Origin of the sequence: Magnetospirillum sp. 15-1 (assembly GCF_900184795.1) — a bacterium.
Lineage (GTDB): Bacteria > Pseudomonadota > Alphaproteobacteria > Rhodospirillales > Magnetospirillaceae > Phaeospirillum.
Genome location: NZ_FXXN01000025.1, coordinates 283,754 through 338,378, shown reverse-complemented (window position 1 = coordinate 338,378; position 54,625 = coordinate 283,754). Strand labels below are relative to the sequence as shown.

General features: G+C 67.3%; 58 protein-coding genes (1 of these 58 only partly in view). 37 read left to right on the top strand and 21 right to left on the bottom strand.

The features are described 5' to 3' along the window. The 3 genes in view from CP958_RS14585 to CP958_RS14575 are tightly spaced (at most 7 nt apart) and all read left to right on the top strand, a layout consistent with a single transcriptional unit that may run on beyond the window. Positions 1-75, top strand: partial view of a hypothetical protein gene (locus CP958_RS14585; protein WP_096702716.1) — the final stretch only. Its footprint begins 228 nt before the window's first position; the window shows 75 of its 303 coding nt (coding positions 229-303); the start codon falls outside the window, past its left edge; it ends in the stop codon at positions 73-75. Then, positions 72-386, top strand: a complete 315-nt coding sequence (locus CP958_RS14580) for a zinc ribbon domain-containing protein (protein WP_096702714.1) — start codon at positions 72-74, stop codon at positions 384-386. The genes CP958_RS14585 and CP958_RS14580 overlap by 4 nt, the downstream gene beginning before the upstream one ends. 7 nt (positions 387-393) lie before the next feature. Continuing rightward, positions 394-822, top strand: coding sequence for a hypothetical protein (locus CP958_RS14575; protein ID WP_096702713.1), 429 nt, complete (start codon positions 394-396; stop codon positions 820-822). Positions 823-1,614: 792 nt separating this feature from the next. Here the strand turns inward: CP958_RS14575 and CP958_RS14565 are convergent. Next, positions 1,615-1,986, bottom strand: a complete 372-nt coding sequence (locus CP958_RS14565) for a recombinase family protein (protein ID WP_170958981.1) — start codon at positions 1,984-1,986, stop codon at positions 1,615-1,617. Positions 1,987-2,051: 65 nt separating this feature from the next. On the opposite strand from CP958_RS14565, the gene CP958_RS14560 reads away from it, so the two are divergent. Together CP958_RS14560 and CP958_RS14555 are read left to right on the top strand one after the other, a co-directional pair. Then, positions 2,052-2,813 carry a hypothetical protein gene (locus tag CP958_RS14560; protein ID WP_096702707.1) on the top strand — a complete coding sequence of 254 codons (762 nt, stop codon included), beginning with the start codon at positions 2,052-2,054 and terminating at the stop codon, positions 2,811-2,813. Between the two features lie 18 nt (positions 2,814-2,831). Next, positions 2,832-3,962, top strand: a complete 1,131-nt coding sequence (locus CP958_RS14555) for an alpha-hydroxy acid oxidase (protein ID WP_096702705.1) — start codon at positions 2,832-2,834, stop codon at positions 3,960-3,962. Between the two features lie 29 nt (positions 3,963-3,991). Here CP958_RS14555 and ddpX read toward each other — a convergent pair whose 3' ends face one another. Continuing rightward, positions 3,992-4,558, bottom strand: coding sequence for a D-alanyl-D-alanine dipeptidase (gene ddpX / locus CP958_RS14550; RefSeq protein WP_096703060.1), 567 nt, complete (start codon positions 4,556-4,558; stop codon positions 3,992-3,994). 106 nt (positions 4,559-4,664) lie between these two features. Here ddpX and tsaB point away from each other — a divergent pair, with 106 nt between their 5' ends. Both tsaB and CP958_RS14540 read left to right on the top strand, forming a co-directional pair. Next, positions 4,665-5,432, top strand: a complete 768-nt coding sequence (gene tsaB, locus CP958_RS14545) for a tRNA (adenosine(37)-N6)-threonylcarbamoyltransferase complex dimerization subunit type 1 TsaB (RefSeq protein ID WP_347337842.1) — start codon at positions 4,665-4,667, stop codon at positions 5,430-5,432. Further along, a complete protein-coding gene (locus CP958_RS14540) occupies positions 5,429-5,908 on the top strand; it encodes a GNAT family N-acetyltransferase (RefSeq protein WP_096702701.1) in 480 nt (159 codons plus the stop codon). The genes tsaB and CP958_RS14540 overlap by 4 nt, the downstream gene beginning before the upstream one ends. A 32-nt stretch (positions 5,909-5,940) precedes the next feature. Here CP958_RS14540 and CP958_RS14535 read toward each other — a convergent pair whose 3' ends face one another. Then, a complete protein-coding gene (locus tag CP958_RS14535; protein WP_096702699.1) occupies positions 5,941-6,189 on the bottom strand; it encodes a sulfurtransferase TusA family protein in 249 nt (82 codons plus the stop codon). 99 nt (positions 6,190-6,288) lie between these two features. On the opposite strand from CP958_RS14535, the gene CP958_RS14530 reads away from it, so the two are divergent. The 14 genes from CP958_RS14530 (at position 6,289) to CP958_RS14465 (ending at position 18,748) form a co-directional block, all read left to right on the top strand. Beyond that, positions 6,289-6,708 carry a MucR family transcriptional regulator gene (locus CP958_RS14530; RefSeq protein ID WP_096702697.1) on the top strand — a complete coding sequence of 140 codons (420 nt, stop codon included), beginning with the start codon at positions 6,289-6,291 and terminating at the stop codon, positions 6,706-6,708. Positions 6,709-6,846: 138 nt separating this feature from the next. After that, a complete protein-coding gene (locus CP958_RS14525; RefSeq protein ID WP_096702695.1) occupies positions 6,847-7,278 on the top strand; it encodes a Fur family transcriptional regulator in 432 nt (143 codons plus the stop codon). Between the two features lie 45 nt (positions 7,279-7,323). After that, positions 7,324-8,130: a GNAT family N-acyltransferase gene (locus tag CP958_RS14520; protein WP_096702693.1), complete on the top strand. Its 807-nt coding sequence runs from the start codon at positions 7,324-7,326 to the stop codon at positions 8,128-8,130. 6 nt (positions 8,131-8,136) lie between these two features. Then, positions 8,137-8,946, top strand: a complete 810-nt coding sequence (locus tag CP958_RS14515) for a lysophospholipid acyltransferase family protein (RefSeq protein WP_096702691.1) — start codon at positions 8,137-8,139, stop codon at positions 8,944-8,946. A 49-nt stretch (positions 8,947-8,995) separates the two neighbouring features. After that, on the top strand, positions 8,996-10,312 hold the full coding sequence (miaB, locus tag CP958_RS14510) for a tRNA (N6-isopentenyl adenosine(37)-C2)-methylthiotransferase MiaB (RefSeq protein WP_096702689.1): 1,317 nt from the start codon (positions 8,996-8,998) through the stop codon (positions 10,310-10,312). Then, the gene (locus CP958_RS14505; protein WP_096702687.1) at positions 10,309-11,304 is read left to right on the top strand and encodes a PhoH family protein; all 996 of its coding nucleotides are present in this window, start codon (positions 10,309-10,311) and stop codon (positions 11,302-11,304) included. Before miaB ends, CP958_RS14505 begins: the two co-directional genes overlap by 4 nt. Then, positions 11,301-11,795, top strand: coding sequence for an rRNA maturation RNase YbeY (gene ybeY, locus CP958_RS14500; RefSeq protein ID WP_096702685.1), 495 nt, complete (start codon positions 11,301-11,303; stop codon positions 11,793-11,795). The genes CP958_RS14505 and ybeY overlap by 4 nt, the downstream gene beginning before the upstream one ends. 87 nt (positions 11,796-11,882) lie before the next feature. Next, a complete protein-coding gene (locus CP958_RS14495; protein WP_096702684.1) occupies positions 11,883-12,722 on the top strand; it encodes a hemolysin family protein in 840 nt (279 codons plus the stop codon). After that, positions 12,719-14,254 carry an apolipoprotein N-acyltransferase gene (gene lnt / locus CP958_RS14490; RefSeq protein WP_096702682.1) on the top strand — a complete coding sequence of 512 codons (1,536 nt, stop codon included), beginning with the start codon at positions 12,719-12,721 and terminating at the stop codon, positions 14,252-14,254. The genes CP958_RS14495 and lnt overlap by 4 nt, the downstream gene beginning before the upstream one ends. A gap of 147 nt (positions 14,255-14,401) precedes the next feature. After that, a complete protein-coding gene (locus CP958_RS14485) occupies positions 14,402-14,896 on the top strand; it encodes a helix-turn-helix transcriptional regulator (protein WP_096702680.1) in 495 nt (164 codons plus the stop codon). Positions 14,897-15,116: 220 nt separating this feature from the next. Next, complete coding sequence (metK, locus tag CP958_RS14480) at positions 15,117-16,283, top strand: methionine adenosyltransferase (protein WP_096703058.1); 1,167 nt, start codon at positions 15,117-15,119, stop codon at positions 16,281-16,283. A 7-nt stretch (positions 16,284-16,290) separates the two neighbouring features. Next, the gene (trmB, locus tag CP958_RS14475) at positions 16,291-17,004 is read left to right on the top strand and encodes a tRNA (guanosine(46)-N7)-methyltransferase TrmB (protein ID WP_096702678.1); all 714 of its coding nucleotides are present in this window, start codon (positions 16,291-16,293) and stop codon (positions 17,002-17,004) included. A 90-nt stretch (positions 17,005-17,094) separates the two neighbouring features. Next, complete coding sequence (locus CP958_RS14470; RefSeq protein ID WP_096702676.1) at positions 17,095-17,736, top strand: DUF47 family protein; 642 nt, start codon at positions 17,095-17,097, stop codon at positions 17,734-17,736. A 10-nt stretch (positions 17,737-17,746) separates the two neighbouring features. Continuing rightward, the gene (locus CP958_RS14465) at positions 17,747-18,748 is read left to right on the top strand and encodes an inorganic phosphate transporter (protein WP_096702674.1); all 1,002 of its coding nucleotides are present in this window, start codon (positions 17,747-17,749) and stop codon (positions 18,746-18,748) included. Positions 18,749-18,767: 19 nt separating this feature from the next. Here CP958_RS14465 and phoU read toward each other — a convergent pair whose 3' ends face one another. Both phoU and pstB read right to left on the bottom strand, forming a co-directional pair. Further along, positions 18,768-19,487 (bottom strand): phosphate signaling complex protein PhoU, encoded by a 720-nt coding sequence (phoU, locus tag CP958_RS14460; protein ID WP_096702672.1) that lies wholly within the window; start codon positions 19,485-19,487, stop codon positions 18,768-18,770. 13 nt (positions 19,488-19,500) lie between these two features. Further along, positions 19,501-20,277 carry a phosphate ABC transporter ATP-binding protein PstB gene (gene pstB / locus CP958_RS14455; RefSeq protein WP_096702670.1) on the bottom strand — a complete coding sequence of 259 codons (777 nt, stop codon included), beginning with the start codon at positions 20,275-20,277 and terminating at the stop codon, positions 19,501-19,503. A 146-nt stretch (positions 20,278-20,423) separates the two neighbouring features. Between pstB and cobO the strand changes: the two genes are divergently transcribed. Both cobO and CP958_RS14445 read left to right on the top strand, forming a co-directional pair. Beyond that, positions 20,424-21,029, top strand: a complete 606-nt coding sequence (gene cobO, locus CP958_RS14450; protein ID WP_096702668.1) for a cob(I)yrinic acid a,c-diamide adenosyltransferase — start codon at positions 20,424-20,426, stop codon at positions 21,027-21,029. A 119-nt stretch (positions 21,030-21,148) separates the two neighbouring features. Then, complete coding sequence (locus CP958_RS14445) at positions 21,149-23,926, top strand: [protein-PII] uridylyltransferase (RefSeq protein WP_096702666.1); 2,778 nt, start codon at positions 21,149-21,151, stop codon at positions 23,924-23,926. 155 nt (positions 23,927-24,081) lie between these two features. Here CP958_RS14445 and CP958_RS14440 read toward each other — a convergent pair whose 3' ends face one another. The 6 genes from CP958_RS14440 to CP958_RS14415 all read right to left on the bottom strand — a co-directional run bounded on the left by CP958_RS14440 (position 24,082) and on the right by CP958_RS14415 (position 30,344). Then, entirely contained in the window at positions 24,082-25,443 is a 1,362-nt protein-coding gene (locus CP958_RS14440) for an aromatic acid/H+ symport family MFS transporter (protein ID WP_096702664.1), read from the bottom strand. 282 nt (positions 25,444-25,725) lie between these two features. After that, positions 25,726-26,889, bottom strand: coding sequence for a glycosyltransferase family 9 protein (locus CP958_RS14435; RefSeq protein WP_096702662.1), 1,164 nt, complete (start codon positions 26,887-26,889; stop codon positions 25,726-25,728). Positions 26,890-27,047: 158 nt separating this feature from the next. Then, on the bottom strand, positions 27,048-28,169 hold the full coding sequence (locus tag CP958_RS14430) for a glycosyltransferase family 9 protein (protein ID WP_096702660.1): 1,122 nt from the start codon (positions 28,167-28,169) through the stop codon (positions 27,048-27,050). Then, positions 28,166-29,284: a glycosyltransferase family 9 protein gene (locus tag CP958_RS14425; RefSeq protein ID WP_096702658.1), complete on the bottom strand. Its 1,119-nt coding sequence runs from the start codon at positions 29,282-29,284 to the stop codon at positions 28,166-28,168. Before CP958_RS14425 ends, CP958_RS14430 begins: the two co-directional genes overlap by 4 nt. 12 nt (positions 29,285-29,296) lie before the next feature. Next, on the bottom strand, positions 29,297-29,683 hold the full coding sequence (locus tag CP958_RS14420; protein ID WP_096702656.1) for a DUF6165 family protein: 387 nt from the start codon (positions 29,681-29,683) through the stop codon (positions 29,297-29,299). A 52-nt stretch (positions 29,684-29,735) separates the two neighbouring features. Then, the gene (locus CP958_RS14415; RefSeq protein ID WP_096703056.1) at positions 29,736-30,344 is read right to left on the bottom strand and encodes a hypothetical protein; all 609 of its coding nucleotides are present in this window, start codon (positions 30,342-30,344) and stop codon (positions 29,736-29,738) included. Between the two features lie 186 nt (positions 30,345-30,530). On the opposite strand from CP958_RS14415, the gene CP958_RS14410 reads away from it, so the two are divergent. The 3 genes from CP958_RS14410 (at position 30,531) to CP958_RS14400 (ending at position 33,017) form a co-directional block, all read left to right on the top strand. Beyond that, positions 30,531-30,992 carry a CreA family protein gene (locus CP958_RS14410; protein WP_347337845.1) on the top strand — a complete coding sequence of 154 codons (462 nt, stop codon included), beginning with the start codon at positions 30,531-30,533 and terminating at the stop codon, positions 30,990-30,992. Continuing rightward, positions 30,992-32,674 (top strand): hypothetical protein, encoded by a 1,683-nt coding sequence (locus tag CP958_RS14405; protein WP_096702652.1) that lies wholly within the window; start codon positions 30,992-30,994, stop codon positions 32,672-32,674. Before CP958_RS14410 ends, CP958_RS14405 begins: the two co-directional genes overlap by 1 nt. Before the next feature lie 130 nt (positions 32,675-32,804). Continuing rightward, positions 32,805-33,017: a hypothetical protein gene (locus CP958_RS14400; RefSeq protein WP_096702650.1), complete on the top strand. Its 213-nt coding sequence runs from the start codon at positions 32,805-32,807 to the stop codon at positions 33,015-33,017. Positions 33,018-33,095: 78 nt separating this feature from the next. On the opposite strand, the gene ppa is transcribed toward CP958_RS14400, so the two are convergent. Genes ppa through CP958_RS14385 form a run of 3 tightly spaced genes read right to left on the bottom strand, consistent with a single transcriptional unit; the run spans position 33,096 to position 36,177 of the window. After that, positions 33,096-33,641: an inorganic diphosphatase gene (ppa, locus tag CP958_RS14395; protein WP_096702648.1), complete on the bottom strand. Its 546-nt coding sequence runs from the start codon at positions 33,639-33,641 to the stop codon at positions 33,096-33,098. A gap of 16 nt (positions 33,642-33,657) precedes the next feature. Further along, the gene (ald, locus tag CP958_RS14390) at positions 33,658-34,779 is read right to left on the bottom strand and encodes an alanine dehydrogenase (protein WP_096702646.1); all 1,122 of its coding nucleotides are present in this window, start codon (positions 34,777-34,779) and stop codon (positions 33,658-33,660) included. Positions 34,780-34,839: 60 nt separating this feature from the next. Continuing rightward, positions 34,840-36,177: an AmpG family muropeptide MFS transporter gene (locus tag CP958_RS14385; protein WP_096702644.1), complete on the bottom strand. Its 1,338-nt coding sequence runs from the start codon at positions 36,175-36,177 to the stop codon at positions 34,840-34,842. A 116-nt stretch (positions 36,178-36,293) separates the two neighbouring features. Between CP958_RS14385 and CP958_RS14380 the strand changes: the two genes are divergently transcribed. From CP958_RS14380 to CP958_RS14360, 5 genes are all read left to right on the top strand, one after another. After that, positions 36,294-37,238 (top strand): cation diffusion facilitator family transporter, encoded by a 945-nt coding sequence (locus tag CP958_RS14380; protein ID WP_096702642.1) that lies wholly within the window; start codon positions 36,294-36,296, stop codon positions 37,236-37,238. Between the two features lie 78 nt (positions 37,239-37,316). Further along, on the top strand, positions 37,317-38,732 hold the full coding sequence (gene argH, locus CP958_RS14375; protein ID WP_096702640.1) for an argininosuccinate lyase: 1,416 nt from the start codon (positions 37,317-37,319) through the stop codon (positions 38,730-38,732). Then, positions 38,729-38,932 carry a lipoprotein gene (locus tag CP958_RS14370; protein ID WP_096702638.1) on the top strand — a complete coding sequence of 68 codons (204 nt, stop codon included), beginning with the start codon at positions 38,729-38,731 and terminating at the stop codon, positions 38,930-38,932. Before argH ends, CP958_RS14370 begins: the two co-directional genes overlap by 4 nt. A 19-nt stretch (positions 38,933-38,951) precedes the next feature. Further along, positions 38,952-40,238, top strand: a complete 1,287-nt coding sequence (lysA, locus tag CP958_RS14365) for a diaminopimelate decarboxylase (protein ID WP_096702636.1) — start codon at positions 38,952-38,954, stop codon at positions 40,236-40,238. Positions 40,239-40,241: 3 nt separating this feature from the next. Next, positions 40,242-42,563 (top strand): DUF4175 family protein, encoded by a 2,322-nt coding sequence (locus CP958_RS14360; protein ID WP_096702634.1) that lies wholly within the window; start codon positions 40,242-40,244, stop codon positions 42,561-42,563. A 10-nt stretch (positions 42,564-42,573) separates the two neighbouring features. Here CP958_RS14360 and CP958_RS14355 read toward each other — a convergent pair whose 3' ends face one another. The 5 genes from CP958_RS14355 to hslV form a co-directional block, all read right to left on the bottom strand. After that, the gene (locus CP958_RS14355) at positions 42,574-43,620 is read right to left on the bottom strand and encodes a DUF3426 domain-containing protein (RefSeq protein ID WP_096702632.1); all 1,047 of its coding nucleotides are present in this window, start codon (positions 43,618-43,620) and stop codon (positions 42,574-42,576) included. A gap of 96 nt (positions 43,621-43,716) precedes the next feature. Then, positions 43,717-45,813: an EAL domain-containing protein gene (locus CP958_RS14350; RefSeq protein WP_242442904.1), complete on the bottom strand. Its 2,097-nt coding sequence runs from the start codon at positions 45,811-45,813 to the stop codon at positions 43,717-43,719. A gap of 136 nt (positions 45,814-45,949) precedes the next feature. Continuing rightward, entirely contained in the window at positions 45,950-46,534 is a 585-nt protein-coding gene (locus CP958_RS14345) for a Crp/Fnr family transcriptional regulator (protein ID WP_096702628.1), read from the bottom strand. Between the two features lie 47 nt (positions 46,535-46,581). Continuing rightward, positions 46,582-47,910, bottom strand: a complete 1,329-nt coding sequence (hslU, locus tag CP958_RS14340; RefSeq protein WP_096702626.1) for an ATP-dependent protease ATPase subunit HslU — start codon at positions 47,908-47,910, stop codon at positions 46,582-46,584. After that, on the bottom strand, positions 47,907-48,455 hold the full coding sequence (gene hslV, locus CP958_RS14335) for an ATP-dependent protease subunit HslV (protein ID WP_096703054.1): 549 nt from the start codon (positions 48,453-48,455) through the stop codon (positions 47,907-47,909). Before hslV ends, hslU begins: the two co-directional genes overlap by 4 nt. A 132-nt stretch (positions 48,456-48,587) precedes the next feature. On the opposite strand from hslV, the gene hisB reads away from it, so the two are divergent. The 6 genes from hisB (at position 48,588) to CP958_RS14305 (ending at position 52,174) form a co-directional block, all read left to right on the top strand. Continuing rightward, on the top strand, positions 48,588-49,187 hold the full coding sequence (gene hisB / locus CP958_RS14330) for an imidazoleglycerol-phosphate dehydratase HisB (RefSeq protein WP_096702624.1): 600 nt from the start codon (positions 48,588-48,590) through the stop codon (positions 49,185-49,187). Between the two features lie 31 nt (positions 49,188-49,218). Further along, positions 49,219-49,869 (top strand): imidazole glycerol phosphate synthase subunit HisH, encoded by a 651-nt coding sequence (gene hisH / locus CP958_RS14325; RefSeq protein ID WP_096702622.1) that lies wholly within the window; start codon positions 49,219-49,221, stop codon positions 49,867-49,869. Between the two features lie 2 nt (positions 49,870-49,871). Further along, complete coding sequence (gene hisA, locus CP958_RS14320; protein WP_096702620.1) at positions 49,872-50,591, top strand: 1-(5-phosphoribosyl)-5-[(5-phosphoribosylamino)methylideneamino]imidazole-4-carboxamide isomerase; 720 nt, start codon at positions 49,872-49,874, stop codon at positions 50,589-50,591. 4 nt (positions 50,592-50,595) lie between these two features. Next, positions 50,596-51,354 carry an imidazole glycerol phosphate synthase subunit HisF gene (gene hisF / locus CP958_RS14315; RefSeq protein ID WP_096702618.1) on the top strand — a complete coding sequence of 253 codons (759 nt, stop codon included), beginning with the start codon at positions 50,596-50,598 and terminating at the stop codon, positions 51,352-51,354. A gap of 98 nt (positions 51,355-51,452) precedes the next feature. Further along, positions 51,453-51,782: a phosphoribosyl-ATP diphosphatase gene (locus CP958_RS14310; RefSeq protein WP_068429927.1), complete on the top strand. Its 330-nt coding sequence runs from the start codon at positions 51,453-51,455 to the stop codon at positions 51,780-51,782. A 23-nt stretch (positions 51,783-51,805) separates the two neighbouring features. Then, on the top strand, positions 51,806-52,174 hold the full coding sequence (locus CP958_RS14305) for a histidine triad nucleotide-binding protein (protein ID WP_096702616.1): 369 nt from the start codon (positions 51,806-51,808) through the stop codon (positions 52,172-52,174). 139 nt (positions 52,175-52,313) lie between these two features. Here CP958_RS14305 and CP958_RS14300 read toward each other — a convergent pair whose 3' ends face one another. Beyond that, positions 52,314-52,919: a hypothetical protein gene (locus CP958_RS14300; RefSeq protein ID WP_242442903.1), complete on the bottom strand. Its 606-nt coding sequence runs from the start codon at positions 52,917-52,919 to the stop codon at positions 52,314-52,316. A 162-nt stretch (positions 52,920-53,081) separates the two neighbouring features. Next, a complete protein-coding gene (locus tag CP958_RS14295; protein ID WP_096703052.1) occupies positions 53,082-54,596 on the bottom strand; it encodes a YifB family Mg chelatase-like AAA ATPase in 1,515 nt (504 codons plus the stop codon). Between the last annotated feature and the right edge of the window lie 29 nt (positions 54,597-54,625).

Here is a 54,625-nt window from a genome sequence, read left to right as displayed (position 1 = left end):
CTGTATCCGGAGAACCCCAGCCTCGTGCTGGTGGACGCCGTGGTGAAGTGCCGACAGGCGGGGAAGCCGTCATGAAGTGCCCGCACTGCGCCGAGGAGATCAAGGACGAGGCCAAGGTCTGCCGCTTCTGTGGCCGCGACATGCCTCCCTCGCCACAAGTCCGCGCCGACCGGAGCCTGCGTAAGGTCGTTATCGTGGGAGGCATCCTTCTCGCCGGGATCGTCGCCCTCATGGTTGCCGCGCAAGAGACCCGTCAGGCGAATGTGCGGACGTGTATGCGAGCGCAATTGCGGGTTCCCGGCCTGACCACCGATCAGTGCATGACCATGGTGCGCGAGCATGGCCGTGACGTGGTCGATGCCCTAGTCATGGGCGGCGGCCGGTAGTCGATCCATGCCGGCCTATATCCTCCCGCCGTACAATGGCTTCTCACATGAGGAGCGGGTGGCGACGAACCCGATCCAGCGCGATGCCCTGCGGCGGGGGCTGATCGTTCGCCCGGAGCGTTGCTCCATCTGTGGCTTCTCCGATCCCTCCGACCCGACCGGGCGCGGCTACCTCTTCCTTCATCTGGAGGATTACCGGCACCCGCTGGAGTTCTATGGGGTGTGCAAATCCTGCCACGCCGCCTTGCACGCCCGGTTCCGCGACCCGGCGCGATGGTTGCGGGTCGTGCGCCGCCATGGGCAGTCGGGACGGTGGTTCACACTGCTCTCTGACGATCCGGAGAGCCAGACGCTCCCGTTTGACCAGACCTATCCTCATGGTCTCCCCGGTGAATGGGATGTCTGGCCTTTACCCGCAGCGCCTATTGATCCGTAGCGTACTACTATATAAGCGTAGCTTTGCGTAGTAGTACTATGAACTAGCCTAGCACGGCGTCCAGCTGTGCCGGGCATCATTGATCCTCTTCACACACCCATAACTGCTTGCGATGCTTGTGTTATCGGTCAACGTCCGTTGACCTGTAACACTGATCCATCTCGTCCTCTTCCGATACTCCATTCCCTATGTGCCTACGAGCACATGCCCCCCAGTGCCGACCGGTAGGTCTCCCCCAGGGATCGGCAGCCTCCAATCTGGTTGCGAGCGCTCTGTTCGCCGACTTGGCCGATGCGCTCCCTGTGGGCGTGCGGACATTCGCCTACCGCGACGACTTTGCTGTCTTCGCTAGAACCAGGAGGGAGGCGTGTACGGTTGAGGTTGCCCTGGGGCGTGCTCTTTCCGAGCACGCTGCCGGTCGGCTGGGGCTTGGGCGTAGTGAAGTCCGGAAGTGCAGTGAGGGCTTCGATCTGCTGGGCTACCATATCCGCCTTTCGGGTGGGCAGGCCGTGGTGCGCCCAACGGACAGCAACCTGGAGGAAGGGGGGCGCCGCTTCTACGAGGGGCTCGTCGCTGACCTGGAGGCGGGTCGGCAAGAACCTGTCCAAGTGATGCGGGCCTTGCAGCCGTGGCAGGCAGGGTTCCCACGGTGGGATACTAGGGACCTTTGGGTCAGGCATCACCTCATGCAGGCAGAGCGCGTGTTGCGCGCTACCTGATAATGGCGTGGGCCGGGTGGCTGTACGGTTGCATGGAGCGTCGAATAAGTGCTGTTAAGGGTACGCTTTCGCATCAGCCGTCCTCAACCTTCGGCAGCCGCTCCAGTACCCGACGCACGGTGAGGGCATGCCATTGGCCGCCGTTGGCGGTGGGCACTGCCCGGCGGTTCAGTTCCTGGGCCATGGAGCGGAGCGACTGGAACCCATCCGCCTGGACCGCCCGCACCTCGGGTTCGACCCGGCGGGCGAACCCCTCCGCCACCGCGATGTTGCGGGCGGCCAGCACCGTACTGTAGGCCCCCAGTACCGTGCCACGCGCCTTGGCGGCGGCAAGGGCATCCCTGGTGCGTTGGCCGATCCGGCGGGCTTCCTCCTCAGCCATGGCGGCGAAGATATGGAGCATGAACCGGTCGGCGGTGGGCATGTCGGTGGCAACGAACGGCACGCCTGTAGCCATCCCCGCCCTGATCCATACTTTACTGCGCCGCAAAAGACGGCTTGGATAGGGGAATGGATTCGGGCGGAACGGACATCATCTGGAACCAGTTCATCCTGGGGGCGGCGCTGACCCGCGCCGCCCGGCGGGTGCTGGAGCGCGACGGCGAGGAGGGAGAGGAAATCCGCTTCTCCTATGCCGACACCCATGCCGGCGGCGGCGGGCTGCCGGTTCCCGCCCTGCTGCCCGTGGCGCGCAAGGCCCTGGCATCCTCGGCCTGGGCCGCCGCCGTAGGGGCCGGAGACGTCCATCCCGGCTCGTGGGTGCTGGCCGGACGGCTGATCGCGGCGCTGGGCGGCCTGGCCTTCGAGGCCGATGTCAACGACCTGGACCCGGCCGCCATCACGGCGGCCAAGGCCAGCCGCGAGGGTGGCTGGGTACGGTTCTGGAGCCATGACTGGTTCTTGTTCCTGCGCAACCGCCTCGCCATGGAGCCCCGGCCCCACTTCGTGTTCATCGATCCGCCGCCCGACGATCCACGCGGCCCCGGCTACGCCATGGACGCCGCCATTCTGCTCGACACGCTGGGGCTGCCCTACATGGTCACCTATGCGGTGGACACGCCCGGCGCCCAGCCCCAGGAGGCCATCGACCAGATCGGCCGTTCCGGCCTGGAACTGCGCGGCGCGGGACTGGAACGCGGCGTGCTGCTGGGCGGCGGTGCCGAGACGGTGGTGCTCGACATCCTGAGCGATCTGCGCAATCTGGCCGAGGTGCTGGGCGGCGAGCTTTCGGTGCGGCTGCCCCGGGCGCCGGCCGACGATTACTGCATCTGACGGAAAAGGGAGCCGGGCATGAGCGACGCGGCGAGCATCGGCGATCTGGCCCGGCGGGCGTGGTGGCGGCTGCCGGGTTTCGCCTTCGGCTTCCTGGACGGCGGCTCGGGCGAGGAGGGCGGCCTCGGCCGCAACCGCCGGCGGCTGGAGGCGGTGATGCTGGCGCCCAAGGTCTGCGCCGGGACCAAGCCCGAAACCAGGGCCACCCTGTTCGGCCGCGACTATTGCCTGCCCTTCGGCGCCGCCCCGGTGGGCATGGGCAACCTGCTGTGGCCGGGTGCCGATCTGATGGTGGCGCGCCAAGCCGCCCGGCTGGGTTTTCCCGTGGTGGCCTCCACCGTCGCCACCACCACCCTGGAAGCCATCGCCGAGGCGGCCGGAGGCAACGCCTGGTTCCAGCTCTACGTCTCGCGCGAGGACCGCATCAACCGCGACCTGCTGGCACGGGCCTGGGCGGCGGGCATCCGCGAACTGGTGATCACCGTCGACGTGCCGGTGGCCGGCGACCGCCGCCGCGACGTGCGCAACCGCTTCATCCTGCCGTTCAAGCCGGGACCGCGCTTCGCCCTCCAGGTGGCCATGGCGCCGCTTTGGGCGCTGGCCACGCTCGGGGCCGGCTCGCCGGGCTTTCCCAATCTGGCCCGCTATGTGGGCGAGGTGGACGGCAAGACCCTGGCCGGCTTCATCTCGTCGCAGATCAAGGACGACCTCACCTGGGACGACGTGCGTGCCCTGCGCGACCTGTGGCAGGGCCGCATGCTGATCAAGGGCATCATGACCGCCGCCGATGCCAGGACCGCCCTGAGCGTGGGCGCCGACGGCATCTGGGTCTCCAACCACGGCGGCCGCCAGTTGGATGCCGCCCCCGCCGCCATCGACTCCCTGGCCGCCATCCGCGCCGCCCTGGGCAACGAGGCGGTGGTGGTCATGGACGGCGGCATCCGCTCGGGCGAGGACGTGGTCCGCGCCGGTGCCATGGGGGCCGATTTCGTGTTCTGCGGCCGGGCCTTCTATTACGGCGCGGCGGCGGCCGGCGAAGCGGGGACGGCACGGGCCGCCGACCTGCTGGCCGCCGACCTCAAACGCACCTTGATCCAGATCGGCTGTCCGTCGTGGATGGCGCTGGATGACGGGTGGCTGTGGCAATAAATCGGGCGGCCGCCCCGGGGGGCCGCACCTCACCCCATCATCCGCTCCACCCCCAGCACCGTATCGGACAGCAGGGGAAAGCGGGCGGCGTCGTGCATCTGGTAGTGCCACCACTCGTTGCCATAGAAATCCCACCCCGCCGCGTTCATCAGCCCCAGCAGCAGCAGACGGTTGCGCTGCGCCTCGGCCGAGACGGCGGTGACCGCGTGATGGGACAGCGGCGTGAAGGCGTCGAAGGCGGTGCCCATGTCCAGCGCCGCGCCGCTGGCCGCGTCCAGCAGATCCAGATCCACCGCCACGCCGCGCGAATGGGTCGAACCCCGGCGCGGGTCGGCGAGGAATTCGGGATCGGGAGTATGAGCCCACAGCGCCCATTGCGCCTCGGCCGGGCGGAAGGCGTCGAGGATGCGCAAGGAGAGGCCCAGCGGCCGGGCCAGTTCGGCGGCCTTTCGCAACAGCGGCGCCGCCTCGGCATGCAGCCAGCAGCCGGCGGTGGGCGCGTAGACCGGCTTTCGCGTGAAATTATCCGAGGTGGCGTAGGCCAGCAGAATCTCGACTCCGTACTCTGCGGCGGTGACGGAAACCAGCGGGTTCATCTTCCTGCTTTCAATCATGTCCGGTGGCGGGTAATACCATGTTTCGAAGCCTTCGAAACATGGGCAGGCCCAAGGGGCCGCGCGGCTTGTGCCGCGGGAGCCAAGGGTGCTCGCGCCCGCCCGGCGCCTGAGGGCTCCGGTGATCGGAACGGTCACCGGAACAAGATTGAAGTATAGCGGCCCCATGATCATTCTCGCCATGGATAGCTCGACCTCCGCCTGCTCCGCCGCCCTGTGGGCCGGCGGCAAGGTTCTGGCCCGGCGCCTGTCGCCCATGGCGCGCGGCCAGAGCGAGGTGCTGATGCCCATGGTCGCCGAGGTGATGGCGGAGGCCGGGCTGGCTTTCGCCGATCTCGGCCTGCTGGCGGTGACGGTGGGACCCGGCGCCTTTACCGGCCTGCGCATCGGTCTGGCGGCGGCACGCGGCCTGGCGCTGGCCAGCGGCCTGCCCCTGGCCGGGGTGGCGACGACGGTGGCGGTGGCGGCGGGCGTGCCGGACGACGAACGCCGGGGACGGGCCGTGCTGGTCGCCATCGATTCCCGGCGTGACGAGTTGTGGCTGCAATCGTTCGATGCCGCCTTGAACCCGCTGTCGCCCATCCGCGCCCTGCGGCCCGAACAGGCGGGCGAACTGGTCGCCGGTCCGCTGGTGGTGGCCGGCGACGCGGCGGCCCTGGTCCTGCCGCATCTGCAAGGCGCGATCCAGGCCACCTCGCCGGGCTATCCCGATGCCGCCCTGGTGGCCGAACTGGCGGCCGGCCAGTGGAGCCGGGGCCAATCCCTGCCGCCGGAACCCCTTTACCTCCGCGACGCCGACGTCACCATGCCGGGAAAGACCATGGCGGGAAAGATCGGGTCGGGAAAATTGGCGTGATCGACCTGATCCCCGCCGGGCTGGTCCACGCCGAACTGCTGGCCGGCATGCACCATATCTGCTTCGCCGAGCCGTGGAGCCCCACCTCCATGGCCGAGGTGCTGGCCCTGGCCGGGGCCGAGGGGCTGATCGCCGTGGATGGCGGTTCCCTGGTGCCCGCCGCCGAGCCGCCGGGACCGGCCGGGCTGGTGCTGTGGCGACGCATCTTCGACGAGGCGGAGATTCTGACCATCGCCGTGCTGCCCCCCTGGCGCCGCAGGAAGGTCGGCCTCCGCCTGCTGGAAGCCGCCATGGATTCGGCGGCCAAGGGCGGAGCGCTGACCATGTTCCTCGAGGCCGCCGCCGACAACCACGCCGCCATCGCCCTCTATCGCTCCAAAGGATTCGAGACCGTTGGGCTACGTAAGGGCTATTACGGAGGCGTTGACGGTGTCACGATGAGTTGCAAACTGGACCAGACTTCAGTCGTGCCCTGACCGGCACCAATATCCACGGGCTATCATCAGGTTTATTTCTTGCAAACGACAAGGCGATGAACCCCGGTCGACCCTTCGCCGGGTTCGGGCGCGAGCGACAGGATTTCATGTCCCAGTTCGGCAAGGGAGCGCGGCACATTTCCCAATGGTTCCGCACCTTTCAACCGTACTTCCACGGTCTCTCCCGAAGCCATCCGCTCTACCAGTAACTTGGTTTTCACGAAGGTCATCGGACAGACTTCGTTGGTGATGTCAAGGCTGTAGTTCGGCTTCTCAGTCATGCGAATTGTGTCACTTTCATTTGTCGTAATGGTTATTGCCAGGTTTGTTCGGAGGAATTATATAAAGCGCCACTGAATGAATTTGGAGGGCTGCTCTCTATGTCGGAGCGTTCGAACAGCGGCGACCTGCTGGGCCTGACCACGGAAATCGTGGCTGCGCATGTCGCCAATAACAGCGTGGCGGTTGCCGATCTTCCTCACCTGATTCAGGAAGTCTACCGCACCTTGGCCTCGGTCGGCAGCACTCCTGCGGCACCCGAGCGGCCTCAGCCCGCCGTGAACGTGAAGAAGTCGGTCACCCCCGACTACATCATCTGCCTCGAGGACGGCAAGAAGCTGAAGATGCTGAAGCGCCACCTCAAGACCGCCTACAACATGAGCCCCGAGGAATATCGCGACCGTTGGGGCCTGCCCGCCGACTATCCCATGGTGGCCCCCAATTACGCCCAGCACCGCTCCAGCCTGGCCAAGAAGATCGGCCTGGGCACCAAGCCGCGCAAGCGTAAGCGGACCCCCTAGGGCCTTCCTGTCTTTCCGGCAGGGACCTGCCTTCTCGACAACCGAGGGACTTCCGGGCATGATCCCGGAATCCCGGCCCGACGGGGTGCCTTTGGCGCCCCGTTCGTCGCTGGACCCGTCGGCAACCGGATCGCGGCAATGGTTTCACGCATCGAGCAACGCTGCATCGACAAGGGCATGAAGATGACCGACCAGCGTCGGGTCATCGCGCGCGTCCTCTCGGACTCCTCCGACCATCCGGATGTGGAGGAGGTCTATCGCCGCTCCACGGCGATCGATCCCCATATCTCCATCGCCACCGTCTACCGTACGGTACGGCTGTTCGAGGAAGCCGACATCCTGGAACGCCATGACTTCGGCGATGGCCGCGCCCGGTACGAGGAATCGGCGGGTGACCACCACGATCATCTGATCGACATGCAATCGGGCCGGGTGATCGAGTTCACCAGCACCGAGATCGAGGCCCTGCAGCGCGAGATCGCCCGGCGCTATGGCTATCGTCTGGTGGGGCATCGCCTTGAACTTTATGGCGTTCCGTTGACTTCCGGTGATAAACCGGAAGAGAAATAAGCTTTGCGGTCGAACCAGCACCGCAGCGACGGAACCAGAGGGGTCATGCAATCCGTGTCCGAGACGCGCGAGGTCGCCGACGGGCTTGAGGTCCGGCTTGCCGAAAGCGCGGCCGAAGTGGCCGCCGCCCAGGCATTGCGCTATCGCGTCTTCTATCAGGAAATGGGTGCCAGGCCCTCGGACGCCATGCGCGCGCGCCTGGCCGATTTCGACGATTTCGATTCCGTCTGCGATCACCTGCTGGTCATCGATCGGGCCCGAGGGTCGGGCGCGGCCGGCGTGGTCGGCACCTACCGCCTGATGCGCCGCGCCCCCGGCGAGGCGTTCGGCCGCTTCTACACCGCCGGCGAATACGACATCACCAACATCCTGGCCAATGGCGGCCGCTTCATGGAACTGGGCCGGTCATGCGTCGATGCCGGCTACCGCAACGGCGGCACCATGAAGAAGCTGTGGGACGGCATCGCCGCCTATGTCTTCGAAAACGGGGTGGAGCTGATGTTCGGCTGCGCCAGTCTGCCCGGCACCGACGTCCAGGCCCTGGCCGGCCACCTGTCCTATCTCTACCACCACCATCTGGCGCCCGAGGCCCTGCGGCCGCGCGCCCTGCCCCATCTGCGGGTGGACATGGCGCTGCTGCCCAAGGACGCGCTGGTCCCCCGCCGGGCCATGGCCGAGCTGCCGCCGCTGATCAAGGGTTACCTGCGGCTCGGCGGCTTCGTCGGCGACGGCGCGGTGATCGACCACCAGTTCAACACCACCGATGTTTGCGTCATGGTCAAGACCGACCTGGTCACCGCCAAATACCGGGCCCATTACGACCGCACCATTCCCGGCTGGTCCGAGGAATAAGCATCGATGATCTCCGTTCCCGTCGCCATCCTGCGCTTCCTCGGCTTCGTGCTGTGGACCCTGCTCCTGTTGCTGCCTTTCCTGGCGCTGCGCCTGGCAGCGCGGCCCCGCATCCCCGACTACACCCGCTTCTACTGGCGGGGCGTGGTGGCGATCATCGGCTATGACGTGGTGGTGCACGGCCGCCCGCTGGAGAACGGCTCGCCGGTCCTCTACGTCGCCAACCACGCCTCCTATCTCGACATCATCGTGCTGGGCAGCCTGCTGCACGGCTATTTCGTCGCCAAGAGCGAGGTGGCGGGCTGGGCCGGTTTCGGCTTCCTGGCGCGCATCTCGCGCACCGTGTTCATCGAGCGCAGCCGCGGCGCCACGGCGCGCGAGCGCAACGGCCTGCTGACCCGCTTCGACCTGGGCGAGTCGCTGATCCTGTTCGCCGAGGGCACCTCCAACGACGGCAATCAGGTGATGCCGTTCAAAAGCTCGTTCTTCTCGGTGGCCGAGGGCGAGGTGCGCGGCGCCGACGGCATGCCGCACGCCGTCTTGGTGCAGCCGGTCTCGGTGGCCTATACCAGGCTGGACGGCCTGCCCATCACCCGGGCGCTGCGCCCCCATCTCGCCTGGTACGGCGACATGACCCTGGCCGGCCACCTGATCGGGGCGCTGGGCATGGGCCGCATCACCGTCGAGGTGGAGTTTCATCCGCCGGTCACCGTCGCCCAATTCGGCTCGCGCAAGGGGCTGTCGGCCCATTGCCACAAGGTGATCAGCCACGGTCTGACCCGCATGCTGGCCGGGCGGCCGGCGGCGAATTCTTGACTCGGGCGGCCCCGGTCCCTAACCATGACTTTTCCGGACGCGTAAGACATTGGCCAAGAGACTTTTCGTCAAAACCTACGGCTGCCAGATGAACGTCTATGACTCCGCCCGCATGGCGGACGTCCTGGCGCCGCTGGGTTATTGCGCCGCCGATCAGGCCGAGGATGCCGACATGGTCATCCTCAACACCTGCCACATCCGCGAGAAGGCCGCCGAGAAGGTGTTCTCGGAACTGGGCCGCCTCAGGAAGCTGCAGGCCGCCAAGGCCGAGGCCGGCGGACGGATGATCCTGGCGGTGGCCGGCTGCGTCGCCCAGGCCGAGGGCGAGGAGATCCTGCGCCGCGCGCCCTTCGTCGATATCGTGCTGGGGCCGCAGACCTATCACCGCCTGCCCGAGATGGTGGCCCAGGCGTCCCGGGCCGGCGGCGCCGTGCTCGATACCGAGTTCCCGCCGGAACCCAAGTTCGACTTCCTGCCCGAACCCCATGCCGAGGGCACCAGCGCCTTCCTGTCGGTGCAGGAGGGCTGCGACAAGTTCTGCACCTTCTGCGTGGTGCCCTATACCCGCGGCGCCGAATATTCCCGCCCGGCCTCCGCCGTGCTGGCCGAGGCGGCCAAGCTGGCGGCCGGCGGCGTGCGCGAGATCACCCTTTTGGGCCAGAACGTCAACGGCTGGCACGGCGGGGACGGCTGGAGCCTGGGACGGCTGATCCGCGAACTGGCCGACGTCGAGGGCGTAGAGCGCATCCGCTACACCACGTCCCATCCCCGCGACATGGATGACGAGCTGATCTCCGCCCATGCCGAGCTGCCCCAGCTCATGCCGTTCCTGCATCTGCCGGTGCAGTCGGGCTCGGACCGCATCCTGGCCGCCATGAACCGCGGTCACGACCGCGCCACCTATCTGCGGCTGGTGGACAAGCTGAAGACGGCCTGTCCCGATCTGGCCCTGTCGTCGGACTTCATCGTCGGCTTCCCCGGCGAGAGCGACGCCGATTTCGAGGACAGCATGTCGCTGGTGCGCGAGGTGGGCTTCGTCCAGACCTATTCCTTCAAGTACAGCTCGCGCCCCGGCACCCCGGCCGCCGCCATGGAGCGGCAGATTCCGGAAAAGGTGAAGGAAGAGCGCCTGGCCGCCCTGCAGGCCCTGTTGCTGGAGCAGACCACCCGCTTCAACCATGCCTGCGTCGGGCGCGAGATGCGTGTCCTGCTCGACCGGCCCGGCCGCCATGCCGGCCAGTTGCTGGGCCGCTCGCCCTATATGCAGCCGGTCCACGTCAAGGCCGCCGCCCATCTGATCGGCACCGTGGTTCCGTTGCGCATCACCAAGGTGCATCCCAACAGCCTGGAGGCCATACCCGCGTGAGCCCTGGCGATACACCCCCCGGCGAAACCTCCCTCGTCCGCGAGTTTCCCGACAACGCCCTGGCCCAGGTGCTGTTCGGCCCCCACAACGCCAATCTCGACCGCATCGAAGGCCATCTGGGCGTGGCGCTTGACGTGCGCGGCAACACGGTGACTATCTCGGGCACCCCGGAAGCCACCGCCGAGACGGCCCGCATCCTCGACAGCCTCTACGCCTCGGCCAAGCGCCAGGGCCACCTGGAGACCGCCGACGTGGATTCGGCGGTGCGCATGGCCAAGCTCCCACGGGGTCACGAGGACGCGGCCGGCGATCTGGTCATCCGCACCAGGAAGCGCCACATCGCGGCGCGCACCCCCACCCAGGCCGAGTACATCCGGGCGCTCGGCGAGGTGCCGCTGACCTTCGGCCTGGGTCCGGCCGGTACCGGCAAGACCTATCTGGCGGTGGCCAAGGCGGTATCCATGATGGTGGCGGGCGAGGTGGACCGCATCATCTTGTCCCGCCCGGCGGTGGAAGCGGGCGAGCGCCTGGGGTTTCTGCCCGGCGACCTCAAGGACAAGGTCGATCCCTACCTGCGGCCGCTCTACGACGCGCTGTACGACATGCTGCCCGGCGATCAGGTGGCCAAGAAGCTGCTGGCCGGCGAGATCGAGGTGGCGCCGCTGGCCTTCATGCGCGGCCGGACGCTGGCCAATTCCTTCATCATCCTGGACGAGGCCCAGAACACCACCGCCATGCAGATGCGCATGTTCCTGACCCGCATGGGCGAGCATTCCCGCATGGTGGTCACCGGCGACGTCAGCCAGACCGATCTGCCGTCCGGCGTGCGTTCGGGCCTGCTGGACGCCATCCACATCCTGGACGGCATGGAAGGCGTGCGCTTCGTCCGCTTCACCGACAAGGACGTGGTGCGCCACGATCTGGTGACCCGCATCGTCCGCGCCTACGATAAGGCCGACCGCGAAGCCAAGGGAAAGACCAAGGACAAATGACCGTCACCATCGACATCGCCGTCGACATCCAATGCCCGGCCTGGACCGAGGCATTGCCAGACGCCGAGGCCCGCTGCGGCCGTCTGGCCGCCACGGCGCTGGGCGCCGTCGACCTGCCCGAGGGAATCGTCGAACTGTCCATCGTGCTGGCCGACGATGCCACCGTGCAGGGCCTCAACCGCGACTGGCGCGGCAAGGACACGCCCACCAACGTGCTGTCCTTCGCCTCCATGGACGACGAGGACGCCCCGGTGGTGGAGGGCGCGCCGCTGCTGCTGGGCGACGTGATCCTGGCCTTCGAGACCTGCGCCGCCGAAGCCAGGGATCAGGGCAAACCGCTGGCCGATCATTTCGGTCATCTTGTTGTCCATGGCGTCCTGCATCTGTTGGGCTATGATCACATGGACGACGAGGAAGCCGCCGAGATGGAATCCCTGGAAACCACCTTGCTGGCGGCGCTGGGGATTCCCGACCCCTATGGAGAGCAATAAAGGTCCATGAACGATCCTGGCAGTAGCCCGCCCCGTGAAAGCGGGGCAAGCCATAGGAAGACGGGCGACGAATCGCTGTTCGGTGCCATGCGCGGCTGGCTGAAGGGCCGCCGCCGCTCCAAGGGCGCCGAGACCGTCCGCGACGCCCTGGAAGAGCTGATCGAGGACCGCGACAGCGCCGAAATCCCCATCGACGAGCACGAGCGCCAGTTGCTCGGCAACATCCTGCATCTGCGCGACGTCACCGCCTATGACGTCATGGTACCGCGCGCCGATATCGTGGCGGTGGAGGCCAAGACCACCCTGGAAGGGCTGATCGCGCTGTTCATCGGCTGCGGCCATTCCCGCCTGCCGGTCTACCGCCGCTCGCTCGACGACGTCATCGGCATGGTCCACATCAAGGACCTGCTGGAGGTGATGGGCCAGGGCAAGCCGTTCAACCTGCCCCGTCTGGCGCGGCGCGTCCAGTTCGTGGCGCCCAGCATGCGGGTCACCGACCTGCTGCTGGAGATGCGGCTCAAGCGTTCGCATCTGGCCCTGGTGGTGGATGAATACGGCGGCATCGACGGGCTGGTTACCATCGAGGACCTGGTGGAACAGATCGTCGGCGAGATCGAGGACGAGCACGACCAGGACGAGGAGCCGGAGCTGGTCATCCAGGCCGACGGTGCCGTCGAGGCCGACGGCCGCACGCCCATCGCCGAGTTCGAGGAGCACATGGGGGCGGTGCTCACCGAGGAGGAACGCGAAGAGGTGGAGACCCTGGGCGGGCTGGTCTCGTTCGTCGCCGGACGGGTGCCGTCGCGGGGCGAGCTGATCACCCATTCCGCCGGGCTGGAATTCGAGGTGATGGACGCCGACCCCCGCCGGGTGAAGCGTGTGCGGGTGCGCCGGGTGGCCACGCCGGAACCGGTGACGACGGAATGATGCTGGAAAACCTGAAGCGGCGATTTTGCGCCCTGACCGGCTGGCGCCGGCGCCTGACCCTTCTGCTGCTGGGCGCCCTGGCGGCCCTGTCCCTGCCGCCCACCCTTATCCTGCCGGCCCTGTTCCTGACCTTTCCCGCCGTGGCGTGGAGTCTGGATGCCGCCACCACGCGACGTGCCGCCTTTGGCGCCGGCTTCTGGTGGTTCACCGGCTGGTTCGCGGTGGGACTCTACTGGATCTCCCTCGCCTTGCTCACCGATCCGGTCAGGTTCGGCTGGATGGTTCCCTTCGCCATCTTCGGCCTGTCGGCGGTGCTGGCCACCTTTTTCGGCCTGGCCACCCTGGGCGTCCATCTGGGCCGCCTGGGCCGGGTGGCCCGGATTCCCGCTCTGGCCACGGCGTTCACCCTGTCGGAATGGCTGCGCTCCTGGGTGATGTCGGGCCTGCCCTGGAACCCCATGGGCTCGGTGTGGGACATCAGCCTGCCCGTCCTGCAGTTCGGTGCCTTCGGCGGCATCTGGGGCCTCAGCCTGCTCACCTACCTGATGGCGCTGGCCCCCGCCTTGCTGGCCGCTCCCGGCAACCGCCGCGCCGTCGCCGCCCTGACGCTGGGCCTGCCCGTCCTGCTGTGGGCCGGCGGCACCCTGCGCCTGTCCCAGAATCCACAGGCCCTGGTGCCCGACGTCAAGCTGCGTATCGTCCAGGCCGCCGTGGCCCAGGGCAACAAATGGCGCGACGACCTGCGCGAGGCCAATCTGCTAGACCACATCACCCTGACGCGCGGCCCCGGATTCGAATCGGTGACCACGGTGATCTGGCCCGAGACGGCCGTGTCCTATTTCCTCGACCTCGACCGCCTGCACCGCCAGATGGCCGCCACCGCCGTGCCGCCGGGCGGGCTGCTGCTGACCGGAGCACCGCGCATCACCCCCAAGGGGGTCGAGCCGTTCCATATCTGGAATTCGCTGATGGCGGTGACCGGCTCCTCGGAGATCGCCGCCATCTACGACAAGGTCCATCTGGTGCCTTTCGGCGAATACGTGCCGCTGCGCGGCATCCTGCCCATCGCCAAGATCACCCATGGCGGCACCGATTTCTCGGCCGGGCCGGGGCCGGTGACCCTGGATTTGCCGGGTCTGCCGGCGGCGGCGCCGCTGATCTGTTACGAGGCCATTTTTCCCACCGCCGTCGTCGCCCGGGACCAGCCGCGTCCCGGCTGGATTCTCAACGTCACCAACGACGGCTGGTTCGGTATTTCGTCGGGACCGCACCAACATCTGGCGGCGTCGCGCATGCGCTCCATCGAGGAGGGCCTGCCCCAGGCCCGCGCCGCCAATACCGGCATCTCGGCGGTGATCGATCCGGTCGGCCGCGTCATCGGCCGTCTGGCACTGGGCGACCGGGGCATTCTCGACGCTCCCCTGCCCCAGCCCCTGGCGGGCACCATTTACAGCCGGTTCGGTAATATCATCCCCGCCATCCTCCTGCTTCTGAGCGGGTTCGCGGCTTTTTTGCTGCGACGGTTGAATTAACCATATCGTCCACATACATATGTCATATTGCTATGGCGCTAGTTCTACGCCCGTAGCGTGTTGACTGTATACAATCGTGCCCGTATGGTGCTTCTACAACCTCCAGTACCGAGGGCGCCACACCCAACGACCTATTAGGACGCTGCCATGGTTAAAAGTAACCGCAATCTCGCCCCCTCCCACCGTGGTTCGTCGCGGGGCCGTCTTCCTTCGGGCCTGCCCAATCCGGTCGATATCCACGTCGGCGCGCGCGTGCGCTTGCGCCGCACCCTGATGGGAATGAGCCAGGAGAAGCTTGGCGAATCCATCGGACTGACCTTCCAGCAGGTACAAAAATACGAACGCGGCGCCAACCGTATCGGCGCCTCGCGGCTGTTCGACCTGTCGCGCGTGCTGGACGTGCCGGTGTCGTTCTTCTTCGACGACATGGCCGAAACCGTCCAGGACCAGAGCCCGCTGGCGGTGGCCCGCGGCATTTCCGGCCTGGCCGACGAGCCGGCGAGCTTCGAGGCCGACCCCATGACCAAGCGCGAGACGCTGGAACTGGTCCGCGCCTATTACAGCATCACCGATCCCCAGGTGCGCCGCCGGGTCTACGACCTGGCCAAGGCCCTGGCGGCGGTGGGTGAAATCAAGAAATAACCCTTTGAAATTCTGGATTTGGGCTTGGGGGCGATTCGTCTTGACGAGTCGCCCTTTCGCCTGTCAGAAGAACCACCCGGAGGGGTGTATCCGCTCCCGTGGAGATTTTGACCGCTTGCCGCCACGCTGATTTCGGCTAAGTGGGTGCATCACGATGGCGCCAGTCTCGCGTGTTGATGCCCCAGGTCCCAACGTCGATTGGATCTAGGAGGGCTTGCCCGTGTCCAAAAAGAATTTCCTCTTCACCAGTGAATCCGTGTCCGAAGGCCATCCCGACAAGGTTGCCGACCGGATTTCCGACGCCGTCGTCGATGCGTTCCTCGGGGCCGATCCCTATGCCCGCGTGGCGGTGGAGACCCTGGTCACCACCAACCTGATCGTCATGGCCGGTGAAGTGCGCGGCCCGGCCTCGGTCAACGCCGCCCTGATGGACGAGTTGGCCCGCCATGCGGTCAAGGACATCGGCTACGAGCAGGAGGGCTTCCACTGGAAGCACGCCAAGGTCCTGAACCACGTCCATGCCCAGTCGGCCGACATCGCCCAGGGCGTCGACGCCGCCGGCGACAAGGACGAGGGCGCGGGCGACCAGGGCATCATGTTCGGCTATGCCTGCAACGAGACCCCGGTGCTGATGCCGGCCCCCATCTACTACTCTCACGAGATCCTGAAGAGCCTGGCCGAGGCCCGCCATTCCGGCGCCGCCCCGCAGCTGCTGCCCGATTCCAAGAGCCAGGTCACCCTGGAATACCGTGACGGCAAGCCGGTGCGCGCCACCTCGGTGGTGGTCTCGCACCAGCACGTGGACGGCCTGTCCCAGGCCGACATCAAGGAAATCGTCCGCCCCCACGTCAAGAACGTGCTGCCCGAGGGCTGGTTCCCGTCCGAGGACCAGTTCTACGTCAACCCGACCGGCCGCTTCGTCATCGGTGGTCCGGACGGCGATACCGGCCTCACCGGCCGCAAGATCATCGTCGACACCTACGGCGGCGCGGCGCCCCACGGCGGCGGCGCCTTCTCGGGCAAGGACCCGACCAAGGTCGACCGCTCGGCCGCCTATGCCGCCCGCTATCTGGCCAAGAACGTGGTCGCCGCCGGCCTGGCCGACAAGTGCGTGATCCAGCTCAGCTACGCCATCGGCGTCTCCAAGCCGCTGTCGGTCTATGTGGACACCTCGGGCACCTGCACGGTGGACGAGGACAAGCTGGCCATCGTGCTGCAGCAACTGGTGGACTTGAGCCCGCGGGGCATCCGCACCCATCTGGGCCTCAACAAGCCCATTTACGCCCGCACCGCCGCCTACGGCCATTTCGGCCGCAGCCCGGACGCCGATGGCGGCTTCTCGTGGGAGAAGACCGACCTGGTGGAGCAGCTCAAGAAGGCCTTCTAGGACCTTCATGGGCCAGAATACCGAAAATGGAAACGCGGCCGCCGAGCGGCCGCGTTTTTTCGGTCGTCGCCAGGGCAAGGCCCTGCGCCGCAACGCCCTCGGCTTGATCGAGGACCTGCTGCCGCGCCTCACCGTGGCGGTGCCCGAACCCGGAACCCGGATCGAGCCCGCCCTGCTGTTTCCCGGCGCCATGCGCTCGGTCTGGCTGGAGGTGGGCTTCGGCGGCGGCGAGCATCTGGCCCAACTGGCCGAGGCCAATCCGGATGTGGGCCTGATCGGCGGCGAAGTGTTCAGGAACGGCATCGCCAGCCTGCTCGGCCATGTCCAGGCCCGCGCCCTGGGCAATGTCCGCATCTTTCCCGAGGACGTCCGCCTGCTGCTGCCCGCCTTGCCCGACGGCACGCTGGGGCGGGTGTTCGTGCTGTTCCCCGACCCGTGGCCCAAGACCCGCCACGCCTACCGGCGCTTCATCAGCCCGGAGACCCTGGATGTCCTGGCCCGGGTGCTGGAGGATGGCGGCGAGCTGCGGGTCGCCAGCGACGATCCCATCTACGTGGCCTGGGCCGCCCGCCACCTGGACGCTCATCCCGCCTTCGACAAGGTGCTGGCCACCGCCGACCGCTCCCAGGTGCCGGCCGACTGGCCCGCCACCCGCTACGAGCAGAAATGCATCACCGGGCGGGCACCCGTGTTCTTCCTGTATCGCCGCCGGGCGAGATAGGCCCCATCCGCCGACTCGATACCACGTGTCATCTTCCGGTCACATGTGGTATTGAGGCGGCGATTACCGTAACTGCCCAGGGGCTCCCCCATGTTTTTCCGCATGTTCCGTGCCTTGATGCCCAAGGAAGAGGAATTCGTCGGGCTGTTTGCCCAACACGCGGAAAAAATCCACTGCGCCGCCAAGGCGCTGGAAGCCATGATGGGCGACGGTGCCGACATCGGGCTGCATTTCAAGCAGATCTGCGCCTTCGAAGGCGAGGCCGACCTCATCACCCGCGAGACGCTGCAGGCCCTGCACCGCTCGTTCATCACGCCCTTCGACCGTGACCAGATCCACCGGCTGATCACCACCATGGACGACGCGGTCGACACCATCGAGGAGGTGGCGCAGCGCGTCGACCTTTACGGCGTCAAGGAATTCACCCCCGACATGCGGGCGCTGGCCACCGGCATCACCGAGTGCGCCCACCTGCTGACCAAGGCCATTCCGCTGATGCGGGAAGTCACCCGCAACGCGGCGGCCATCAACGAGCTGTGCGACGCCATCGGCCGCCAGGAAAGCGCCGCCGACAAGCGCCAGCACGAAGGCCTGCGCGCCCTGTTCGCCACCGAGAAGGACCCGGTCAAGCTGATCACCCGCAAGGAGATCTATCAGCGGCTGGAAAAGGTCTCCGACCGCTTCGACGACGTGGCCAACGTCATCGAGACGGTGGTGATCGAACAGGTCTAGGCCGCATCCGATGGAATCCGTCGCCTTTCCCATCATCGTCGCCCTGGTCGTCACGGCCCTGGTGTTCGACTTCCTGAACGGCCTGCATGACGCGGCCAATTCCATCGCCACCGTGGTGTCCACCCGGGTGCTGTCGCCCAAATACGCGGTGGCCTGGGCGGCGTTCTTCAACACCATCGCCCTGGTGTTCTTCACCACCAGCGTGGCCAAGACCATCGGCACCGGCATCGTCGAGCCGGGACTGGTCGACACCCATGTGATCTTCGGCGCCCTGATGGGGGCCATCGTCTGGAACGTCGTCACCTGGGGCCTGGGGATTCCGTCGTCCAGCTCCCACGCCCTGATCGGCGGCATCGCCGGAGCCGGCATCGCCAAAGGCGGCTTTTCCGCCCTGGTCCCCGCCGGCTTCATCAAGACCGGTTCGGCCATCGTGCTGTCGCCGATGATCGGCCTGGTGCTGGCCATGGCCCTGATCCTGGTGGTGTCGTGGATGTGCCGGCGCACCGCGCCCTTCGTGGTCGACCGCCGCTTCCGTATCCTGCAATTCTTCTCGGCGGCCATGTATTCCCTGGGCCACGGCGGCAATGACGCCCAGAAGACCATGGGCATCATCACCGCCCTGCTGTTCAGCCAGGGTCTGCTGCACGGCGAGTTCCACGTGCCCATCTGGGTGGCCGTGCTCTGCCAGATCGCCATGGGTCTCGGAACCCTGTTCGGCGGCTGGCGCATCGTCAAGACCATGGGGTCGCGCATCACCGACATGAAGCAGATCGACGGCTTCTGCGCCAACGCCGCCGGTGCCGCCACCCTGTTCGGCGCCACCTGGCTGGGCATTCCGGTATCCACCACCCACACCATCACCGGCGCCATCATCGGCGTCGGCTCGGCCCGCAAGGTCTCGGGGGTGCGCTGGCACATCGCCGGCAACATCGTGGTCGCCTGGGTGATCACCATCCCGGCGGCGGGTTCGGTCGCCGCCCTGTTCTACTGGCTGTCCACCAAGTTCTGGTAAGCCGGCAGCCCTCTTCCCCCTACTCCGGGTCGGCACCCACGAAGGATGAATCGTCCTTCTTGGGCCGCTGCTGCAGGGCCGCCCGGCCGAGGATGCGGAAATGGGCCAGTTCGGCGATATTGGTGGCGTGGTCGCCGATGCGCTCGAAATTCTTGGCGATAAACATCAGGTGCGAGCACGGCGTGATGTTCCTGGGGTCCTCCATCATATAGGTGAGGATCTCGCGGAACAGCGAGGCGTAGACGTCGTCGATCTCCTGATCGCGGTCGCGCGCCGCCAGGGCGCGGGCCGCGTCGTGGCCGAGATGGGCGTCCATCACCTCCTTGACCAGGGCCAGCGCCAGCCGTCCCAGCCGCAGCAGCGAGCGCATGGGCTCGACCGGCGGCAGGCGGTTGAGCACCAGCGAGCGCTTGGCGGCGTTGGCGGCCAGATCGGCGACGCGCTCGATCTCGCCGGCGATCTTCAGCGCCGCCACCACGGTCCGCAGATCGTCGGCCACCGGAGCGCGCAGCGCCAGCACCCGCACCGTCTGCTCGTTGACGAAGGCCTCGACGGCATCCACCTGGGCGTCGTTCTCCATCACCCGGGCGGCCAGTTCGCTGTCGCGGGCCTCCAGCGCCTCGAGGGCGGCGGCCATCTGGGCCTCGGCCAGCCCGCCCATGCGGGCCAGGGAATCGTCCAGACGGGCCAGTTCGGTATCGTAGGACTTGACGATATGCGGTTCGCCGACGGTGGTCATAGCGGTATCTCCCTCAGCCGAAACGGCCGGTGATGTAGCCCTGAGTGAGCGAATTGGCGGGCGCCGTGAAAATCTGTTCGGTGGCGCCCACCTCGATGATATCGCCCAGATGGAAGAAGGCGGTGGTCTGCGACACGCGGGCCGCCTGCTGCATGGAATGGGTGACGATGACGATGGTGAAGGCCTGGCAAAGCTCGTCGATCAGTTCCTCGATGCGCGCCGTGGCGATGGGGTCCAGCGCCGAGCAGGGCTCATCCATCAAGATGACCTCGGGACTGACCGCGATGGCGCGGGCGATGCACAGGCGCTGCTGCTGGCCGCCCGACAGGCCGGTACCCTGGCTGCCCAGCACGTCCTTGACCTCCTTCCACAGCCCGGCCCGCTCGAGGCAGGCGCGGACCAGGGCATCCATCTCCTCGCCCTCGGCCGCCAGGCCGTGCAGGCGCGGGCCGAAGGCCACGTTGTCATAGATGGATTTAGGGAAAGGGTTGGGCCGCTGGAACACCATGCCGACCCGGGCGCGCAGCAGCACCGGGTCCATGCCGGCGGTGCCGTAGATCTCCTCGCCGTCCAGGCTGGCCCTTCCGCTCACCCGGGCGGCGGGGATGGTGTCGTTCATGCGGTTGAGACAGCGCAGGAAGGTGGACTTGCCGCAACCCGACGGACCGATCAGGGCGGTCACCTCGCCCTCCGCGATGTCCAGATCGACACCCTTCAGGGCTGGCTTTCCGCCATAATGGACGGCAAGCTCGCGGGCGGTCATTTTTGGCTGGGCCGATTGTTCTGCCATGCGTTTCAAATTCCACATCCATCCCGGGACCCGCAGGGCTTATACCGCTGGACGCAACGGGAAGAACGTGAAGGATTTGTTTCAGTCTTGAAGCCCACCGCCCGCTCGCCATCTATGGCGAACCGCCCCTTCCCGCCGGAGAAACCATGACCGAGGACCACGACCAGCGCCACCGCGAGAAAATGGCCAAGAAAAAGGCCTCGCGCGATAAACTCATGGCCAGGAAAACCGGAGCCCGCGGCGTGATGATCGTCCATACCGGGGCGGGCAAGGGCAAGTCCACCGCCGCCTTCGGCATGGCCATCCGCTGCGTCGGCCACGGCATGAAGGTGGGCATCGTCCAGTTCATCAAGGGCGCCTGGGACACCGCCGAGCGCCGGGTGATGGAAGGCCTGGGCGATCTGGTCACTTTCCGCGCCATGGGCGAGGGCTTCACCTGGGAGACCCAGGACCGCGCCCGCGATATCGCCGCCGCCGGGCGGGCCTGGGAACTGGCCGCCTCACTGCTGGCCGATCCCGAGTACAAGATGGTGATCCTGGACGAGATCAACGTGGCGCTGCGCTACGAATACCTGCCGCTGGAAACGGTGCTGGACGCCATCCGGGCGCGGCCCGAGGGCCAGCACGTGGTGCTGACCGGGCGTAACGCCCTGCCGCCGCTGATCGAGGCCGCCGATCTGGTCACCGAGATGACCATGGTGAAGCACCCCTTCAAGGACGGCATCAAGGCCCAGGCCGGAGTGGAGTTTTAATGCCCATTTGACAGGCAGTGCGGCCGGCATGCCCAATCCGCGTCCGAAGGGGCTGGCGGTGCCCGCCATCCGGCCCCTATAATCGGCGCTTCGGCTTCCTGCGGTGACGACACCCGACCATGAGCAAGATCAAAGGCCAGCGCGCCATCATCCACCGCAAGGCGGTCCTCGCCCGGCTCGATGGGCTGATGGAAGAGGACCTGCCCAGGAACAAGCGGCGGATGAGGGTCCTGGAGATCTTCAAGCAGGTGCTGGCCGCCGGCCGCGCCGAGGTGCGCGCCCGCTTCGATTCCCACGGCGACGGCACCAGTACGGTGCGCGAGAACTGTTTCCTGATCGACCAGCTGGTCCGTCTGGTCCACGACTACGCCTGTGATCGCGAGTTCCCCCAGGGTGTGCGCACCACGGGCGAGAGCATGAGCCTGGTGGCGGTGGGCGGCTATGGCCGCGGCGAGCTGTCGCCCCATTCCGACATCGACCTTTTGTTCCTGCTGCCCTACAAGCGCACGCCGTATCACGAGCAGGTGGTGGAGTTCATCCTCTACATGCTGTGGGACATGGGGCTGAAGGTCGGGCACTCCACCCGCTCGGCCGAGGATTGCGTGCGCAACGCCAAGGCCGACCTGACCATCCGCACCGCCCTGCTGGAGATGCGCTGGCTGTGGGGCGACCGGGCGCTGTTCGACGATCTGTGGGTCCGCTACTCCGCCGAGGTGATGACCGGCACCGCCGAGGCCTTCGTGGAATCCAAGCTGGCCGAGCGCGATTCGCGGCATTCGAGCATGGGCGATTCCCGCTACGTGCTGGAACCCAACGTCAAGGAGGGCAAGGGCGGCCTCAGGGACCTGCACACGCTCTACTGGATCGCCAAGTACGTCTACCGGGTCAAGGACGTCTCGGAACTGGCCGAGAAGGGCATCATCTCGCGCCCGGCGGCCCGGCGCTTCGCCAAGGCCCAGGCCTTCCTGTGGGCGGTGCGCTGCCACCTGCACTACCTGACCGACCGCCCCGAGGACCGCCTGACCTTCGACGTGCAGCCCGAGATCGCGGTGCGCATGCACTACGCCGACCGCGCCTGCTCGCGGGGCGTCGAGCGCTTCATGAAGCACTACTTCCTGATCGCCAAGGATGTGGGCGACCTGACGCGGCTGTTCTGCGCGCTGACCGAGGAGACCTTCAAGAGCAAGCCGCGCCGGCTGCAACTGGGCCGGCTGTTCTCGCGCCGTACCACCGTGGCTGGCTTCCAGCTCGAGGGTGGGCGCCTCGACGTCACCGCCGCCAACCAGTTCGAGACCGATCCGGCGGCCATGATCCGCCTGTTCCACACCGCGCTGACCCAGGAGGTGGACATCCACCCCCACGCGCTGGACCTGGTTCATCGCAACCTGAAGCGCATCGACGCCGCGCTGCGGGTCGATCCCACCGCCAACCGGCTGTTCGTCGACATGGTGACGTCGCGCAAGAACCCGGAAGTGGCGCTGCGCCACATGAACGAGGCCGGGGTGCTGGGCCGCTTCATTCCCGATTTCGGCCGCGTCGTCGCCCAGATGCAGTACGACATGTACCACGTCTATACGGTGGACGAGCACACGGTGCAGGCGCTGGGCGTGCTGCACGCCCTTGAACGCGGCGACCTCAAGGACGAGGCGCCCACCTGCACCGAGGTGATCCATCAGGTGGTGTCGCGCCGCGCCCTGTTCATCGCGGTGTTCTGCCACGACATCGCCAAGGGCCGCGGCGGCGACCATTCCACCCTGGGCGCCGACGTGGTGATGAAACTGGGACCACGTCTGGGCCTCACCGACGAGGAGACGGAATCCGCCGCCTGGCTGGTGCGCGAACACCTGTCCATGAGCCGCATCGCCTTCAAGCGCGACATCGACGACCCCAAGACCATTTCCGACTTCGTCGCCCTGGTCCAGTCGCCCGAGCGCCTGCGCCTGCTGCTGTGCCTGACCGTCGCCGATATCCGCGCCGTCGGCCCCACCGTGTGGAACGCCTGGAAGGCCGGTCTGCTGCGCGAACTCTACAGCCGGGCCCTGGAGGTGATGACCGGCGGCCTGTCGGGCACCGCCCGCGCCGCCCGGGTCAAGGCCGCCCAGGACGCGCTGCGCTCCGAACTGTTCAAGCTGTCCTGGCCGCCCGAGGACATCGAGGCCCATATCGCGCGCGGCTATTCCACCTATTGGACCACCTTCGACACCCCCATCCACCTGCGCCACGCCCGACTGGTGCGCGAGGCCGAGGCGGTGCGCGCCCCGCTCACCGTCGAGCCCCGGGTGGACAGTCACCGGGCCGTCACCGAGATCATCGTCTATACCGGCGACCATCCCGGCCTGTTCTCGCAGATCGCCGGCGCCATGGCGGTGTCGGGGGCCAACATCGTCGACGCCAAGATCATCACGCTGGCCAACGGCATGGCGCTCGATACCTTCTGCATCCAGGATTCCGACGGCGGCGCCTTCGACAGCCCGGCCAAGCTGGCCAAGCTGGCCACCTGTGTCGAGCAGGTGCTGTCCGGGCGTTTGCGCCTCGACCGGGAACTGGCTGCGCGCAAGGGCAAGCTGCCCAGCCGCGCCCACGTCTTCAAGGTGCCGCCCCGCGTGCTGGTGGACAACAAGCCGTCCCGCTCCCACACCGTGGTCGAGGTCAACGGCCGCGACCGGCCGGGCCTGCTCTACGACATCACCAACGCCATGACCAATGTGGGACTGCAGATTTCCTCGGCCCACATCTCCACCTATGGCGAGCGGGTGGTGGACGTGTTCTACGTCAAGGACGTGTTCGGCCATAAGATCGAGCACGGCCGCAAGCTGGAGCAGATCAAGACCGCCCTGCTGGCCGCCCTGGACGATCCGGCCGCCAAGCTCGCCAACGGCAGCAAGGCGGCGGAATAGCCGCCGCCTTGGCCGTTTGGGGTCTGCCCGAATCTGGTCAAATCCACTTCTTCGTCACCCTCGGGCTCGACCCGAGGGTCCATGGATGGCCGGGTCAAGCCCGGCCATGACGAATGGAAAGGAAGGATTCCACCTCAACCCGACAGACCTCTGCCTCAATCGGGCTCCATCATCCCGGTCTCGGCGGCGAAGGCCAGGTCCTTCTCCTCGGCCGGGGCGTGCTGAGCGCTGCGCACCACCAGGCTCATGGCGATGGCGGCGATCACTCCGGGCACCGCGAAGGCCATGAAGTTCTGCATCAGCGGCAGCTTCCAGGCCAGCAGCGTCCCGCCCAGCATCGGGCCGAGAATGGCGCCGCTGCGTCCCACGCCCGAGGCCCAGCCGATACCGGTGGAGCGGATGGCCATGGGATAGAACTGCGCCACATAGGCGTAGAGCAGGATCTGGGTGCCGATGGTGGTGGCACCGGCCACCGCCACCAGGACATAGAGCACCATGGTCGGGCTCTTGACCCCCAGCAGGCTGATGGAGATGGCGGCGATCACGAAGAACGCCACCAGGACGCGCTTCAGGTTCATGCGGTCGGCGATATGGCCGCCGCCCACCGCGCCGAAGATGGCGCCGAAATTCAGCACCAGCAGGAAGCTCAGGCTCGAGCCCAGGCCATAGCCGGCCGTGGTCATCAGCTTGGGCAGCCAGGAGCCCAGGGCATAGACCATCAGCAGGCACATGAAGAAGGCGACCCAGAACATCACCGTGGAAAGGCCCCGGCCATCGGCGAACAGGGCCGGCAGCGAAGCCTGGCCGGTGGCGCCGGTGGGAAACGAGATCTCGTCACCGGGCTGCGGCTTGTAGGACGGCTCCAGCCGGACCAGCTTGTCGATGGCTTCCTCGGTGCGGCCGGCCTTGATCAGGAACCCGATGGATTCCGGCATCAGGTACAAGGTGACCGGCAGCAGCAGCAGGGGAACCGCCGCCACGAAGAACACCGCCGACCAGCCGAAGGTGGGAATCAGCGTCATCCCCAAGCCCGCCGACAGCATGCCGCCCACCGAATAGCCGCTGAACATCACGGCCACCAGGGTGCTGCGCAGCCGCTTCGGCGCGTATTCGGTCATCAGCGCCACCGCATTGGGCATGACGCCGCCGATGCCAAGACCGGCGATGAAGCGGCAGATCGCGAATTCAGTGGTGTCGCGGACGAAGCCGTTCAGCACCGTGAACAGGCTGAACAGCACGACGCAGACCGCGATGATCGGCTTGCGCCCGAAGCGGTCGGACAGGGACCCGAAGGTCAGGGCTCCGAACATCATGCCGAACAGGGCATAACTGCCCAGCGCGCCGGCCTGGATGGGGTCCAGGTGCCATTCCTTCATGAGAACCGGCAGGACCACGCCGTAGATGACCAGATCGTAGCCGTCGAAAATAATGATCAACGCGGTCCAGAACAGAACGTTCCAGTGGAACTTTCCGAACTTCGCCTCGTCGATCAGCTTGTGTGCATTGACCAATGCCATAAGAAAACATCCCTCCACGCATAGCGAATCAAGACATGCGCACCATCCCGGCAGCGAAAACGCCGACAGGGGGTGTCATGTTCAACCGATTGCTTTGTCTGATTATTTTTTGGGTCGCTGACCGTTTTTCGGTCAGGCCATGCCGCCACCATAGACGGGACGGCGGACTTTGTGAAGCGGACTTGCCGCTAAAGCGGCCGTTGAGGGCGCGGCCAAGGGCGCGGATGCGCCCGCCCGGCGAGGGAAATGATAAGGCCTATAGCGTGATACACATTTTGGGCATCACGCTATAAAGGCCAGTTGCTCCCGCACGGCGGCCCACACCGCCTCCGGAGTGATCTCGGCGACGCAGGGGAAGGCATCCTGGTCGCTCTGGCGCTTGGGGCAGCGCCACAGGCAGTGATAGCACTCCATGGGAGCGTTGAGGAAACGGGCCCGCGGCGGGCGGATTTCCTCGGGGTAGGGCACAAAGCAGCCGAAATGGCCGCCGCCGGCCAGCAGCACGGTGGGCGCCCCCACCCCGATGGCCAGATGGCCGGGGCCGGAATCGTTGCCGACCACGCAGGCGGCATGCTTCATCACATCCACCGTCTGCCCCAGCTTGAGCGCGCCGATGGCGTCGATCAGGCCGGGATGGTTCAGTTCGGCCAGGGCAGGCTTGGCATAGGCTTCCTGCGGCCCGCCGACGAACACCACCCGCAGCCCGGCTTCCAGGGCTTGTTTCGCAACGGCAATGAAATTCGCCAGGGGCCAGCGCCGCCCCGGCTCGTTGGAGCCGATGAACATCACCACATAGGGCGCCCCCTCGGGCAGGGCCGGCGCGCGATCGGGCCAGGGAATGGCGGGCACTTCCGCGGGCATGCGGGTGCCCGACAGGGCCTGCAGAAAGGTGAAGTGCCGCAGGCCCTCGTGGGTGGGATAGGGGCCGGTGTCGATCACCCGTGTCGCCTTGGCCAGGTACCAGGCGTATTCCGCCCTGGTGCGCTCGGTGATGAACGGGGCGCAGACGATGCGCTCCTCCGCCCGGCTGGCCCAGACCAGGGTATCGGCGGTCAGGGTCTTGCGCATGAACATGTCGCACAGCGCCGTCTTGAAGCCCTGGCGGCGAATCCACAGGGCGATCTTCAGGCGATAGAGCCACTTCTTCTCGAAGGCGTGCTCGTCGATGGTCACCAGGGTGAAGCCGGCGAACACCTCCGCCGCGACCGCCTTCCACGAATGGCAGCCCAGCACGGTGATCTCGGATTTGGGAAGTCCGAGGACGAAGGGATAGTGCTCGAGGGCGGCCCGGAACATCACCATGTCGCCGATGCCGTCCATGCGCACCACCACGGCGCCCTTGCGGACGCGCGGGGCGGGCCACAGGGCGACGATGGCGTCGATGGGACGGAACATCCACCAGCGCCGCCGCATGCCGCGCGGAAACAGGGTCGAAAACAGGCTCATGAAGATGTCTTGTTGTCCCTCGGCACCGACAGGGCCATCGGCAGATGCCGAGATTTACCACGAAGGCATGAAGGTACGAAGGTCAGGTTGAGGGAAGAATCCATCTTCGTGATTTCTTCGCGCCTTCGTGCCTTCGTGGTGAATTCATCCCTGGCCGATCAGAACATGCCCCGCGCCACCGAATCGCGGACGAAGGCCAGCACATGGTCGGTGTCGATGGCGTTGACGCACTTGTACATGCCGTCTTCCAGCGGGAACTTGCAGCGTCCCAGGCAGCCCTGGCATTCCATGGGCACGTAGACGAACTGCACGTTGCCCGGCACCACCCGCTCGTCATAGGGCACGCCGGCCCCCACATAGGCGGCGCTGGCCATGCACAAGGTGGGAGCCCCCAGCAGCACCGCCAGATGCAGGCCGGCGGTATCGACGCCGATCACCAGCCGGGACCCCAGCAGGATGGAGGCCAGCCGGTCGAAGCCCGAGGTCTCCATCTTGACGTTGGGCTGGGTCAGCAGCGCCATGTATTCGGGATACTTGTCGAAATCGTTCCTGTGCCCGGCCACCAGCACCTGCCAGTCGGCGGGCACCAGATCGGCCAGTTGCCGCCAGATCTCGGCGGGCAGCATGCGCTGCTTCACCCCCGAGAAGGGCAGCAGCACGATGGTGGGGGCGGGCAGGGCCTCGGCATTGGGCAGCTGGCTGTCTTCCAGCAGGGCCAGGACCGGCGGCTGGCGGTCGTCCAGCACCTCGTCGGCGAAGCGCGACCAGCGGACGATCTTGTCCTGGCGCACCGGCCCCGAATCGAACAGCAGGTCGAAGACCTTCTCGCTCTCCTCCAGACGCTGGTGGAAGTTGCGCTTGAAGGGCGGCGGCACCATGCCGGCGGTCTCGGCCGGGTCGGCGGTGATGATCAGCGCCTCGTCCTGGTCGTGCTCGCGCACGTAATCCAGCGAGACGATCAGCCGGTAATGCTGGGTGAACAGATCCTTGAAGGTGCTCCAGCGGTATTCCAGCTCGTCCAGGCGGCGGAAATCCACGCGGCGCAGCTTGAGCGTGCGGGGAAACAGGAAGGCCATGCCCGCCGCATCCGAACGGCACAGCAGGGTGACGTTCTCGTCCAGCTTGGCGAGACGCATGAAACGGGGCAGCACGGCGGACAGGAACACCATCTCGGCCGGGCCGCGCGAGCTGACCAGCAGCACGCCCTCGGCCCGCTTCCGGCGCTTCTTGTAGCGCAGCAGCAACCGCAGAACCGGATCAAGCAGGGCGGCGATCTTCATGAACCTCCCTCCACCATCCTGGCAATGTCCGTCAAAATCGCGTCGGAGTCGAGAGCCGCCACACAGGGAAACATGGAATTCACCGCCTTCAGGCGGCAATCGCCCAGACAGCCGGCACAATCCATGGGCCGGTACAACACCTTCAGGTTGCCGGGCATCACCTCGTCGGCATAGGGCACGATCTCGCCGACAAAGCCGGCCGAGGCCAGGCACAGGGTGGGAACCCCCAGGGCGGCGGCCAGGTGCATGCAGGCGGTATCCACCGAGACCACCAGGGCGGCGCCGCGCATGATTCCCGCCAGTTCCGAGAAGGGCGCCGGCTCGAACGAAACGTTGGAAAGCTCCAGCAGGGGCCGGTAATCGGGATTTTTGTCCAGGTCGGAGGGATGGCCGGCGATGCGCATGCGCCAGCCCGGCGGCAGGGACGCGGCGATGCGGGCATAGAGTTCGGGTGGGCTCTGCTTCGCCCTGACCGCCGAGAACGGCTGGACGATCACCGTGGGACCGGGCAGGTCCACCGGGGCCGGCATCTGCTCGGGCGACAGCGCCACACGGGGCGGCGGCAGGGCCCTGCCAGTCAGTTGGGAAGCGAAACGGGACCAGCGCACCACCTTGTCCTGCAGGGCCGGCCCGGAATCCACCAGCCGCCCCCAACGCTTTTCATTGGCGTCGAGACGGCTCTGGTACTTGGCCCACGGCCGGGCCCGCATGGCGGCGCTCTCCGGCGCCTCGCAGGCGAAGGCCAGGGCCTCGTCCAGGTCGGGATGGCGCTTGAAGTCGGTGGAGACCACCAGACGGTAATGGGCGCGATAGAGATCGTCGAAGGTGGCGCCACGATAGGCCGGGTCCTTGGCCAGACGGCCGAAATCCACCTTGATCACCTCGACCCGGGGCGGAAAGAGAAAGGCCATCCGCGCCCCGTCGGCGCGCAGCAGCACGGTGACCTTTTCGCCCGCCCGCGCCAGTTCCAGGAAGCGCGGCAGGACCAGGGCGAACAACACCGTGTCGCCCAGGCCGCCCGCCGACAGCAGCAGCACGCCCGAGGCCTCCGCCGGCCGTTCCGGCCGGGGCCGCAGGCGGCGCAGCGTATCGGAGATCAGGCGCTTCAGCTTCACGGCGCCCTCGCCTCAGTACGGAGCGTAGGACTTTTCCTCGATCAGCGCCGAGCCCAGCAGGTCGTTGACCTTGCGCTTGGCCGCCGCCCGCTCGTCGTTGGTGAAATAGACGGCGCGGGCCAGCTCGACGAATTTCGGGCCGAAATCCTTGGCGCGCTCGCAGTCGCGGATATCGTCCTCGATCACCCACAGCTTCTCGTTGATGGCCTTGAGTTCCGCCGACAGCCCCGCCAGACCGGCGTGATCGGGAAACTCGCGCTCGCGCACCGATACCAGCTCGTCCAGTTCCTTGGTGACGTTGGCGATCTTGGCGGCGTCGGACAGACGTTCCGCCTTGATCTCGAGAATGGTGATCTTGTCGATGATCTCGCCCCAGGACTGGGGAACCAGAACGGACATGGCAAACCTTCAGCTAGCCGGAAACCGTGCCGGTCTTAGCAGATTTAAGCCGTCAGCGCATCTCGATCCTGACCAGATCGGGCAGCTCGGCGTAATCCACCAGGATGCGCTTGACCCTGTCCTGCCACAGCTCGGCGAAGCGGGCCTGATCCTCGGGGTCGCGGCTGCCGGCCAGCACGCGCTGCAGACGCTCGCGCATCTCGGGATCGGCGGGAACCAGTTCGGGATGATAGCGGGCCACCGCCGTCTGGCCGTCATCGCGGCGGCGCAGCGCCAGCTCCGCTCCGATACCGGCCTCGAAGCGCAGCAGATCGTTGCGGTCGAACCGCCCGGCGATCCCCTTGAAGCCCCCCGGCCCGGCGGCGCCGGTGACCAGCCCGGCCACGGCGGCCATCACGCCGGTGACGCCGTAATCCTGGGCATCGTCCATCAGCACCTCGACGGCGCCACGCTCGGGCATGCCGTCGGGCCACAGGGAGCGCAGGGCCTTGATGGTCATCAGCCAGGCCCCGGCCACGGTGGGGCAGGAATGGCCGGCCAGACGCACCGCATCCTCGTAGCGATAGGTGATCAGGCCGTCGACGGGGGCGCCGAGGAAGGCGGACAGGGGATCACGCAGGGTGATGGCGGGAGCGTCGGCGAAAAAGGCGGGAAACGGCATGGCGGTATCCTGTTCCGGGGGGCTTGGTACTGTGCCCACCGCCATCGGGCGCGGTCCTTGAGCTTGGTCAGGCAAAAATATGTCCGTTGTGTAAACGCGTTCACAGTTTCCTCATGTTTTGGCCCTTATGGTTGATACTAAGATAGTCCGTCCGCTGCCCGGAGCTTATCGGCCGATATCATGAGCATCATTTTCCGCCTTGCCATCCTCTTCGCCGTCCTGTTGCTGGCCGCCCCCGTCGCGGCCGAGGAGATCGGCAGCGTCTCCACGGTATTCAAGGCATTGGGGCCCAACGACAAGATCGTGGTCGAGGCGTTCGACGACCCCAGGGTGGCGGGCGTCACCTGTTACCTGTCGCGGGCCAAGACCGGCGGCATCAAGGGCGGCGTCGGACTGGCCGAGGATACCTCGGACGCTTCCATCGCCTGTCGTCAGGTCGGGCCGATCCGTATCGAGGGCACGCTGAAGGACGGCGAGACGGTGTTCAAGAAGGACACCTCGCTGCTGTTCAAGACCCTGCAGGTGGTGCGCTTCCACGACCGCAAGCGCGACGTGCTGGTCTATCTGGTCTACAGCGACAAGATCATCGACGGGTCGCCCAAGAACTCGGTGTCGGCGGTCGCCATCGAGAAGAACTGGAAACCGTGATGACCGACACCCTGCCCGCCGACCAAAGACTGCTGCTCGACGACGTCCTGTCCCGGCTGGGCAAGGTGGAGGAGTCCGCCGGGCTGCTGCGCTTCATGGCCGAGATCCTGAAGACCCTGCTGCGCCGTCAGGGCGACCTCCAGTTCCTGGCGGTGATCCAGGACGCCTTCGCCGCCGGGCTGACCGGACTCACCTTTCCCGAACAGAAGGAACTGGCCGCCGAGGTCATCCAGGTGGTGATCACCAAGCGGCCCGAGATCGCCCTGGCCTGGCAGAAGATTCACGGCCAGCCGCCGCGGCAGGCGTCCATACCCGCCGAGGCCGCGGCTCCGGTCAAGGCGCAGGCTCCGGTCAGTCCGGCGCCGGTGCCGCAGCGCCGGGCCGCCGACCTGCCCATGGAGATGCCGCCGCCGCTGCCCCCCGAGGCGGACGAATACGCCTTCGGCCACGCCGAGGCCTTCGTCGCCAGCCAGTTGGGCGACGCCCTGGATAACCGCCTCGCCCTGATGCGGGTGCCGCTGCCGGCCATTCCCTCGGTGGCCTGGTGCCTGGACCAGCCCTTCTTCCTGTTCGTGCCCGGCTTCGCCGCCATCGCCAAGGCGTTCATCACCGGCCCCATCCTGCGCCGTTGCCGCGACGGGTTGGAAAAGCGGGTCCTGTCGCGCGTCGACCACGAAGTGCTGACCAGGCCCGAGCGCCAGACCGAATTCTGGAACGAGGCGCGCGAGCAGGTCTGGAAGGTGATCGACGAATCCCTGACCAAGCTCGCCACCCATCACAAGGCGGCCGAGGCCAAGCAGGCGGCCATCGCCCGCACCGGCAACGAGGGCAAGGAAGGCTTCAGGGTCGTCGAAATGCCGGTCACCCGGCCGCGCACCTATAACATCCTCGGCGTCGAGTTCGCCCTGGGCCAGATCACCACCACCAAGCGGGTCAAGGTCAAGGTGCCGCCGCCCTACAAGATGGAACCCGAAGAGATCGAGGCCATGGACCTGATCCGGGAATTCCGCAACGGCGCCGCCCAGGCCGGACTGAAGCTGCCCGACGCCGCCGACTTCCAGTTCCTGCGCACCCTGCTCAACTTCAACCCCCGCCTGTTCGCCCAGAGCCGCGACGAGCTGATCGGTCTGGCCGCGCACGAGGACACCACCAGCGCCTTCCTCACCGAACGCCTCAAGGCCGCCGACAAATCCTTCACCAATCACCTCACCGACGTGCTGGTGATGATGATGTTCACCCGCTGCGGCGACACCAGCTTCCGCCTGGCCCAGTTCCACGCGGCCTGCGTCGGTTCGGCGCGCGACAAGAGCGCCATGGTCGCCAAGCGGCCCTTCATTCCCGCCGAACTGGCGCGGCGCCCCCATGAACTGGCCCTGCAACTGCGCGAGGCGCTGCGCCGCCGCCTGCATCTCGACGCCGTGCTGGGCTCGGTGGAGCGGCTGCTCGACTGCTACAAGGTGATGAGCCGCAACCTGTTCGGCGCCGAGCTGGACGAGGCCCGTGGCGTGATCACCGCCTTTCCCATGGTCTTCGCCGCCGATGCCGAGGTCGCCACCTACACCACCATCGCCAAGCTGGTGCTGGCCACCATCACCGGCGAGCAGCCCGACCGTTCCATCTGCCTGATGCGGGTGGGACAGGCCTATGACCGTATCGGCCGCAAGGCGGCGGCGACGGCGTAAGGATAAAATCGATAAAATTGTCGGGAATTTGAAAACTATACTATAGGCGCAGGGCTCGCCTTCGCGAATCCCTCTGCTTATACTTGCCGTGACGAGCTATTCTGCGGTCGTGGGGAAAGAGGAGGCCGCCATGCTCGTCGTCGATCTGGGACTCAGCCGCCAGTCAAACTACGCTCCACTGACCGTCAACGGTCCCGATTACCTGATGGAGCTGGGGCGGTTCATCGCCCGGACCATCGCCGACGTGGAAGTCCGCGCCCATCTCGACCACGCCATGGCCACCGAAATGGTGTTCCGCAGCGAGTGCATGGACGACGACGTGGAAATGGTCGAGCACTGCTGATGCCGGGGGTATAAAGCGCAACCGCCGCCCCCGGTGAGGAGGGCGGCGGCGCAAGTGACCGGACCGAGTCGGACCGGCCTACTTCTTCTTCGGCTTGGCCGCGATGGCGCGGTCGATGGATTCCTGAATGATCTGGCCGGCGCGCTCCGGCCCGCCCCAACCCTTCAGGTTGACCCACTTGCCCACTTCCAGGTCCTTGTAGTGGACGAAGAAGTGCTCGATCTGCTGCACCAGGATCTTGGGCAGATCCTCGTAGGTGTTCACGCCGTCATAGAACGGGTGCAGCTTGGAATGGGGCACGGCCAGGATCTTCTCGTCCATGCCGGCCTCGTCTTCCATCAGCAGCACGCCGATGGGACGCGAGCGCATCACCGAGCCCACCGCCACCGGAATGCGGCCCACCACCATGACGTCCACCGGATCGCCATCGGCCGACAGGGTGTGGGGCACGAAGCCGTAATTGACCGGGTAGTACATGGCGGTATTGAGGAAGCGGTCCACGAACATGGCCCCCGATTCCTTGCAGATCTCATACTTCACCGGGTCGCCGCGCAGCGGAATTTCGATGATGACGTTGACGTCGCGGGGCGGGTTCTTGCCGATGGGGATCTTCTTGAGGTCCATTTTTGCTTTGTTTCCCTTATGGAGAAGATAGGGCTGTCTCGGCCGCCACATGGGCGTAACCGAGGTCCCGGGCCACGGCGGCGTGGGTGACGACGCCGTGGTGAACGTTGAGACCCGCGCGGAAATGCGGATCGTCCGAGAGCGCGCCGACCAGACCCTTGTCGGCCAGGGCCAGCACGAACGGCAGCGTCGCGTTGTTGAGCGCGAAGGCCGAGGTGCGCGCCACCGCCCCCGGCATGTTGGTGACGCAGTAATGTACCACACCTTGCTCGAGATAAGTGGGAGCGGCGTGGGTGGTGGGGCGCGCCGTGGCGATGCAGCCCCCCTGGTCGATGGCCACGTCCACCACCACCGAGCCGGGGCGCATGGCGCCCACCAGCTCGCGGCTGACCAGCCGGGGGGCGGAAGCACCCGGCACCAGCACGGCGCCGATCAGCAGATCGGCCTCCAGCACGTGGTGCTCGATATTGTCCATGGTGGCGTAGGCGGTCTCCACCGTGTTGAGCAGCAGTTCGTCGATCTGGGCCAGCCGGGTCAGCGAGCGGTCCAGCACCACGACACGGGCTCCCAGGCCCACTGCCATGCGGGTGGCGTTGGAGCCCACCACGCCACCGCCCAGCACCACCACCTTGGCCGGGGCCACGCCGGGCACGCCGCCCAGCAGCACGCCCGAGCCGCCCTGTTCCTTTTCCAGGCAATGGGCGCCCACCTGGATGGACATGCGCCCCGCCACCTCGGACATGGGGGCGAGCAGCGGCAGCCTGCCGTTGGAATCGGTCACCGTCTCGTAGGCGATGGCCGACACCCCCGATTCGACCAGGGCCTTGGTCTGGGTGGGATCGGGCGCCAGGTGGAGATAGGTGAACAGAATCTGGCCGGGACGCAGCAAGGCGAATTCCACCGGCTGCGGTTCCTTGACCTTGACCACCAGGTCGGCGAAGGCAAACACCCCGGCCGCGTCGGCGGCGACCTCGGCACCGGCGGCGCGATAGGCGGCGTCGGCGCAACCGATGCCGGCCCCCGCTTGCGTTTCCACCAACACCTGATGGCCGTGATGGACAAGCTCGCGCACCGAGCCGGGCGTCAGCCCCACGCGGTATTCGTGGCTCTTGATTTCCCTGGGAACGCCGATGCGCATTCCGTCATTACCTTTGGAAATATCCCTAGACCCTGAGAATGAGGCCTCGGGCCGCAGGATTCAACCGGGCTTGGATGCAACCCGGCCCTGCTGACGCATCAGCCAGGGCAGAATCAGCAGGGCGGGCAGAGTCACCACCGTGGTCAGCAGGAAGAAATCCACCCAGCCGAACATATCGGCCAGCTTGCCGCTGGTCGAGGCGAACAGGGTGCGCCCCACGGCGGTCAGCGACGACAGCAGGGCGTATTGGGTGGCGGTATAGGCCAGGTTGCACAGGCCGGAGATGTAGGCGACGAGCGCCGAGCCGGCCATGCCGGCGGTCAGGTTCTCCACCGCCACGCACAGCGCCAGGGCCCAGAGATTATGGCCGGCCACCGCCTGGACCACGTAGAACAGATTGCCGAGCGATTGCAGTATGCCGAACACTAGCAGCGCCCGCATGATGCCGAGCCGCACCACCAGGGCGCCGCCGATCACCGTGCCGGCCACCGTGGCGCCGAAGCCGAAGATCTTGCTGACCCAGGCGATCTCCTCGAGGGCGAAACCCATCTCGATGTACAGCGTGTTGGCCATGGCCCCGGCCATGGCCTCACCCATCTTGTAGCCGATGACGAACAGCAACACCGCCCACCAGGCCGGCCGCGCCATGAAATCGGCGAAGGGACAGATCACCGCGCCGTAGAGCCAGGCCGCCACCTTGGCCGGCGCTCCGGTCAGGTGCGGCCGGGCCTCCAGGTATTCGGCGGCGCGGCGCTCGCGCTCGGCGGTGGCGGCCGAGACCTTGACCGCCGGCTCGGGGCCGAGCAGCAGCACGAGCATGCCGACGCCCAGCAGCGCCGCCATGGTGGCGTAGGCGGCGAACCAGCCCCATTGCGAGGCCACCAGCAAGGCGCCCGCTCCCGCCGCCAGCATGGCGAGGCGATAGCCGGCCTGTACCGCTCCGGCACCCGGCCCCTGCTGCAGATCGTCGAGAATCTCCACGCGGTAGGCGTCGATGACGATGTCCTGGCTGGCCGACAGAAAGGCCACCACCACCGCCAGGGTGGCGGTCAGCCAGATCTGGCGAACCGGATCGGTGGCGCCCAGGGCCAGGATGGAGGCCATCAGCAGCGCCTGGATCAGCAGCCCCCACGAGCGCCGCCGCCCCAGCCAGCCGGTCAGCACGGGCAACGGCAGCCGGTCGATCAGCGGCGACCACAGGAATTTCAGCGCATAGGGCGTGCCCACCAAAGCGAAGATGCCGATGGCGGTGCGCGAGATGCCCTCGCCCTTCAGCCAGGCCGACAGGGTGGAAAAGGTCAGCAGCAGCGGCAGACCGCTGGAAAAGCCCAGCAACAGCACCATCACCACCCGCCGGTCCGCATAGGCTTTGAATCCGGAACGCCAGGAGGCACTCATGGGCTGATCATTCTGTCGCTGCGAGACATTACGGACCACAAGATGTTGATGGTCTCGCACTCTACCCTTGACCTTCCCCCCGATAAAGCCTTCATCCTGCCCGGTGGGAGGCAGCCATGGCCAGTCATCACCACCATGATCACGATCATCATTACCCCCACGACCATGCCCACGGGCATCATCACGGGCCGGCGCGGCATGACCGGGCCTTCGCCCTGGGCATCGCGCTCAATCTCGGCTTCGTCGGCCTGGAAGCCTGGTGGGGCGTGGCGGCCAATTCCCTCGCCCTGCTGGCCGATGCCGGCCATAACCTCTCCGACGTGCTGGCCCTGGTGCTGGCCTGGGCGGCCAGCGGCCTGGAGCGCCGCGCCGCCAGCCATCGCCGCACCTATGGCCTGGGGCGGGTCACCATCTGGGCGTCGCTGATCAACGCCCTGGCCCTGCTGGTGGCGGTGGGCGGCATCGGCTGGGAGGCGGTGGGGCGCTTCGGCCATCCCCAGGCGGTCGAGGGAAACGTGGTCATGACGGTGGCGGCGCTGGGCATCCTGGTGAATACCGGCACCGCCCTGATGTTCATGAAGGGCGCCGCCGGCGACCTCAACCTCAGGGGCGCCTTCCTGCACATGGCCGGCGATGCCGCCGTGTCGGCGGCGGTGGTGGTGGCCGCCCTGCTGATCGGGCTGACCGGCTGGACCTGGCTGGACCCCGCCATCAGCTTAGGGATCGCCGTGGTGATCGCCTGGAGCAGCCTGTCCCTGCTGAAGGAATCGGTCAATCTCAGCCTGGACGCCGTCCCGGCGGCCATCAATCTGGACGAGGTCGAGGGCTTTCTCGCCGGCCAGGGCGGGGTCGGGGGGCTGCACGACCTGCACGTCTGGCCGCTGTCCACCAGCCGGGCGGCGCTGACCGTCCATCTGATCATGGAGCGCATGCCGGAGAGCGACGCCTTCCTTCATCATCTGGCCGACGAGCTGGAACACCGCTTCGGCATCGGCCACGCCACCATCCAGCTGGAGTATGGCGACGAGGGGCGGGCCTGCCGCCTGACCGAGGCCCATTAGCCGCTGAGTCTTCCCGCCCTGGTCCGAAGAGTGTAGGTTGGCGCGGTTTTCCCCTCTCGCGCACTCACCAGGGCTTCCATGACCGACACCGACAAGAGCAAGGCCGCGTCCTCCATGTGGGGCGGGCGGTTCGCCGGCGGCCCCGCCGCCATCATGCAGCGGATCAACGCCTCCATCGATTTCGACAAGCGGCTGTATGCCCAGGATATCCGCGGCTCCAAGGCCCATTGCCGCATGCTGGTGAAGCAAAAGATCCTGACCGCGGCCGACGGCGCGCTGATCCAGGACGGCCTGGACAAGGTGCTGGCCGAGATCGAGGCGGGCAACTTCCCGTTCAGCCACGCCCTGGAAGACATCCACATGAACGTGGAATCCCGTCTGGCCGAGCTGATCGGCGAGGCGGCCGGGCGGCTGCACACCGCGCGCTCGCGCAACGATCAGGTGGCCACCGATTTCCGCCTGTGGGTGCGTGACGCCATGGATGGCATGGACGGCGCGCTGCGAGAGCTGGTCGCCGCCCTGCTGGACCGCGCCGACGAGCACGCCGCCACGGTGATGCCCGGCTTCACCCATCTGCAGACCGCCCAGCCGGTGACCTTCGGCCACCACATGATGGCCTATGTGGAGATGATCTCCCGCGACCGCTCGCGTTTGGGTGACGCCCGGCGGCGCCTCAACGAATGCCCGCTGGGCTCGGCGGCCCTGGCCGGCACCTCGTTCCCCATCGACCGCGAGGCCACCGCCGCCGAACTGGGCTTCGCCCGGCCCATGCGCAATTCGCTCGACGGCGTGTCCGATCGCGATTTCGCCTTGGAATTCATGTCGGCCAGCGCCATCTGTGCCGTACACCTGTCGCGGCTGGCCGAGGAGCTGGTGATCTGGACCAGTTCCCAGTTCCGCTTCGTCACCCTGTCGGATGCCTTCACCACCGGCTCGTCCATCATGCCGCAGAAGCGCAACCCCGACGCCGCCGAGCTGATCCGCGCCAAGACCGGACGGGTGATCGGCGACCTGAACGCGCTGCTGATCGTCATGAAGGGCTTGCCCCTGGCTTATTCCAAGGACATGCAGGACGACAAGGAGCCGGTGTTCGAGGTGGCCGATACCATGGAGCTGGCCATTGCCGCCATGACCGGCATGGTCAAGGACATGAAGGTGAACGTCGAGGTCCTGCGCGCCGCCGCCGGGGCGGGCTACACCACCGCCACCGACATCGCCGACTGGTGTGTGCGCGCCCTCGAGATGCCGTTCCGCCGCGCCCACCACGTGGCGGGATCGCTGGTCAAGCTGGCCGAGGGCAAGGGTTGCGGCCTGGAAGACCTGACCCTGGCCGAAATGCAGGCCATCGAGCCGGGTATCACCGAGGAGGCCCGGTCGGTGCTGACGGTGGATTCGTCGGTGGCGGCCCGCACCAGCCTGGGCGGCACCGCCCCGGCCCGCGTGCGGGAAGCGGTCATCGCGGCCCGCCAGCGCCTGACGGAGGACGTCAAATGACGATACGGTCCATCTTAGTCCTCGCCCTGGTCATCGGCGTCGCCGCCTGCGGCCGCAAAGGCATGCCCGAGCGCCCCGACGACGCGGTCTATCCCCGCGACTACCCCTACACGCCGCTGCCGTCGGAAACCAAGGCCAAGACCCAACCGGAACGGTCGGGCACGGCCGCTCCCGAACTGAACTTCCATAACGGCTACTGACCGGTATCCAGGAACACACATGAACCACTTCCACTATCAGAACGGCGAGCTGTTCGCCGAGGACGTCGCCATCGCCCGCATCGCCCGCGAGGTCGGCACCCCGTTCTATTGCTATTCCACCAATACCCTGGAGCGGCACTACACGGTGTTCGCCGAGGCGCTGAAGGCGGCGGGCCTGGACGCCACCATCTGCTTCGCCTGCAAGGCCAATCCCAACATCGCGGTGATCCGCACCTTCGCGCGATTGGGAGCGGGCGCCGACGTGGTCAGCGAGGGCGAGCTGCGCCAGGCCCTGGCGGCCGGCGTGCCGGCGGCGCGCATCGTCTTCTCGGGCGTCGGCAAGACCCGGCACGAGCTGGAATTCGCCGTGGCCAAGGGCATTTTGCAGATCAACGTGGAATCCGAGCCCGAGCTGGAGATGCTCTCCGAGATCGCGACGGCGCGCGGCGTGGTCATGCCCATCGCCATCCGGGTCAATCCCGACGTGGACGCCGGCACCCACGCCAAGATCACCACCGGCAAGAAAGAGAACAAGTTCGGCATCGAGTGGACGCGGGCCCGCGAGGTCTATGCCCGCGCGCGTACCCTGCCCGGCATCGAGCCGGTGGCCATCGCCTGCCATATCGGTTCGCAGCTGACCGAGCTTTCCCCCTTCCGCGAGGCCTTCCTCAGGGTGCGCGATCTGGTGGCGCTGCTGCGCGCCGACGGCATCGACATCCGCCGCCTGGACCTGGGTGGCGGCCTGGGCATCCCCTACGACGACGAGACCCCGCCCGAGCCCGCCGCCTATGCCGAGGTGATCAAGGCCACCCTGGGCGATCTCGGCTGCCGCTTCATGCTGGAGCCCGGCCGCCTGCTGGTGGGCAATGCCGGCATCCTGGTGTCCTCCATCATCCGGGTGAAGGAGGGCAGCACGCGGACCTTCCTGATCGTCGACGCCGCCATGAACGACCTGATGCGTCCCAGCCTCTACGACGCCTATCACTCCATCGTCCCGGTGGCCGAGCCCAGGCCCGGCACCGCGCTGGCCGAGGTGGACGTGGTCGGGCCGGTGTGCGAAACCGGCGACACCTTCGCCCGTCAGCGCCGCCTGCCGCCCATGCGGGCCGACGATCTGCTGGCCTTCGGCACCGCCGGAGCCTATGGCGCCGCCATGTCGTCCACCTACAACACCCGGCCGCTGATCCCCGAGGTTCTGGTCAAGGGTGGCGACTACGCCGTGATCCGCGCCCGGCCCAGCTATGACGACATGCGGTCGCTGGAAAGCCTGCCGGGATGGTTCGATAAGGCCGGGATGATTGGGTAAGGAATGAGCGACGCCCTTTCCCGCAAGCTGCGTCTGGTTCGCCTCGCGCTGCTGTGGGAAAGGGCGTGGCCGCCCCTGGCGGCGGCCCTGTCGCTGCTGGCCCTGTTCCTGGCCCTGGCCCTGTTCGATACGGCGCCGCTGCTGCCGTTCTGGCTGCATGCCGCCCTCGCCCCGGCCTTCGCCCTGGCCATCGTCGTCCTGCTGTGGAAAGCCTGGCGGGTGGAGCGCCCCGCCCCCGACGAGGCGGCGCGGCGGCTGGAGCGGGATTGCGGACTCTCCCACCGGCCGCTGGCCGCCCTGGCCGACCATCTGGCGGCCGGCGACCCGGCCCTGTGGCAGGCCCACCGCGCCCGCATGGAGCGGGAGGCCCGGGGCTTGCGGCCCGGCTGGCCCGATCCGGTGCTGCCGGCCCGCGACCCCCTCGGCCTGCGCTTCGCCGTCCTGCTGCTGCTGGTCATCGCCGCCGCCGGGGGACGGTCCGACCCCTCCGACCGGCTGGCCCGCGCCGTGAACCCCTATTCCCACCGCCCGGCCCTGGATTCCGACACCCTGGAGGTGTGGATCGTGCCGCCCGCCTATACCGGCCTGGGCCAGACCCTCTTGAAGCCGGGCCAGGGCGCCGTCACCGTTCCGGCGGGAAGCCATGCCCGCGCCGTGACCTCGTGGCGCGGCTGGGGCGGCTCCGCCCTGTCGGCCGGCGGTGACGCCAAACCGTTCGGCGAGGACGGCCGCGCCGAACTGGCCCTGGACGGGGGACCCAGCCTGGACGTGCGCCTGGGCCTGCGGCTGGCCGCCTCGTGGCCCATCACCATCCGCCCGGATACCCCGCCCTCCATCACCGTCGCCCAGCCGCCCAAGGGCGACGAGCGCGGCCGCCTGACCCTGGACCTGGACGCCGCCGACGATTACGGCCTGTCGCGGGCCTGGGTGGAAGTGCGGCCGGTCGAGGGTGCGGATGAAGCGCTGCGTCTCGACCTCGTCCTGCCGGGCGAGCGGCTGCGCCAGGCCCGGCTGTCGTTGCGCGCCGATCTGGCCGACCACGACTGGGCGGGGCACAAGGTGCGCCTGACCCCCAAGGCCGAGGACGGGGCGGGTCAGGTGGGCGAAGCGCCGCCGGTGGAGGCGATCCTGCCCGAGCGGCAGTTCCGCCACCCCCTGGCCCGCGCCCTGGTGGACTGGCGGCGGCAATTGAGCGACGCCCCCCGGCTGGGGCCGGAGATGGCCGAGGAACTGCGCCAGATCCTGAACGAGCCCCAGGCCTTCGGCGGCGACAGCCGGGTGTTCCTGGCCCTGTCGGTCACCCGCCACATGCTGATGCGCCCGGATTTCGAGCGGGACCGCATGCGTTCGCTGCTGTGGTACGCCGCCACCCGCATCGAGGACGGCGGCCTGCCCGCCGCCGAGAAATCCCTGGAGGATGCCCGCTCGCGTCTGGAGCGCGCCCTGGCCGACAAGGCCGACACCGCCGAACTGTCCCGGCTGGTGGAGGAGTTGGAGGCGGCCCTGGAGCAATGGATGGAGGCCATGGCCGAACTGGGCCTCGACCAGTCCGTGCCGCCCGGCGACAGCGCCGCCGCCGCCGATCTTTCCGACATGCTCGACCAGTTGCGCGGACTGGCCGAAACCGGCGACCGCGAGGGCCTGCGCCGCCGGCTGGAGCAATTGTCGCGCCTGATGGCCGAAATGGGTCCGCCGGGGCGCGGCCAGGGCGGCGACCCCGCCGCCGCCGAAGCCATGCGCCGCCTGCGCGAGCTGACCGGCCGCCAGCAGGAGCTGCTGGACAAGAGCTTCCGCAAGGTCCCGGCGCCCGAGGATCAGGCGGCCGATGACGGGGACTCGCCCAAGCCCCGCCGCAAGCCCTCTTCCGCCGAACGGGCCGAAGCCCGCAGGCAGGCGGCGGAGCAGAAGGCCCTGCGCCAGGCCCTCGAGCAATTGGGCAAGTCCATGCCCCAGCCGCCGGATTCAATTGCCGAGGCGGAACGATCCATGCGGGGTGCGGAGTCCAGCCTGGGTGACGGCGAATGGGCCGAGGCCGCCGAGCAGCAGACCGAAGCGGTGAAGCGGCTGCAGGACGGCGCCCGCCAGATGATGGAGCGCATGGAAGCGGCTGGGACCAAGGGCTCGCCCGGCTTGCTGCCCCGCGATCCCTTCGGCCGCACCCTCAACGGCCCCACCTTCGCCGATGACGGCCGCACCAAGGTGCCGGGCCGTTCCGACACCATGCGGGCGCGGGAAATCCTGCAGGAATTGCGGCGACGCTCCGGCGACCAGCACCGGCCGGAACCGGAGCGGGATTACCTCAGGCGGTTGCTGAAACCGTTCTGAGGAGAGGAAGCTATTTCGCCTCGGCCGGCTTGGTTTCGGTAGCAGGAGCGGCCGGAACAGCCGGAACGACCGGAACCGTATCCGCCGCGGGGGCGGCCGGAGCAACCGGAGCGGCGGCCGGGGCCGAAGCCGGACTCGGGGTGGCCGGAACCGGCGGCGGGACGGTGCCCGGCTTGGCTCCCGCGGTATCCACGAACACCACCACCACCTCGACGGCGTTGGGATCGGGCCGTTCCAGCATGATCTTGAAGCTGACGGTGCCCTGGGGCGCCAGTTCGGTGACCGGCGGCTGCGACAGCTTTTCCTGGACCGGCTGCTTGTTGCGGTCCATCAGCACCAGCTTCATGGTCGGCACCGTCCGCGAACGGTCGGTGACGTTGGCGATGATGCCGCGCACCACCAGCACGTCGGTATCGTTGTGGACGAAGCGTTCCGGCGTGCCGGCCTTGCGCAGTTCCAGCCCGGCGCCGGGCTTTTCCCGCCGCAGACCGGCCTGGCCCAGCAATTCGCCGGCCTCGGGGATCGCCTCCACCAACTGGTCCTGGAAGTAATAGCCGGCACCGCCCAGCCCGCCGAGGATCAGCAGAACCAGCAGCACCCACAGGACGCCCGTTCCCTTCTTGCCGCCATCGGACTGGGTGCCGAACAGCTCGGGGATCGGCTGGGGACCATCGTCCAGCAGGTCGACCTCGGAGGTGCGCTCCATGCCCTCGTCGGGCGGCAGACGGTCGGCGAAGCTGGGAACCGGCGGGGCGTCCAGATCGAAATCGTCGTCGGCCGGTGCCGGCGGGCGCGGTGCCGGGCGCGGCGCGTCGAACACCGAATCGTCGCGAACCGGGTTGAAGTCCGACACACCGCCAAAATCCGGTTTGGCAAAATCCGACTTGGCGAAGGACGGACCGGTCAAATCCAGGTCGGTGTCGTCCTCTTCCATCACCAGCGGCGCCTGGAACCACTTGTGGGCGCACTTGGCGCACTTCAGCTTGCGCCCGGCGGTGCCGAGCGCGCTGTCGGGAATGGAGAAGTTGGTTCCACAGGCGGGACAGGTGATCAGCATGGTCTGCAAACACCGGAAAAGGTTTGTTTTCTTATAGGCTGGACCCGGCATCAACACAAGCGGGTACAAACAAACCGGCCCTCCGGACCAGGGCCGCTACAGGCGGATCAGCCCTTCCGGATTGGACAGCAGCCCGGCGAAGGTGGCGGCGTTGACGGGGCGCGAGAACAAGAAGCCCTGCATCACCGGACAGCCGCGCGCCGCCAGGAAGGCGGCCTGATCGCGGGTCTCCACGCCTTCGGCGATCACCGTGAAGCCCAGATTGGCGGCCAGAGCGATGATCGAGGCGATGATGGCGCCGTCCTTGGCGTTGCCGGGCAGCTCGGTGACGAAGGCGCGGTCGATCTTCAGCGTCGAGACCGGGAACAGCTTGAGATAGGCCAGCGAGGAATAGCCGGTACCGAAATCGTCCAGCGACACCCGTACGCCCAGGGTGGTCAGCTGGCCCAGGATCTCGATGGCGCGGTCCACGTCGCTGGCCATCATGGTCTCGGTGATTTCCAGCTCCAGCATTTGGGGCGGCAGACCGGATTCGCCGAGCGCCGCCTTGACCTTGTCCTTGAGGCGGCCGTCATGGAACTGGGCCGGCGACAGGTTGACACTGATGGAAGGCAGGATCAGCCCCTGGCGCCGCCATTCCGCCACCTGACGGCAGGCCTCGCCCAGCACCCAGTCGTCGATGGCCCCGATCAGCCCGGCCCGCTCGGCGACGGGAATGAACAGGCCGGGCGACACCTCGGACCGCACCGGGTGGCGCCAGCGGATCAGCGCCTCGGCCCCGATGATGGCGCCGGACAGGGCGTCCACCTTGGGCTGGAACATCAGATGGAACTGGTCCTCGCCCAGCGCCAGCCGCAGATCGTTCTCCAGGCTGACCCGCTCGGCCACCTGACGATCCATTTCCATATCGAAACAGCTATAGGGCAGGCCGCCGCGCTTGGCGTGGTACATGGCGGCATCGGCCCGCGACAGCAGGCTTTCCGCCCCCTCGGCGTCGTCGGGATAAAGCGCGATGCCGATGGAGGTGCCGGCGAACAGCTGCAGGCCGTCGATATCGAAGGGTTCGGCGAAGGCGTAAAGCACCTTGCCGGCGCAGGCCTGGGCCGCCGAGTGGTCGCCGACGCTGGGCAGCAGCATGACGAACTCGTCGCCGCCCAGCCGGCCGATGATGTCGCTGGCCCGCACGCAGGCCTTGAGGCGGCGCGCCACCTGACGCAGCAGTTCGTCGCCCACCGCGTGGCCGTAGCTGTCGTTGATGTCCTTGAAGCGGTTGACGTCGAGATAAAGCATGGCCAGACGCTCGCCGGTCTGCTCGGCCCGCACGATGGCCTCGCCCAGGGCCTCCATCACCGTGTGACGGTTGGGCAGGCGGGTCAGGGCGTCATGGCTGGCGTGGAAGCGGATGCGCTGCTCGTCGCGGCGCTTGCGGGTGATGTCGCGCAGCAGCAGCACGAAGCGCCCGTCGCCTTCCGGTACGTCGGGCCCCTGGTCCACGGCGGTCAGCGCCAGGGCCACCGGAAAGGGTTCGGATTCCCGCCGCCGCGTCCAGGTCTCGCCCGACCACTGGCCGCTGGTGGCGGCCAGACGCCACATCTCCTCGATCTCGCGCAGCCCGATCATCTCGACGGCCAGCAGATCGCAGGGCTGGCCGGTGACTTCGTCGGCGCTCCATCCGGTCATGCGCTCGAAGGCGGCGTTGACCGCCAGGATGCGCCGCTCGCGGTCGGTGACCACGATGGCCTCGCCCACCGTCTCGAACACCGTGGCGGCCAGACGCAGCGATTCCTCGGCCTGCTTGCGTGCCGTGATGTCCTGGACGGTGCCTTCATAACAGACCAGACGGCCGCGCCCGTCATAGACGGCACGCGCGTTCTCGGCGATCCAGATGATTTCGCCGCCCCGCGTCCACACCCGGGCCTCGAAATTGCGCACCACCGAATCGCGGGCCAGAACCTCGCGGAAACGCTGGCGGTCGGCGGGGTCCACATAGAGTCCGCGGGCGATGTCGGTCAGCCCGGCGATCAGCTCCGCCGGGTCCTTGTAGCCGTAAATGCGGGCCAAAGCCGGGTTGGCGTCGAGATAACGGCCGTCCGGGGTAGTGCGGTAGATGCCCTCGACCGCATTCTCGAACAGCGACCGATAACCGCCCAGGTCATCATCGTTGCGAGCGAAGGCCAAGACATCACCACTCATCAAGGTCGAATCCATTGGATCAATTCCAATGGGACAGTGCCATTGACGGTTTATGCACTGCAACAGAATCCGGTGTTCACCCTACTTTTGTCTCTCGATGCTGGATTTCCCGGCGTTCTGCCACTAAGAAAGTTCTTCAGATCAGGCGAAAGACCCGCCTGTCCGGCCGCTCCAGCCTGCCCTCCCTCACCAGGGCGGCCAGGGTGCGGTAAAGGGCTTCGTGGGTCAGGCCGATCTCGCCCGCCGCCGCCGAAAGGGGACCGTCCAGGGCGACGATGCCGTCGGCGGCGCCCAACTGGGTCAGCCAGGCCACCACCCGGTCCCGTGCTCCGGGCAGCCGCATGATCTCCTGACGGCCGCGCAGCCTTTGCACCTGGCGGGCGAGATAGGCGGAGAAGGCGAGGTTGAGGTCGGGATGGGCGCGCAGGAACAGCAGCGATGCCGCCTTGGGATAGACCCGCACACGGGCATCGGTCTCCGCCGTGGCGTCGCAATGGTAATGGGCGGCGAACAGGGAGTCTTCCGCGAACAGCGAGCCGGCGCGGGCCACGTGCAGGCTCACCGCCGAACCATCGGCGCCCTGGCGCGTCAGCCGCAGGCGGCCGTGCTCCACGCAAAACACGGCACGGGCCTCGTCGCCCTGCCGGAACAGCGCCTCGCCCGCCTCCAGGCCGCGGGTGGTAGCGCGGATGCCACCCAGAACCTTGCCCCAATCATCCATGCCGACCCCGCTGGGTTATGATCGAAATCATATACCACGAGCACAGGTTAGAGGATGAACTTGGCCAGATCGGCTTTCTTGGCCAGTTCACCGACCCGGTCGCGCACCATCTCGGCGGTGATGACGATCGCCGTGCCGGGGGGCTGGTCGGGGGCGGTGAAGCTGATCTCCTCCAGCAGGCGCTCCATGACGGTCTGCAGGCGCCGCGCTCCGATGTTTTCCACCGTCGAATTGATCTCGGCGGCCAGATCGGCGATGGCCTCGATGGCATCGGGCTCGAAGGACAAGGTGACGTCCTCGGTGCCGAGCAGAGCCTCGTATTGCTTGAGCAGGCTGGCCTCGGGCTCGGTGAGGATGCGCACCAGATCGTCGCGGGTCAGGGCCTTCAGCTCGACGCGGATGGGCAGGCGGCCCTGCAGTTCGGGCAGCAGGTCCGAGGGCTTGGCCAGATGGAAGGCGCCCGACGCGATGAACAGCACGTGGTCGGTCTTCACCGGGCCGTGCTTGGTGGCGACGGTGGTGCCCTCGATCAGCGGCAGCAGGTCGCGCTGCACGCCTTCGCGGCTGACGTCGCCGCCCACGTGGTGCTCGCTCGAACGGGCGCAGATCTTGTCGATTTCGTCGATGAAGACGATGCCGTGGTTCTCCACCATCCAGATGGCGTCCTTCACCACCTTGTCCTGGTCGAGCAGATTGTCGGATTCCTCGGCGGTCAGGGCCTCGAGGGCTTCCTTGACCGGCAGTTTGCGCGGCTTCGTGCGGCCGCCGCCGAATGCCTTGCCCAGCATGTCGCTGAGATTGATCATTCCCACCTGCGAGCCCGGCATGCCGGGAATGTCGAAGGCCGGCATGCCGGCCCCGCCGCCATCGGCCACCTGGATTTCCACGTCCTTGGAATCCAGGGCGCCTTCGCGCAGCATCTTGCGGAACTTCTGGCGGGTCTCGGTGCCGGCGCCTTCACCCACCAGGGCGTCGAGCAGGCGCTCCTCGGCGGCGATCTCCGCCTTGGCGGTGACCTGCTTGCGCAGGCGCTGGCGGGTCATCAGGATGGCGACCTCGACCAGGTCGCGGACGATCTGCTCCACGTCGCGGCCCACATAGCCCACCTCGGTGAACTTGGTGGCCTCGACCTTGAGGAAGGGCGCCTGGGCCAGGCGGGCCAGACGCCTCGCGATCTCGGTCTTGCCGACGCCGGTGGGGCCGATCATCAGGATGTTCTTGGGCAGGACCTCCTCGCGCAGCGCCTCGGGCAATTGCTGGCGGCGCCAGCGGTTCCGGAGCGCGATGGCCACGGCGCGCTTGGCGTCGTTCTGGCCGACGATGAACCTGTCCAGTTCCGAAACGATTTCGCGGGGGGAAAAGGCGGAGGCGCTCATAGGCTTTCCACGATCATGTTGCCGTTGGTGTAGACGCAGATGCCGGCGGCGATCTTCATGGCCTTGCGGGCGATCTCCTCGGCGTCCAGTCCGTCGATGTCGATCAGGGCGCGGGCGGCGGCCAGGGCGTAATTGCCGCCCGAGCCGATGCCGATGATGCCGTCCTCGGGCTCCAGCACGTCGCCCTGGCCGGTCAGGACCAGCGACACGTCCTTGTCGGCTACCGCCATCATGGCTTCCAGCCGGCGCAGGTAGCGGTCGGTGCGCCAGTCCTTGGCCAGCTCCACGCAGGCGCGGGTGAGCTGGCCGGGATGCTTCTCCAGCTTGGCTTCCAGGCGCTCCAGCAGGGTGAAGGCATCGGCGGTGGCGCCGGCGAAGCCCACCAGAATGGTGTCGCCGCCCACCTTGCGGACCTTGCGGGCGTTGCCCTTGATCACCGTGGCGCCCAGGCTGACCTGGCCGTCGCCGGCGATGACCACACGACCCGATTTGCGCAGGCACAAGATGGTGGTGCCGTGCCAGGAGGGAAAGGAGGACTCGGACATGGAGCGGAACCCGAAGGGAGAGGGGCGGGCATCATAGCAAAGGCGGGCAGCCATGCCCGAGAAAATTGGGGGTCGGACTGGCATGCGGCGCACAATCCTGTTACTAAACGGGGCAGTATCAAGGAGGTTCCCATGCGCAAGGCCGCCATCACGCGCAATACCACCGAAACCAGCATCAAGGTCGCCGTCGATCTGGACGGCAGCGGCAAGTACGCCGTCAAGACCGGGGTGGGTTTCCTCGACCACATGCTGGAGCAGTTGTCCCGGCACTCGCTGATGGACCTCGAGGTGGAGGCCAAGGGCGATCTGCACATCGACGCCCACCACACCACCGAGGACGTGGGCATCGCCATCGGCCAGGCGGTGGCCCAGGCCCTGGGCGACCGCAAGGGTATCCATCGCTATGGCTCCGCCTATGTGCCCATGGACGAGGCGCTGACCCGCGTGGCGCTGGACCTGTCCAACCGCCCCTACCTGATCTGGAAGGTGACGTTCGGCCGCGACAAGCTGGGCACCATGGACACCGAGCTGTTCAAGGAGTGGTTCCAGGCCTTTGCAGGGGCGGCGGGCGCGACCCTGCACGTGGAGAATCTCTACGGCGACAACGATCACCATATCGTCGAAAGCTGCTTCAAGGCCCTGGCCCGCGCCCTGCGCGACGCCGTCGAGATCGACCCGCGCAAGGCCGATTCCGTGCCGTCGACCAAGGGGACGCTGGGAGGATCGCTGTGAGCGACGCATCGCGTCGTCCGGGGGGATCGTCGTGAGCGGTACCGTCGCCATCATCGATTACGGCTCGGGCAATCTGCGCTCGGCCGCCAAGGCGTTCGAGCGGGTGGTGGCCGAGGCCGGCCTTCGCCTTACCGTGGTCGTCACCGACGATCCCAAGGTGGTGGAAGGCGCGTCGCGCATCGTGCTGCCGGGTGTGGGCGCCTTCGCTGATTGCCGCGCCGGGCTGATGGCGCTCGCCGGTATGGCCGAGACCCTGACCGAGCGGGTACTGGCCCGCGGCACGCCGTTCTTCGGTATCTGCGTCGGCATGCAGTTGATGGCCAGTATCGGCCGCGAGCACGGCATGCATGCCGGTCTGGGCTGGATCGCCGGCGAGGTGGTGCCGCTGGGTGTCGAGGCCCAGGGCCTCAAGGTGCCGCACATGGGCTGGAATCAATTGGTGCCCGACGATGCGTCCCATCCGCTGCTGGCCGGTCTGGACGCCGAGGCCCATGCCTATTTCGTCCATTCCTACAAATTCGAGACGGCCAATCCCGCCCATCGCCTCGCCCATGTGGATTACGGCGGGCCGGTCACCGCCGTGATCGGTCGCGACAACATGGTCGGCACCCAATTCCATCCCGAGAAGTCCCAGAATACCGGGCTGCGGGTGATCTCCAACTTCCTGACGTGGACTCCCTAAAGATGTTCCTGTTCCCCGCCATCGACCTCAAGGACGGCGCCTGCGTTCGGCTCAAGCTGGGCCTGATGGAGGAATCCACGGTGTTCAACACCGACCCCGGCGCCCAGGCCCGCGACTTCGCCGCCAAGGGCGCCGAGTGGATTCACGTGGTCGACCTCAACGGCGCCTTCGCCGGCAAGCCGGTCAATGGCGCGGCGGTGGACAGCATCCTCAAGTCCGTTTCGGTGCCGGTCCAATTGGGCGGCGGCATCCGCGAGATGGCGACCATCGAGGACTGGCTGGCGCGTGGTATCCGCCGGGTGATCCTCGGCACCGTGGCGCTGAAGAATCCCGCCCTGGTCAAGGAGGCCTGCAGGCGCTTTCCCGGCCGCGTGGCGGTGGGCATCGACGCCAAGGGCGGCAAGGTGGCGGTGGAAGGCTGGGCCGAGACCTCGGACCTTACCGTGCTGGAACTGGCGGCCAAGTTCGAGGATTGCGGCGTCGCCGCCCTGATCTATACCGACATCGACCGCGACGGCGTGCTGGCCGGCCCCAACGTGGCGGCCACGGCGGCCCTGGCCGACGCCATCTCCATTCCGGTGATCGCCTCGGGCGGCGTGTCGTCGCTGGACGACCTCAAGGCGCTGAAGGCGTATCCCAAGCTGGAAGGCGTCATCTCGGGCCGTGCCATCTATGACGGGCGCATCGACGTGGCCCAGGCCATCGCGCTGCTGAAGGCCTGAGCCCATGCTCAAGATGCGCATCATCCCCTGCCTGGACGTCAAGGACGGCCGCGTGGTCAAGGGAGTCAACTTCGTCGACCTGATCGACGCCGGCGATCCCGTCGAGCAGGCCAAGCTCTACGACAAGGCCGGCGCCGACGAGCTGACCTTCCTCGACATCACCGCCAGTCACGAGAACCGCGACACCATCTACGACGTGGTGCGCCGTACCGCCGAGCAGTGCTTCATGCCGCTGACCGTGGGCGGCGGCGTGCGGGTCAACGAGGACATCCGCAAGCTGCTGCTGGCCGGCGCCGACAAGGTGTCCATCAACACGGCGGCCGTGCACCGTCCTGAATTCGTGCGCGAAGCCGCCGAGAAGTTCGGCAGCCAGTGCATCGTGGTGGCCATCGACGCCAAGCAGGTGGCGCCGGGCAAGTTCGAGATCTTCACCCATGGCGGCCGCAATCCCACCGGCATCGACGCGGTGGAATGGGCCAGGCGCATGACCGAATACGGGGCGGGCGAGATCCTGCTGACCTCCATGGACCGCGACGGCACCAAGCAGGGCTTCAACATTCCGCTCACCCGCGCCGTGGCCGACGCCGTCACCGTGCCGGTGATCGCCTCGGGGGGGGTGGGCAACCTCGACCATCTGGTGGAAGGCATCCGCGACGGCCATGCCACCGCGGTGCTGGCCGCCTCCATTTTCCACTTCGGGACCTACACCATCGCCCAGGCCAAGGCGCACATGCGTGCCGCCGGGATTCCCGTTCGCCCCTGAAGGCCGAGGCTTGAGGGGGTGACAGGCCCGCCGCCATCTGTTAGGCAGGGGCGTTGGGGAAAGATGACGGTCTGGAACAAGCGTAAAGAGAGGGTGCGGTGGCGCAGGACAGCAAGATTCTCGAGGAACTGTACACGGTGATCGCCAGCCGCAAGGGCACCGATCCCGACAAGTCCTATACCGCCAAGCTGTTCGCCCGCGGGCGCGGCAAGATTGCCCAGAAGTTCGGCGAGGAAGCGGTGGAGACCGTGGTCGCCGCCCTGTCCGAGGGCAAGGAGCAGCTGGTGGGCGAAAGCGCCGATACCCTCTATCATCTGCTGGTGCTGTGGGCCGATTGCGGTGTCGAGCCGGCCAAGGTGTGGGCCGAGCTGGCCCGGCGCACCGGCACCTCGGGCATCGACGAGAAGAAGTCGCGCGCCAAGAAGTGACGGCCCCTGCAAGGGAGAGAGCCATGGCCTACGATTCCAACAATATCTTCGCCCGTATCCTCCGGGGGGAAATCCCCTGCAAGAAGGTGCACGAGGACGACCACACCCTGGCCTTCCACGACATCAACCCGCAGGCGCCGGTTCATATCCTGGTGATCCCCAAGGGCGCCTATGTCTCCATGAACGATTTCTCGGCCCGTGCCAGCGATGCCGAGATCGCCGCCCTGATGCGCGCCGTCGGCAAGGTGGCCGAGATGGCCGGCGTGGCCGGGGACGGCTGGCGCATGCTCAGCAATATCGGCGAGAACGGCCACCAGGAAGTGCCGCACCTGCACATCCACATCTTCGGCGGCCGCATGCTGGGCCACATGCTGCCCAGGACCGGGGCGTAGGGCAAGTCCGGGGCTTCGCCCCGGTCCCTATCGGGAAGCACGCCTCCCGAACCCTCTTTTCGTTTGGTAAATCAAATGAACGGGGTTTGGGGCCTTTGGCCCCGAGCGGGGGTGGGCGGCAGCCCACTGTTTCCCCCTTCTATTCCGCCGCTTCCAGCCCGCGCGCCGTTTCCATCAGGACCTGGCGGATATGGTTGACCTGACCGACCGTGGGTTGGGGCAGGTCGCCGATGGGGCGCATCATGCAGGCATGCCAGACCCGCTGGCCCTCGGGACCGTCCAGATAGGCGCGCAGCAGCTTCAGCGCTCCCTGCAGGGTCTTGACCGTGCGGCCGTCGGCATAGAACTGGTCCCAGGTCAGGTTGTTGCCGTGGATGACCATCAGCGCCTGGATGATGGTGCGGCAATGGCGTTCGAAGGCCACCAGCCGCTTTTCCAGGGCGTGTCCCAGAAATTCGAAATAATGGGGCAGGTAGCTGCGCTGGAGCACCATCGCCTCGCCGGTCAGCAGATGCTCGAAGGGCCGCACCATCAGGCGGTGGAACGGGTTGGAGCGCGCCCCCACATTGCCGCGAGGCATCTGGTGGAACTTGCGACAGGATTCCTCCTGATGGACATAGGCGGTGTCCAGCACCATGCTGCCGCTGCTGATCAGCGTGGCGATGCGTTCGAGATCATGAAGGTCGACCTTGCCGTCCTGGGCCTTTTCCCGGACCAGCGTCATGATCACGTCGCTGACGATCATCGCCATGTCGTGGCAACGTCGCTTTCCCGGGGCTGGCGCGCAGCCATCTATCGGCGCACAGGCATTCATCGGGTATTGACCCCATTTCTCACCGGCTGTTCCGAGCATGGGGCCGGGCACGCAAAAGGCGCAATGCCCACAGAGGTCATAGGGCGATAAGCATCATCCCGCGCGGCCCGGCATCAGCCTTCGGTATGAGAGGGCCTCGGCCACATGCAGGCGTCCGACGGCTTCGGCGCCCTGGAGATCGGCCAGGGTGCGGGCGACGCGCAGCACCCGGTGCCAACCGCGGGCCGACAGGCGCATGTGCTCCGCCGCCTCGGTCAGCAGGCGGCGCCCCGCCTCGTCGGGGGAGGCGACCTGCATCAGCAGCTCTCCGTCGGCCTCGGCATTGGTGCGGACGGCGGTATCCTTGTAACGCTCCAGCTGCAGGGCGCGGGCGCCGGCGACGCGGGACGCCACCTCGGCCGAACCCTCGGCGGCCGGCGGCAGGGAGAGGTCGGCGGGGCTGACCGCCGGCACCTCCACATGCAGGTCGATGCGGTCGAACAGCGGGCCGGAAATCTTGGACTGGTAGTCCTGGCCGCACCTGGGTGCCTTGGAACAGGCCAGGGCCGGGTCGCCCAGATGGCCGCACCGGCAGGGGTTCATGGCGGCCACCAACTGGATGCGGGCGGGATAGGTGACGTGGGCATTGGCGCGCGCCACCACGGCGCGGCCCGATTCCAGGGGCTGGCGCAGCGCCTCGAGGGCACCGCGCTGGAATTCCGGCAACTCGTCCAGGAACAGCACGCCGTTATGGGCCAGGGAGACTTCGCCCGGCCGCGCCCGCATGCCGCCACCCACCAGGGAGGGCACGGAGGCGGAATGATGGGGGTCGCGGAACGGGCGCCGGGTCAGCAGGCGGCCTTCGGCCAGTTGCCCCGCCACCGAGTGGATCATGCTGACTTCCAGGGCCTCGGTGGGCTCGAGGGGCGGCAGCAGGCCGGGCAGGCGGGCGGCCAGCATGGACTTGCCCGAGCCCGGAGGTCCGATCATCAGCAGATTATGAGCGCCGGCGGCGGCCACTTCCAGGGCGCGCTTGGCCGATTCCTGGCCCTTGATGTCCTTGAGGTCCAGATACGGTCCGTTCTCCTCCAGGCGCCGGGGCGCCGGGCGGGCGAGAATCTGGCTGCCCTTGAAATGATTGATCAGGCCAAGCAGGGACGGCGCGGCCAGCACCTCGACCTCGCCGGCCCAGGCGGCCTCGGAGCCCTGGGATTGGGGGCAGATCAGGCCGCGCTCGCTGGCATTGGCGGCGATGGCGGCGGGCAGCACCCCGGCCACCGGGGCGATGGAGCCGTCCAGGCCCAGCTCGCCCAGGGCGACGTAACCCGCGATCTCGTCGGCGGGCAGCACGCCCATGGCGCCCAGCAGACCGAGCGCGATGGGCAGGTCGAAATGGCTGCCCTCCTTCAACAGGTCGGCGGGGGCCAGGTTGACGGTGATACGCTTGGGCGGCAGGGCCAGGCCGATGGCGTTGAAGGCGGCGCGTACCCGTTCGCGGCTTTCGCCCACCGCCTTGTCGGGCAACCCGACCAGGGTGAAGGCCGGCATGCCGTTGGCCACCTGCACCTGCACGTCGATGTCGAGGCAGTCGATGCCGGAAAAGGCGACGGTAGCGGTACGGGTGGTCATGGGGAGGGCATCCGGTTGAAACGCGGGCA

What these genes read in the sequence shown, in the direction of transcription:
- CP958_RS14580 (WP_096702714.1), top strand. Translation starts at nt 72, where the DNA reads ATGAAGTGCCCGCACTGCGCCGAGGAGATCAAGGACGAGGCCAAGGTC.
- CP958_RS14575 (WP_096702713.1), top strand. Translation starts at nt 394, where the DNA reads ATGCCGGCCTATATCCTCCCGCCGTACAATGGCTTCTCACATGAGGAG.
- CP958_RS14560 (WP_096702707.1), top strand. Translation starts at nt 2,052, where the DNA reads ATGGATTCGGGCGGAACGGACATCATCTGGAACCAGTTCATCCTGGGG.
- CP958_RS14555 (WP_096702705.1), top strand. Translation starts at nt 2,832, where the DNA reads ATGAGCGACGCGGCGAGCATCGGCGATCTGGCCCGGCGGGCGTGGTGG.
- ddpX (WP_096703060.1), bottom strand. Translation starts at nt 4,558, where the DNA reads ATGAACCCGCTGGTTTCCGTCACCGCCGCAGAGTACGGAGTCGAGATT.
- CP958_RS14535 (WP_096702699.1), bottom strand. Translation starts at nt 6,189, where the DNA reads ATGACTGAGAAGCCGAACTACAGCCTTGACATCACCAACGAAGTCTGT.
- CP958_RS14530 (WP_096702697.1), top strand. Translation starts at nt 6,289, where the DNA reads ATGTCGGAGCGTTCGAACAGCGGCGACCTGCTGGGCCTGACCACGGAA.
- CP958_RS14525 (WP_096702695.1), top strand. Translation starts at nt 6,847, where the DNA reads ATGGTTTCACGCATCGAGCAACGCTGCATCGACAAGGGCATGAAGATG.
- CP958_RS14520 (WP_096702693.1), top strand. Translation starts at nt 7,324, where the DNA reads ATGCAATCCGTGTCCGAGACGCGCGAGGTCGCCGACGGGCTTGAGGTC.
- CP958_RS14515 (WP_096702691.1), top strand. Translation starts at nt 8,137, where the DNA reads ATGATCTCCGTTCCCGTCGCCATCCTGCGCTTCCTCGGCTTCGTGCTG.
- ybeY (WP_096702685.1), top strand. Translation starts at nt 11,301, where the DNA reads ATGACCGTCACCATCGACATCGCCGTCGACATCCAATGCCCGGCCTGG.
- CP958_RS14495 (WP_096702684.1), top strand. Translation starts at nt 11,883, where the DNA reads ATGCGCGGCTGGCTGAAGGGCCGCCGCCGCTCCAAGGGCGCCGAGACC.
- lnt (WP_096702682.1), top strand. Translation starts at nt 12,719, where the DNA reads ATGATGCTGGAAAACCTGAAGCGGCGATTTTGCGCCCTGACCGGCTGG.
- CP958_RS14485 (WP_096702680.1), top strand. Translation starts at nt 14,402, where the DNA reads ATGGTTAAAAGTAACCGCAATCTCGCCCCCTCCCACCGTGGTTCGTCG.
- trmB (WP_096702678.1), top strand. Translation starts at nt 16,291, where the DNA reads ATGGGCCAGAATACCGAAAATGGAAACGCGGCCGCCGAGCGGCCGCGT.
- CP958_RS14470 (WP_096702676.1), top strand. Translation starts at nt 17,095, where the DNA reads ATGTTTTTCCGCATGTTCCGTGCCTTGATGCCCAAGGAAGAGGAATTC.
- CP958_RS14465 (WP_096702674.1), top strand. Translation starts at nt 17,747, where the DNA reads ATGGAATCCGTCGCCTTTCCCATCATCGTCGCCCTGGTCGTCACGGCC.
- phoU (WP_096702672.1), bottom strand. Translation starts at nt 19,487, where the DNA reads ATGACCACCGTCGGCGAACCGCATATCGTCAAGTCCTACGATACCGAA.
- pstB (WP_096702670.1), bottom strand. Translation starts at nt 20,277, where the DNA reads ATGGCAGAACAATCGGCCCAGCCAAAAATGACCGCCCGCGAGCTTGCC.
- cobO (WP_096702668.1), top strand. Translation starts at nt 20,424, where the DNA reads ATGACCGAGGACCACGACCAGCGCCACCGCGAGAAAATGGCCAAGAAA.
- CP958_RS14445 (WP_096702666.1), top strand. Translation starts at nt 21,149, where the DNA reads ATGAGCAAGATCAAAGGCCAGCGCGCCATCATCCACCGCAAGGCGGTC.
- CP958_RS14440 (WP_096702664.1), bottom strand. Translation starts at nt 25,443, where the DNA reads ATGGCATTGGTCAATGCACACAAGCTGATCGACGAGGCGAAGTTCGGA.
- CP958_RS14435 (WP_096702662.1), bottom strand. Translation starts at nt 26,889, where the DNA reads ATGAGCCTGTTTTCGACCCTGTTTCCGCGCGGCATGCGGCGGCGCTGG.
- CP958_RS14430 (WP_096702660.1), bottom strand. Translation starts at nt 28,169, where the DNA reads ATGAAGATCGCCGCCCTGCTTGATCCGGTTCTGCGGTTGCTGCTGCGC.
- CP958_RS14420 (WP_096702656.1), bottom strand. Translation starts at nt 29,683, where the DNA reads ATGTCCGTTCTGGTTCCCCAGTCCTGGGGCGAGATCATCGACAAGATC.
- CP958_RS14415 (WP_096703056.1), bottom strand. Translation starts at nt 30,344, where the DNA reads ATGCCGTTTCCCGCCTTTTTCGCCGACGCTCCCGCCATCACCCTGCGT.
- CP958_RS14405 (WP_096702652.1), top strand. Translation starts at nt 30,992, where the DNA reads ATGACCGACACCCTGCCCGCCGACCAAAGACTGCTGCTCGACGACGTC.
- CP958_RS14400 (WP_096702650.1), top strand. Translation starts at nt 32,805, where the DNA reads ATGCTCGTCGTCGATCTGGGACTCAGCCGCCAGTCAAACTACGCTCCA.
- ppa (WP_096702648.1), bottom strand. Translation starts at nt 33,641, where the DNA reads ATGGACCTCAAGAAGATCCCCATCGGCAAGAACCCGCCCCGCGACGTC.
- ald (WP_096702646.1), bottom strand. Translation starts at nt 34,779, where the DNA reads ATGCGCATCGGCGTTCCCAGGGAAATCAAGAGCCACGAATACCGCGTG.
- CP958_RS14385 (WP_096702644.1), bottom strand. Translation starts at nt 36,177, where the DNA reads ATGAGTGCCTCCTGGCGTTCCGGATTCAAAGCCTATGCGGACCGGCGG.
- CP958_RS14380 (WP_096702642.1), top strand. Translation starts at nt 36,294, where the DNA reads ATGGCCAGTCATCACCACCATGATCACGATCATCATTACCCCCACGAC.
- argH (WP_096702640.1), top strand. Translation starts at nt 37,317, where the DNA reads ATGACCGACACCGACAAGAGCAAGGCCGCGTCCTCCATGTGGGGCGGG.
- CP958_RS14370 (WP_096702638.1), top strand. Translation starts at nt 38,729, where the DNA reads ATGACGATACGGTCCATCTTAGTCCTCGCCCTGGTCATCGGCGTCGCC.
- lysA (WP_096702636.1), top strand. Translation starts at nt 38,952, where the DNA reads ATGAACCACTTCCACTATCAGAACGGCGAGCTGTTCGCCGAGGACGTC.
- CP958_RS14360 (WP_096702634.1), top strand. Translation starts at nt 40,242, where the DNA reads ATGAGCGACGCCCTTTCCCGCAAGCTGCGTCTGGTTCGCCTCGCGCTG.
- CP958_RS14355 (WP_096702632.1), bottom strand. Translation starts at nt 43,620, where the DNA reads ATGCTGATCACCTGTCCCGCCTGTGGAACCAACTTCTCCATTCCCGAC.
- CP958_RS14350 (WP_242442904.1), bottom strand. Translation starts at nt 45,813, where the DNA reads ATGAGTGGTGATGTCTTGGCCTTCGCTCGCAACGATGATGACCTGGGC.
- CP958_RS14345 (WP_096702628.1), bottom strand. Translation starts at nt 46,534, where the DNA reads ATGGATGATTGGGGCAAGGTTCTGGGTGGCATCCGCGCTACCACCCGC.
- hslU (WP_096702626.1), bottom strand. Translation starts at nt 47,910, where the DNA reads ATGAGCGCCTCCGCCTTTTCCCCCCGCGAAATCGTTTCGGAACTGGAC.
- hslV (WP_096703054.1), bottom strand. Translation starts at nt 48,455, where the DNA reads ATGTCCGAGTCCTCCTTTCCCTCCTGGCACGGCACCACCATCTTGTGC.
- hisB (WP_096702624.1), top strand. Translation starts at nt 48,588, where the DNA reads ATGCGCAAGGCCGCCATCACGCGCAATACCACCGAAACCAGCATCAAG.
- hisA (WP_096702620.1), top strand. Translation starts at nt 49,872, where the DNA reads ATGTTCCTGTTCCCCGCCATCGACCTCAAGGACGGCGCCTGCGTTCGG.
- hisF (WP_096702618.1), top strand. Translation starts at nt 50,596, where the DNA reads ATGCTCAAGATGCGCATCATCCCCTGCCTGGACGTCAAGGACGGCCGC.
- CP958_RS14305 (WP_096702616.1), top strand. Translation starts at nt 51,806, where the DNA reads ATGGCCTACGATTCCAACAATATCTTCGCCCGTATCCTCCGGGGGGAA.
- CP958_RS14300 (WP_242442903.1), bottom strand. Translation starts at nt 52,919, where the DNA reads ATGATCGTCAGCGACGTGATCATGACGCTGGTCCGGGAAAAGGCCCAG.
- CP958_RS14295 (WP_096703052.1), bottom strand. Translation starts at nt 54,596, where the DNA reads ATGACCACCCGTACCGCTACCGTCGCCTTTTCCGGCATCGACTGCCTC.